Below are 57,671 nucleotides of genomic sequence, written 5' to 3'. Positions count from 1 at the left end.
AATAAAACGCTTTTTGAGCGCTCTGGTGTGATTGACATACCACCAATGATCACATCAAACTTCTGAGCAAGTAGCGCAGGAATGATGCCATCCCATGCTGTTGGTACAAATTCCACATTCCAGCCAGAGTCTTTGGATAAGCGTTTCGCAACATCAATTTCAAACCCAATCAGATCGCCTTGTTTATTTCGCATTGCCCAAGGGACAAAAGTCGACATACCAACGCGTAGCGTGCCGCGTTCGTTGATCTTATCTAGGTTGGGGGTGTCTGATGCAAAGGCAGGCAGCGCGATAGCTAAGCCCAATAGCGCCGTGATTGCAGATTTAAAACAACGTCTAACCAAATCTCGTCTTGAGTTTTTCATAATTGTTTCCTTGTTATCGAGCGCGCCATCCTGCGCCCAGTTTATGTTCCATCCAAGCTGATAAGCCAGACAGAGAAAGGGTCAGCAACAAGTAGATTGCTGCGACGGTAAACCATATTTCAAATGGCATTGCGGTTTCAGATACGATGTTTCGACCTTCAGTCGTTAAATCAAAAATGGCCATCACGCTGACGATGGATGAGTTTTTGATTAACGAGACCACTTCATTGGTGAGCGGCGGTAAAGTTCGCTGTAATAGCTGAGGTAAAATCACATCGTAATAGGTGTAAAAAGGAGTTAACCCTAACGACCTTGCTGCTTCAAATTGGCCTTTTTCTATGCTGTTTAAGCCACCGCGCAGAATTTCGGCGGTATATGCGCCCTGAAAGAGAGCGAGGGCAAGCACTGCGGTAGAAAAACGATCTAACCCAATCACTGGTCCAAAAACGAAATAGAGCAAGTAGATTTGTACCAACAATGGCGTATTGCGAATGAGTTCGACATAGCCGGTAGCGAGCGCGCGACCGACAATCGAGTTTGATAGTTTTAATAACGCCGTGGCCAAACCAATTATCAGCGTGAAAAGTAAACTGATGCTGGAGATCTTTAATGTAACCAACAGTCCGTCAATTAACTCGGCTGGCCACCATTCTCCGTCTTCGTAAAAAAACAGGTAGTCAGGTACACGCTCCCATTGCCATTGATAACCCATGGCTTGTGCGCCAGAGTCCAGTAGCCAACCTATGCCTAGAATAAGCAGCGAGATCTGTAATAGTGCTGAGAGTACAGGCTTTAATATCTGTTTTATCATCAATGGCTTAGGATCTGATTGAGAAATTGTTGAGTTCTTGGGTGCTGCGGCGCATCAAAGATTTGTTCTGGTGTAGCCATCTCCAGTATCTGTCCTTCGTCCATAAAAATGACTCTGTCAGCCACTTTACGCGCAAACCCCATTTCATGGGTGACACACATCATGGTGATACCGTCTCTCGCGAGGTCGACCATGACATCCAGCACTTCTTGAATGGTTTCAGGATCCAGTGCGGAAGTCGGTTCATCAAAGAGTAAAATTTCTGGCTGCATACAAAGAGAACGAGCAATGGCAACACGTTGCTGTTGACCACCAGACAGCTGGACAGGGTATTTGTCAGCTTGATCGCGTATTTTGACACGTTCAAGGAAGTGCAGGACGCGCTCAATTGCTTGTTGTTTTCCGAGCTTTAATGTCCGGATTGGTGCCAGAGTGAGGTTTTCGAGCACGGTTAAATGTGGAAATAAGTTGAAATGCTGAAAGACCATTCCTACTTGACCGGGAGCGACTTTCTGAGTTGACGTGGCGAGCACAGAAATATCGCCATTTGAGATCGCTTCTAAGCCATTTACTGTTCTTATTAGGGTGGACTTTCCGGAGCCTGAAGGGCCACAAATGACCAAAATCTCGCCTTTCGCGACAGATAGGTTGATATCTTTTAGGGCGTGGTACTGACCATACCACTTGTTGACGTTGCTAAATTCAATAGCGCTCATGGCTGCTTTACTTATTTATTTTTATAAGTCTACACCTTAGCAATATCGTGATTACATTGCATCAAAACATGTGATTTATCGTTGTTGATGGTAATTTGTGCACCAATTGGGTGATAACGATAAGTCATCCCTCGAACCATAGTGCTATGTGATGAAAATAACGACAATTGCTGAGTTTCGCCTCCACTGTTTTACATTAAATATCATAGTATTAATGAATTTTAATGGTCTCCAATTATTGTTTGTAAAAATATTTTTACGCGTTGTGTAAATCGTAAAAATGCAATGAATATTGCTTTCTGTTGAAAATAATGGTTGCAAGCTTCTTTTTTGATAGATAAGTTACAGGGAACAGACACGACAATGATTGAACAATAATGCAGCAAATGGATTGCAATCTGTTCAGCCCAAGAAAGATAGGAAGATGTAGCGATGTTTCAGACAGATGATGTAAGAATTAATAGAGCCAAAGAATTATTGCCGCCAATCGCGGTTTTAGAAAAGTTTCCTGCGACTGAGACCGCTTCTTCAACAACGTTTGAATCTCGTCAGGCAATTTCGAATATTTTGAAAGGTGATGATGACCGATTGCTCGTGATCATTGGTCCTTGTTCTATTCACGATCCAGAAGCCGCAATTGAATATGGCAAACGCCTAAAAGTACTACGTGATGAACTTGGTGATCGCCTAGAAGTCGTGATGCGTGTTTACTTTGAAAAACCACGTACAACGGTTGGTTGGAAAGGTCTGATCAACGACCCATACCTAAATGATACATTTAAGATCAACGATGGTTTGCGTATGGGACGTAAGTTGTTGCTGGATTTGACTGACATGGGCATGCCAACGGCGAGCGAATTCCTAGATATGATCACGCCTCAGTATGTTGCAGACCTGATCAGCTGGGGGGCGATTGGCGCTCGTACGACAGAATCTCAGGTTCACCGCGAACTCGCATCAGGTCTTTCTTGTCCGGTAGGATTTAAGAATGGTACTGATGGCAATATTAAGATCGCGTCTGATGCGATTCGTTCAGCAAGCGCTTCACACCATTTCTTATCGGTAACAAAATACGGCCACTCTGCGATCATTGAAACGGCGGGTAACCCAGATTGTCATATCATCCTGCGTGGTGGTAAAGAGCCAAACTACAGTGCCGATCATGTAGGCGCTATCAAGCAGGAGCTGGAAAAGTCTGGTCTACCACAAAAAGTCATGATCGACTTCAGCCATGCGAATAGTTCTAAGCAGTACCAGCGTCAAATGGTAGTAGCTGAAGATGTATGTAGCCAAGTTGCTGGTGGAGAAGATGCGGTATTCGGCGTTATGATTGAATCACACCTAGTTGAAGGTCGTCAGGATTTGGTTGATGGTGTTGCACCAACTTATGGCCAGTCTCTTACCGACGCATGTATCGGTTGGGAAGACACTGAGAAAGTACTTCGTCAACTAGCAGACGCAGTCACAGCTCGTCGCAACGGCTAAATCCAAGTTAAGCAATAGATGAAAAAGCGTAACCTTTCGGGTTACGCTTTTTTTTGTTCATGTTTGATGGCTTAACCAATCTTTTATCATCAATTGCGACGAATGACTTGGTGGGTATTGAAGTGATCGCTATTAATGATAGTAACGGTGTATTCAAACGGCTGGCCACCTTTGAAATAAACCACTTCACTTAGTTGGATCATGGCTTTGCCCAGTGGAACATTCATTAACTCTGACACATTTGGGTCGTCAAGGTTGAAGGCCTTTAAATCTTGCTCACGGATGGAAACTTGTTTACCCGTCAGGTGTTCAATGTATTTATATTTTGATTTTTCCAGCTCATTAAACTGAAAGTTATTGCTGATATTGATAGGAATGTGGATCTTTTCCAGCGAAACAGGTGTTTCACCAAAACACATTAATCGATCAACGCGATAAACTTGATCTGTGGGTTTAATTTTTAGCTTGCTTGCAATGTCAGCTGAGGGAACTAAGGTGACACCAGCAGAGACGACTTTACGTATACCCGGCACATTAAGCTGTTTTGCTTGCCAATCGAAAGGAGAGAGTTCGTGAAAGCTATCACTGTTGAAGGGTTTTCGCATGCCAACGTATAGGCCAGAGCCTCTGACTCGGTAGACAATGTCCTGCTCAACTAAATTACGCGTCGCTTCTCGCACTGTGGCTCGTGTGACATTCAGACTTTGAGCAATATTGGTTTCCGTATCGAGCTTGTCACCACAATTCAGTCCACCCGTCATAATTCGGTCAGTGATATAGTCGATGACGATTTGCTGTTTAGCCGTAATTTTAGGGGCCATAATATCCATATCTATTGATAACGCGACGAACAGTATATACCCAAGTGAGCAGAAGAGGCAGGGCTTAAGCGTTCGCCACTGGCTTTAGTTCACGGAAAATCTTTAAGCGTGTTGAAAGGCTAAGTTTCAAGCTGTTCTTGTCGATGAAGTTGGCACCAAAAAGCATGAAACAGTCATACTTGTGGTGCCAAATGTCACCATTCCTATGGCGTTAGTCCTGCCAAACAAGCCTCGATGACTTTATCTTCGCTGATCCCATAAACCTTCTTCAAATAATCAAGGCTGCCAACCTGACCATATTGCTCTTGTACCCCCAGTTTTTTGAAATACTGGGTTTCGGTGCCTGACTCTAACAATGCACTGGCGACGGCATCACCCAGTCCACCAATAATATTGTGGTTCTCCAGTGTTACTACGCGTTGAGTGAGCTTGGCGTAGTGGATCAGTAATGATTTATCGAGCGGTTTAATTGTGTGCATGTCAATCACAGCCACGCTTTTGTTGGTCAACTCGCTGATCTTGTCTGAGGCTGCAATCGCTTCATGAACGAGCATTCCTGTTGCGACAATTACTAGATCGCTTCCTTCTCTAAGGACATTACCAACACCAATTTTTATATCATTTTCAGACTGGTACAGTTCAGGCAGCGCTTTGCGAGTAGAACGTATGTAGTTGATCCCAGGGTTGTGATAAGCGTATTTCAACGCAGCTTTCAACGTATGTTTGTCTGAGACATCAATGACCCGAGAATGTGGGATCAAACGCATCAACCCAATGTCTTCAAAGGGCATGTGCGTGCCACCATTAGTGACAGCAGAAACCCCTGCATCACTGCCAAAAATATTGATATGACGTTTAGCATAACCACCAGAGACAAACAGTTGATCGTAGCAACGTCGAGTAGCAAAACAGCCAAAAGAGTGCATAAATGGCACTTTTCCAATGGCAGATAAGCCCGCAGCGACACCGACCATATTGGCTTCAGCGATACCGCATTGCACAAAGTTTTCTGGGTGGGTCTGTGCGAGTTTTCCCGTACCGATGGTTTCCATCAAATCGGCTTCAAGCACCATGACGTCACTATGTTGTTCGATCAACTCTTGAAGTGTTTCAACGTGGACTTCTCGTAATTCAGTGTTCATTGAGTGCCTCTAATTTGTTTTCAATCGCTGTAACATCGTTTTTGATCGCGCTGATCAAGTCATCGTTTAAGCGCAAATGATGATTTGCGGCAATATTCTCGATGCTTGGGCAGCCTTGACCTTTAACCGTGTCTAAAATGATGGCGGTTGGTTTGTTGGACTGAGCCTTGTGGCTTTCAATGGCATTGGCAATGCTAGGAATGTCACCACCATTGACTTGCAACGCATGAAAACCAAACGCTTCGAATTTCTGCCTGAGATCGAATGGACGCTGTATATCGTCAATAAAGCCGTCGAGCTGACGTTTGTTGTAGTCGATAAATACGACCAAGTTATTGAGGTTAAGGTGTGCCGCCAACTGAACGGCTTCCCAGCATTGACCTTCTTGCAACTCCCCGTCACCCACAATCGTGAACACCTGACGTTTTGTTCCAATTGCCATTCCCACAGCGCAAGAAAAGCCTTGGCCTAACGAGCCCGTCGTCATATCTATCCCGGGGGTTTTATTCATGTCGGCGTGGCTGGGTAAGCGCGTGCCATTTTGGTTGATGGTATTGAGCCAAGCTTTGTCAAAAAAGCCGCGAATGGCGAGCGTAGCATACAGTGCCGGACCTGCATGCCCTTTCGATAACACAAAAAAATCGCGCTCATGACTATTTGGGTTTTGTGGATCGTGTTTTAAATAATGTCCGTAAAGGCAGGCGAGCGTTTCCGTAATGGATAAGCTGCCTCCGAAATGACCGTAACCCATGTGCATGAGGGCATTAACAAGTTCTTTTTTAATTTCTAAGTTCAGTGCTTCGAGCGTGCGTAGCTCTCTCGTTGATAACATAAGTACCTCGTGAGGGAGAGAGGTGGGCGATGCCCACCTTGTTATTAAGCAGATTCAGTTGATTTTGTGTCTTTTTCCGGAAGGAAATGTGTAGCAAGTACAGCAATAGTGAAGATCCCGACGCCTGTAATGACGGCGGTTTTACTGATCATTGCCAGATATCCTAGGAATATCCCTGTGACTGCGAAATCGGAATCAGAAAATGTGGTATTGGCAAATCCTAAGTCACCAAGTACAGGCAAAAGGAGTAGGGTAAGCACAGTGATCACTACGCCGTTGACAAATGCGCCGCACATGGCCCCTTTTCGACCGCCCGTGGCGTTGCCAAATACGCCAGCAGTAGCGCCGGTAAAGAAGTGGGGCACGACACCGGGTAAGATCAGCGTTAGCTCTAAAATACCAAAGACGCCCATGGTGATAAGGCCGCCAATAAAGCTGAATAAAAAACCAATAAGCACGGCATTTGGAGCGTAAGGAAAGACAATCGGGCAATCTAAAGCGGGTTTTGCATTCGGTACAATTTTTTGAGAGATCCCGGTAAATGCTGGCACAATTTCAGCTAATACCAAGCGTACACCTTGCAAGATCACAAACACACCAGCTGCGAAGGTGATTGCTGTCAAAATGGCGTAGACGAAAGCGTTTTGACCGTTCGAAAGATTTTCTTGTACCCATTGTGGGCCAGCGGCAACGACAAGCACCAAGTAGATGATCCCCATAGTGATCGAGATCGATATGGATGAGTCACGTAAGAAAACAAGGTTCTTTGGTAAGTTCAATTCCTCTGTACTTTGCGAACCTTTTCCTACCATTTGACCTATCAATGCTGAAGAAACATAGCCAACCGTTGAGAAGTGCGCAAAAGCGACATCATCACTGCCTGTAATTTTTCGCATGAAAGGTTGTGCCATAGCGGGGAAAATCACCATGACCAAGCCGAGTGTAACGGAGCCAAGAATCACCATTGTTGGTCCAGAGAAACCTGCAACACTGAGGATAATGGCGATCATCGCAGCCATGTATAATGTGTGGTGACCGGTTAAGAAAATGTATTTGAAACGGCTAAAGCGGGCGAAAAAGATATTTGCAGCCATACCAAACGTCATGATAAGTGCTGTCGAAGCACCGTAGTCAGAGATAGCTGTGGCATATATGGCTTCATTGTTTGGTATGACGCCATGTAGACCAAAGCCAGTTTCGATCAATTGCCCCATGGGTGTGACCGCCCCAACCAAAATACCAGCACCACCCCCAATCACTACAAAACCTAAAATTGATTTCACAGTGCCTTTAATGACATCAGAAGAGGATTTTTTCTGGATAGATAAACCCAGTAAAGCAACAAGACCAATTAAAATTGCGGGGGTACTTAATATGTCCATTATAAAATTAAGCATGATCTATTCCTCCGCAAGTGTGTTGAAATAGTTTGTCAGACTTTGGCGCATCGCCTCTTTGTCTGTGATGTTTGGGATAGCAATAACAGGGTTACTCCCTAAACTGCCAGCCAAGTCATGGGTACAAACAAAGACGTCTGCCATGTCAGAAGTGACAGAGCCAAGATCGGTATGTTCCACTTCCGCTTCGACCCCCATCTCCTTTAAGACTTCTTTGACTTTTAGCTCGATCATGAATGAAGAGCCGAGCCCTGTGCTACAAACCGCCATAATTCGCATAAAGTGTTCCTTAATATTTAGCTAGGATTTTCAGGATTTGTTCTTTGTTTTGCGCCTTACTGACGGCTTCTACGTCTTTATCGCAGCAAAAGAACTCCGAAATGGATGTAATCAGTTCAATGTGTTGATTGCTGTCTATCGCTGCCAGTAACAAGATAATTTTGACTGGATCGTTCTCAGTGCTGTGGAACTCAACACCGTCGCGAACAACAAGTAGAGACAAACTGTTGTGGTTGACACCATCATCTGGTCTTGCATGCGGCATGGCGATCATAGGGGCGAGTACAAAATAAGGACCGAGCTGATCGGCTGTCGTTTTTATCGCATCCAAATAATGCTTTTCGATAGCTCGCTGCTCCAATAGGCACTGGCCAACAATGTCGATTGCTTGCTTCCAATCCGCAACGCTTTCTAGGATTTTGACGTTTGATGCAGTGATATATTGCGAGAGCAGCATAAGTTTTCCATTTGCACACACATGTACAAGTTGTATAGACATGTGTCTATCATATGGTTATTTTTTGAGCTAACCGTGAGGTTGATCGAATTTTTTTGCTGTTCATAAAATAAACAACAAATAATTTTAGGAAGATCACGTTCTAGGTAGTGAATAAATTGATTAAAGAGGAGAGAATGTTTGTTATGAAGTTCAATGACTATTCAAGTAATTGTGCATAAAAGAAATGGTTATTTTCTGAGCTATATTTTCCTGCCGAACACCAAAATAAAATTTTCAAATGTTAAAAGAAAATTAAAAACGAACCCTGTCAAACAGATATAAGTAATAAAATATTAAAAACAAACTTTAATATTAGGTTTTCAAATATTTAATTTTGTCTTTTGTATGAGAGTTTTTATTTTATAGAGTCATAAAAACATATAATGTGAATTGTGTTGATTGGGGAATAGTGAATGGATAGTATTTGCCTCGAGAACAACAATAATAATAACTCTCTAAGCTACGTTTATGTTGTGTTGTTTAATTTGCCTCTTATTTATAGGTTGGAGTTGAAAGCTAAACAGATAATTTCTTGGCGCTTCTGTTTAATTTAAGGAATATAAGATAACGTAAGTTATCACTGAATGGACCACTAGCAATCGTAAGTTGGCTTTTCCTTCTAAGTTATGCCCGTGTAACTTTTGGTGGAGATAGTGTTGTGTAGATGCCTCCAATGCAGAAACACTTTGCTATCCCACCATTATTTTTTCTACTATTCGTTACTCACTTCTTTCTCTTCATTTTTTAAAATCATTTTTATAATCAAGAATAATTACTATTAAATAATAGACTTTTAGCTCTAGTTAAAATTAGAGTTTTAATTCTATTTATAGATATGTTGATTATTTTCCATCAATAGCGATACCGACGTCTAAAGTATCTAACCAATCAAGAAACCTTCCAATATCATCACCTTTAAATATTGCACCATGTTGCGGACACATCATATCAATGTCTAATTTGCTGACTTTATCAATCCATGCACTTTTCGCTTTATTTGATGGCATCCAACGACGATGAAAATATTCCATTTTTGGTATGTGCTCATGAAAGTCTTCTACAAAAAAGGGAGCGTCATGTTTATCGAGTGCTGCACCAATATCACCTGACATTAGTATTTTTGCTTCAGGATCGTATACGGAAAAATTACCCGATGAATGCATGTAGTGTGCAGGAATAAACTGAATTTCTTTTCCTGCGAGCAACACTTTTCCGCCTTCGTCTTTAATCGGGGCAAAAGTAATGGATTCCATACCGAAATGGCGAATAAACCCTTCCCAAAGCCAAGGTGAATGCAAGGTAGAAGAGGGGAGTGCTTTATCCCACAACCCTAATGATGAAATGATATCGGGATCCTGGTGGGAGGCAAAAAGATGGGTGATATGCTCGATAGGAACTTCTTTGACAACGCAACTCAACATGGCTGAAAACAGCTCAATACCACCCGGATCGAGCAACATAGCTTGATCGCGATTGATGATCATATATTGGTTGGTATCGATGATTTTCTCTGGTTTTTCTGGATCTCGCGCAAAAACGAGCCAGCGATGAGCACCCTGCTCAAATAGTACTTTTGATTGCATAATTTACCCTAGCGAACAGTGAAAAGAGTTTTAGAGATTGAAGTACGTGTGATTGAATTGCGTCGGCCAGTTCTGCAACGCTTTCAGCAATAGTATTGAGTTGTGCTTGATGTTTTTCATCTGCTTGCGAAGCCTCAACACTCAACATAGTGGAAATGATTTGAGCGATCCGTAACTCGTCATAAAGCGTCTGCAGCAGATCATGTAAGCCCTTTGCTTCGGAAGTGAAGTGGTGACAAATGGTGTCATATTCAGCCTGATTGCGGATCCGTGCTTCATCTAAGCTATGCAGGTAGGTTGCATCAACCGCTTTTTCGTACACAATCTCAAACCTATCTAGCGCATTGGATGCGCGCGTCCCCGCTGTCGCAATTTTGCTTAAGCTTTGAGCTTTTACGTTGATGGTATGGGAAGCGGCTAATGTGACACGGACTAAATCATCAATGGAGTCTGTGATCGGGCGAAACCCGGCGGCACTTTCTCCTGCTCTTTGCGCCAATGCTCGAGCATTACTGGCAACCAGTAATAATCGTTTAGCAATCAGCATGCCTTTATTCAGTTCAGCAGCGACCTCTGCTGCAATTACGAAGACGGGTTTCCTAGCCATAATCATGCTTTTTTATTAGTCGATACTGTTAACTATAGATAAGAGTTCGAAAAGCACTAATAAAAATAAGGGAAAGTCATGGGGAGAAATGTGGTTGAGAAAAATTGGGTGAAAAAAGCTCCCCGAAGGGAGCTTTAGAGTAGGTTATTCCAATAATCCGGCGTTGGTTAATGCACTTAGATTATTGTCGAGCACAAAATCGCTGAGTTGATCGAGCATCGCATCATGCATGGGTTCGTCAGCATTGCCTGAGTCTTGTGGGAACAAGAATGTGGAATGCGCACCAATATTGGAGAAGCTTACAAAATCCTTGGTGTTGGAAAGTGCGCTGTCAGCTTGCGTGACTGTTTTCATTCCTAGCTTGGTTGCCAATGGAATAGTGCCAGCAAATGGACGCTGAGCCACGCTGTTTGGAACACTCTCATCCCCTTGTACCTGCATTAGGTATGCCGGGATAGTTGGAGACGTCCCGTCGGTGAGATAGCTTGCGTTGCTGTATGGGTCAACGGTGTCCAGCACGGTTTGGGTCGCGTACGCAAACTGATTAAAGCCAGACTCCAACGCCGCTTTATCAGCATCGCTGGCCATGTTGTCGAACAAGGTATAACAAGCACTGGCATCGAGTGAGGCACAATAGCCATTTGCAAACGCTTGATACTCTGAGCTGGCTGTAAAGGCAATGCTGTGTTTGATCAAAGGGCCATACTTTTCTGATCCAAGCAGCAGGTTTGCAATCTGGCCGCCTGAATTTGCAGTAGAAATGGATGAAAACTTATACATCGTATCCGCACTGCCGCCATCCAATACACGATTTGCCGCGCCAACAGCCGGAACGCCCACAATGCCACCTAATGAATGCCCAACAAAACGTGGCGGTGTGGTGAGGGTATTAATCGCAGACAATGGTGTTAGTGCTAAGACGCCAGCGAGTTGGCTGTAGGTAAGAGAAGCACGCAGCGCCATCACATCAAGGGCACTTTGTCTCACATTATCGCGCGCCACTGGTAAGTTAGTTAGGTTGAGATACGCGGTAATATCGGCATTGGCAGAACGTGAACTATCGAGACTGCGCGCGCCATGCAAAGGTAGATCAATCGCAATCACCGCTAATCCTTGGTTTGCGAGTTTTCCTGCATGGAAGTAAGCATCTTCTTTCGACGAGGTGATCCCATGTTGGTAAATGACAACTGGCCAGTTACTCGCTGCACCATTTGGCGTGAACAACAGGAACTCGACAGGTTGAAGCGATTTGATCTTTGGAATTGGGCTGTATCGCGTTAAGTGGCGGTCGCTATCTAGGCGAGAGCCATCCGATTTAGTCAAGTTCAACCCCACCAGTTTTAACTGCTCTGTTGCTTCGGTCAGTTTTGTTGCGTCAATTCCTGCTGCGGTGAGCTGAGAGGCGATGGTTGCTTGTTGCGTTGAATCTTCCAGTGCTTGCTTGATGAGCGCTAAGCTTGGCATGGCTGATTCAAAAGGTTGGCTGTTCCAGTTGTTGCCTGTTTCCAAGAAATAAGGAAGCTGCACGGTACCTTTAGAGACGTTGACGTTTAGGCCATCGGTATCGTACTCCGCTTTGAGTGTCGCTTTTAAACCTGCACCGTCTGGGTCCATGTAGGTATCAAAGTGACTATCAGCATCGAGTGCATCTTTGTAACTTTGTGTGCTGGTTACCGTTAGTAGGTGTGCCATGGTCAAATCGACATTGTTTGGGTTGGCGTTGTTTCTCCAGACTTGAGCAAGGCCACCTGAGCCCAGTGCGCTGGCTGTTGCCCCTTTTACCGCGTAGAGTGTTTCACCGACAGATTGGGTACTAAACCATGTGGAGTAGATGATGTGTTCACTGTCGATACCCGTCGCTGCGAACAAGGCTTCGGTACCATGGGTGACTTGTTGCAACGTTTGGAGTGTTTCAGAGCCGTATGACTTGAGTTTTGTCTTGATCGCTGCATAGCTTCCTGATGTTCCCACTGGATCACCATTCACATCGGTGACTTCATCCGTGATAGCAAGAATGTATTCACCCTTGGCAGTTAAATCGCTGTTGAGCATTTGAATGGTGATGGTGTCACTGGCAGCATCGGCGAGTGCAATGAAATCGACGTTCTGGGTCAGAATACGTTTTGGCGTAGGGTTGCCAAGCAAACTGTCAGTGAGTTCGACAAGGTAGATACCCTGTGCAACCACACCATCCGCTAACCCTGTTCCTTCGAAATTCATGATCAGTGGCATGGTTGTAGACCAGCCATCCATGGTTCCCATCGCAGCCAGTGGATTAGTGAGCGAATCGTCACCACCCGTTGGAATTTCCAACGTCGCATCACTGGTATTCATTAAAGTATACGAAGGTAGAGGGACAGAGGCATTCTCGCCCTGTAAGGTGAATTTAATGCCAGTACTGCGTGCTAAAGCCGCTTCGATATGCGATTCGTATTGACTCTCGTTGGTGGTGCTTGATGTGTCATCACCGCAGCCAGATAGCAACGCGGCAGCGAGTAGAGTAACTTGTGTATTTAACTTCATGATCTGCTCCTGAGGGTTAGAACGCGTAGTTCATCTGAATGGCAGAGATGTATGCCGTGCCTTCGGAATCAAATTCCAGATCGCTACCTAGTTTGTTGGTTTCTTTGAACGAGCCTGACTTACTCTTCACCAATGCAAAACCTGCGTCGAAGCTAAGTGCATCGCTGTAGTGATAGCTTGCTCCTGCTGAGTACCAGTAACGGTCACTGTCAGGAATGCTTAATGTGGCTTCACCTGCTTGTTCGTCAAAGGCAAAACCAATCCGTGCTGTCCATTGCGCATTGATGGTGTATGTGCCACCTAACGACCAACGGCCATTATCTTCATACTTTTCTGACTTATAGAAACATTGTCCAGCTGTACCATCATTACAATTTGGAGACGTTGCTTTTAGCTCGGTAAAGCTGCTCCAGTCGGTTTGCTGATAGCTGTAGTGAACGGCGACTTGTTCCGTCACCTGATGGAAGCCAGAAATTTCCCAAATTGAAGGCAAGGTAATTTGCAGGCGACCTGTTACGGTCGGTTGAGTGGCAATGCCCGATCCGTAACTTGAAAACTTACCATCGTCAAAATCGAGATCGACAGCAGAGCGGTAACCAAAGCCAAAGCGGTGGTTTTGATTAATTTCATACATCGCACCGATGTTCCAACCAAAGGCGATGGTTTCACCAGTCATACCGATCAAGTTATCAGAAGTATTGCCACCGAATAGAGGTGCAAGCGCGCCTTGGTGGCGGGTCAGCTCCGCTTCCGCATAAACAAGATTTAATCCCGCACCAAGGCTTAGGTTTTCGTTAACTCGGTAAGCGATGGATGGGTTGATATTGACAGAGAGTAATGAGGTATCGCCCGCTAAATCACCCGCTTGGATATCATTGGGGTAATCCGTTGCCACACCATATGTGGTAAACATACCGATTCCCCAAGACCATTGGTCGTTAATTGGGCTGAGATAGTACGCGGCAGGAACAAACTGCATAGGAGCGACATCTTTTGCATGTTCGTTATTGGTTTTGTCGTAGACGTTGACTTCAGGATCGATGACGGATAACGCTCCAGAAAATTGGGCTGTATCAAAAAGGGTCATAGCTGAAGGGTTACGAGCGATAACAGAAGCATTGTCGGCCACCGCTGCCTCACCAGAAAACGCGCGACCAAGGCCAGAAGCTGAATGTTCAGCAACTTGGAAGCCCGCTCCGTGAGCGTGGAAAGCCATTACGACAGAAAGAGAGAGCAGTGAATAGTGTTTCGTTTTCATTATATTGATCTCCAGAGATCACGGTTATAAACAGCTAGAAAATCGAATTAAACGTTAAATATTTGTGAAATAAATGTCAAAAACAATTTGTGATAATTTTGATGATATAAATGTTAAAAATGAAAACGCGCCATTATAAACAGCTACTTAAGAAGAAAAACCATTATCAATCAGGTTTGACCAGTATCATTTTGCTGCTTACATCAGGATAAGCAGCAAAATGATATGTTATTTAGAATGTTCTAATTGACTAATGTGAAATGACGGGCTGTGGTGTTAATGACCGACAAACCCAACAAAGACTTTGTCGTTCCCTAAGATTCGGGAAAACGCATACCCATGTTGTTGTGGGATAACGGAGTGTTTTCCTGCGCCAACCGCAGGGTGTTTTGCTCGAAATTGTCCGAGAACTTTCCAGTGTTCTAATAACGCGTTTTGCTGATCACTCAATTGCCACACCATGTCAGAGCGTGTCCCTTGATGAAAATCGTCGGCATATGGGCCGATTGGTCGGCCGATTTCGTCGCCGTAATAAACTTGTATGGCACCTGGAGTTAACAAAAGGGCATTCGCAGCGTTTCGCTGCATATCATAACGATTAAAGCGACTAAAAAATAACTCTGTGTCGTGAGAAGACATATAGCTGACGGGAGTATGGTCCGGTGTTTGCTGCATACTGTCGGCGTAGTTTTGGTAAGTCTCGGCCATTTGGCTGAAGCAGGCCGCTCCTTTATCCAGTTTCTTTTGCAGATCAAAGTTGATTAATGCATCAAAACCTTGCTCAGCATAAGGGGAACGGTAAGCCGAATGGCCCCATACTTCGCCCATCATCCAAAAAGGTTCACCACGTTTATTGTTGGCTTTACGCCACTGCTCAAGTTGTTGACTGGCGCTTTGTTTGAGCCGTTGCCATACCTCGCCTTCAACGTGCTTTACCGTGTCAACTCGAAAGCCATCGATTCCAAAACGTTTGACCCAGTCACTTTGCCATTCGATTAAATAATCTGAAACGGCAAAATTGTCTCTTGCTTTAACGCGAGTATTTGGGTTCTCTAGCAGCCATTTTGGTGGTGTGACAAATTGGGGCGATTCCGTTAAAAAGTCTGGCAAACCAGCGAGCGTGAGTGTGGTATCGCTAGAGCCGGGTACTGGGTAGTTAGGCAATTTGGCGCGAACCCAATCACTTCCCCACCAATTACGCCACTGGGGACTGTCGTAATCGATAAGCTGGTTGTACTCGTGCCAGTTTTGCGCAGAACTGGGTGTCCAGTTTGTCCAACGCTCAGGTAAGTTCTTACTATCGCCGACGGCAATATGATCATGTTGAAGGTCGGCAAGTGTGGCATAGCCGGGATGGTTGATCACGGCATCGAGCAGTACTTTGATGCCTCGTTGGTGTGCTTGTGAAACCAGTGTTTGTAGATCTTCTTCATTACCAAAGTTTGCGTCAAGCTTGGTGAAATCGCGCGTCCAGTAACCATGGTAGGCATAAAAAGGAAAGCTACCGCTGTCGCCACCACCAACAAAACCATGCACCTGTTCAACAATTGGTGATAGCCAAAGTACATTCGTTCCTAAGCTGGCAATGTAATCGAGTTTATCAATGATGCCTTTGAGATCCCCTCCGTGGAATGTGCCTATCTCTTGCTTTCCATCCTTTTTACGACCATAGCTGTGGTCATTTTGTGTATCACCGTTATTGAATCGGTCAACCATGACAAAATAGACGTTGGCATTGCGATAGGTGAAAGCGGGCGCTGGTGTTTCGGGAGCCACAGGTGCAAGTAACACCAAACCTCCGCTACTGGGGGAAGGGGTTATCGTTACCTGCTGGTTTTTTACCGTCACCTCTGCATTGGTGAAAGCGTCACGCAAACGGGTGCCTTCAGGAAAGGTATTTGCAACAAATAAGGTTACCGGGCCGTGAGCGTATTGCTCACACTTCACGTTGGGAATTGGGCGTTTAAATGTTGATTTGGTCGTTTTCTTGGCCGCTCTGTTGATGGTTAATGTATGCTGGATGTCATCGAAAACAAATTCATAGTCACCGCTAAATCGTATTTTTATGGGAAGAGTCGTTGCTTTGGCGCAATTTAGGCTCAACGGTGTGCGAAAACGGGCTTTCTGCTGCGTATCTGCTTTACAATTTCCCGTTAGACCCGAAATGGTTAGCGTATAAGCGTCTTTTACTAAGGGAATCGTCAAAGGTGCTTGACTGGTGAGAGGGAAATCTCGGCTCGTGGTCGTGGTAGAAATAGAAAGCGTAGGTGATGCATTGACAATCATAGACGTTAGAGCGGAAATAGCGGCGACTAGAATAGGAGTTTTCACGATATATCCTTGTGATGGAGTAGGGCATTGTCGATGTTAGCCGCCGAGGTGTCGCTTGACATCATTCCTCGTCTCTACGCCTCTAAATGAGTAATTACTCACAAAACAACTACTCAAGGGATGAGCTGCTTTGCCAAAAGGCACTGATTTTTTGAAAGGTCAACCATTGGACATCAATAAATCCTAATAAACGTGCGATACCACCCAGATCTGCGGAATAACTTAACTTTGCAGTTATTGTCGCATTGAGTGAAGACGGAAAGCCTCTTAACCTGATGTCAGAATATTAGGAGGGAATTATGGTAGAAAAGGTAACCATGGCACAGCAAGGACCTGAGTTTTCGGAACTTGTTCAGGGCTATTGGCGGTTAGGTGAGTGGGGAATGACACCACAGCAGCGCCTCACATTTCTAAAGCAGCATATTGAGCTTGGTATTAGCACCGTTGACCATGCTGATATTTACGGCGGCTATGAATGTGAAGCGCTATTTGGTGAAGCGTTAAAGCTTGAACCTTCGATTCGTGAACAAATTGAGATTGTGACCAAATGCGATATTAATCTCTGTACAGAGAAAAATCCTGAACGAAAAATCAATCATTACGACACCAGTGCGGCGCACATTTATCAGTCGGTCAATAACTCATTAGAGCGATTGGGCGTAGAGCAGATTGATGTTTTATTAATTCATCGCCCAGATGTGTTGATGGATGCCGATGAAGTCGCAGAAGCATTTAGTGAATTGAACAAAGTGGGCAAAGTGAAACATTTTGGTGTATCAAACTTCACGCCTGCTCAGTTTGAGCTTTTGCAATCGCGCCTGTCGCGACCTCTGGTGACAAACCAAGTTGAGATCAATCCGTTGAATTTTGATGTGGCTCATGACGGCACACTTGATCAACTGCAAATGAAACGCGTAAGACCAATGGCTTGGTCTTGCCTCGCAGGTGGTGAAATATTTACAGGTACTTCTGAGTCGGCAAAACGTGTGCGTGCGGAGCTAGAAGCATTGCGCGAAGAGGTTGGTGCCGAAAGTATTGATCAAGTGATTTATGCGTGGGTTCGTCGCTTACCTTCTAAACCATTACCTATCATTGGTTCAGGAAAAATTGAGCGAGTACATTCAGCAGCCAAAGCGTTAGATATTGAACTGACCCGAGAGCAGTGGTATCGGGTTTGGGTTGCGTCAAAAGGCCACGGTGTGCCATAGAAAACACAATAAAAAAGCCAGCGTTTAAGCTGGCTTTTTTGTGATGCCATTATAGTTCGTCGGCATATTCTTCTGCAAAGTCTCGAACTTTCTCGCTTGATGCTTCAGTTGAAAGTCGAACCAGTTGAGCTTTGTATTTTTGGTTACCAGAAACGCCTAATACGCGGCAAATCCATGCATGGTAATCTGCATATAAGGAAGGTCGATAGCCACGATTTACAGCCGTATCGAGTTGTTTGCTGAGTGCGTCTAGCAAAAATTCGTTCTCACGGTGATCCCTATAAATGCGTTTCACCGCTTTTTTCTTCAAATAAAGGTCATTTGCAATCGTCATATTGTATAGCTGATGCTCCTGCCAGCTTACATTCACATCGTTAGGGAGAGGGAGGTGAATTTGGTACGATTTCAGGTGGCGAGCTTCCATCTCTTTGATACTGTCTTTTGCAAAGTTACGTAATTGCTCTGATGAACCTTCTTTGGCAACAAGTTCGAGAGTGTTTAAATACTCGGTTAAACCTGCTTCCGTGAGCGTCTTAATTTGCTCTTCGAGTTCATCTAACTCATCTTTAGACAAGGCTTTTTTATAGCTAGCCAGTACCGCTTCGTTAATGGGATCGAATAGTTTAGGTTGGTTCAACCACTGATCTTGAATCTCTTCATATGCATTCATACGTTTTTTACGCTGAGAACTTAAAATATCAGCGAGTAGCGGCGCTGTGACAGATTCAGGAATGTATGAGCGGTCCATGGTCGGTTGAGGTTGTTTTTGAAACTCATCGAATTTGTCTTCTACTCCGTCTTTTAGCTTTTCAATTGCATCAGGATTCTTCACATAACCTTCATAAGTTGGAATCTCTTCTTTAAGTAGAGTTACGACATCAAAAGCAATAGAGACTGAAAACGAAGCGTCACGTTTGATACTTTCCTCTGATAACTTTTTAAAATAGTGAAGGCCTTTAATCGTGCGCTCTTTACTAAAGTAGATCGACTGTTTCTTACCATTTTGAACTGCGTAAACACTATAGTAGGCGCGAGGCACGCCAATACTATCAATTGGAAATGGTGTGCCTTCACCAGCGAAGATGCGACGATAATCAACCTGTACTTTTAAAGGGATAGCTTTCGGATCATTATTGTCAGCCAACAGTCCTTCTTCTTCGAGCTTTGCGAGGAAAGCCATTTCCATGAGTTCACGAGTTTGTTCCTGATCTAGATAATTTGGAAAACTTAACTTTTGAACCAGATCGATATTGAAATCTTTTACGGTGAACTGAGAACCTGCAGGGATTACTGCAGGTTCAACTTTTGCTTGTTTTGGAGATGAACCACAGCCAGATATAGCGAGAATGAATGGAAGAAATAGAATAGACAACAGCGTTTTATATTTTTTCATTTAATACTCCTTTATTATTAGATTGATAGGTTAGGAGTACTAGTTTTTCATTTCCAATACTTTATTTACAAAACGAGTATTAGATCGGATAAGTGGTTCTTATTAATGTTTTTATCAAAAGTTAAGCCAGCAAAGTGCTGGCTTTTTAAGGTAATTAAGAGAATGCAACATCGAATGAATCATCATTAGTGAGAAGCGTGTATTCCACCCCATCGGATAATACATGAACTTGATGATATTCGTCAGCGTCGAAGCCTTTGCGTTCAATCTCTCTGGTTTGTTTATTGGTAAGATCGTCTACGTCAATTAACGTGATTTCTGTTGAGAACGCAAGATCGATATCCGTAACAATCAGCCCAGTCGTGGCTTTTGAGTTGCTAGCAAGATCGTCGCTATCCAGTGTGAGCGTTTGGTTGAAGCCCTTTCCTTGTATTGCTTCAAAACCTTCGAAAGTAATGGTGTCATCACCATTGGTAATCAGGATATCGAAGCCTTTACCACCATCCACATGGCGTTCTTTGTCATCGCGGCTTGCTGCTGATAACTGTGATAGATCAACAATGTCATTTCCTTTGCCGACATTAATCGAGAACTCTGTGTATTGCGAGCCTTCAATATTTTCCAGTGTGACGGTATCGTCGCCTCGTCCTGTATCTATATCGAATGTATTGCTCCAGCTATCGCTATTACTTTTGACGCCGATATTAATTGTGTCGCTTGATGCAGAGTTTGATGTATCGATCTGGCCACGCTTTACATTCGTGATGTTCAATGTAGAAAATCCACTTTCTGATTTATTGAAAATATTAACATCGACAATATTATTGATATCTATAAATGTGGAGTTGGATGAAATATTCGCTTCCTTATACCCAATTTTGTTCCACTGATCTGAGTTTATTATAATTTTGTCGAGCTTTATTAAATCATCATGGTCAGTGCAAGCGATAGTTATGCCGCTTTTATTCCACAATAAGTAAGAATCTTCCTGAATATAAGTAGTATTGTCTTTGGTTAGGTTCTTGGATGTGCCTGTACCATCAATATTCGTTGTTCCTATTAAAATAGCCATATAATTACTCCCTTAATTATTTTTATCTAAGCCTTGGGCTTCAGGAATAGTTTCATATAAGCCTAATAAAATGCAATGACCATCATCATGACCAGTACGTAGGTAGTTACCTAGGAATTAGGTTTGAATTTATATGTCAATGTGGAACAAAAGTGCTAAATCTCTTGGTTGGATTATGGAATGATCTTGCATAAATAGTTAGCGTGAATGTAATTTTGCGACGCAAAGTGAGTTATAAGATTGATATTAATTATGTTCAAAGTTTGTCAATTTATTTTAAATTTTTTATTTTTATTCTCTTTAAGAAAAAACTTACAACATATTTAACTTTACTGTGAATGTAATCCAATCACGAATAAAACTCTGGCTTATGTTCCGTTGTTGATTTGGGTGTATGAACTGATTTTTGGCAAATAGGTGGAATATAAAGTTGAAGGTAAGATTCGGTTAACCGAGGCCTAAAAAAGCTGCTCGTTTGAGCAGCTTCTTTATTATTAAGCGATATCGAATGAATCGTCATTCGTTAGGATGGTGTATTCAACACCGTCAGATACAACGTTTACTTGGTGGTAATCGTCAGAATCTAGTCCCATACGCTCTAGGTAGTTCACTTGCTTCATACCAAGGTCGTGAGATTCTACCATGGTTACATCATCAGAGAATTCAACGTCGATATCAGAAACAACCAAGCCAAAACCAGGCTTGTAGTTTGCTGCAAGTGCGTCTGAATCTAGAGTCAAGGTTTGGTCGAAACCAGTACCTTGAACAACTTCGAAACCTTCGAACGTGATGGTGTCGTCACCGTTAGCAATTAGCGTGTCGAAGCCTTTACCACCTTCAATGTGACGTTCTTTGTCTGCATTACTAGCGTAAGCCATACCTGAAACATCAACAGTGTCGTTACCTTTACCTGCATCGATTGAGAATGATGTGTACTGAGAACCTTCAATACCCGTCATTGTGATCTCGTCGTTACCGTGACCAGAGTTGATATCGAAATGGTTGCTCCAGCTATCGCTGTTGCTCTTAACACCTACATTGATTACGTCATTAGAGACACCATTTGATGTATCAATTTGACCACGTTTTGCGTTCATCACATTGATTTCTGAGAAGTGTGAAGCCGTGCTGTTTACGATGTTCACATCAACAACATTGTTAATATCAATGTAAGTTGCTTCAGAATTTAGGTTTGCTTCTTTGTAACCTTCTTTATTCCACTCATCAGAACTGATAATAATGCTATCAATCTTGCTGTGATCTTCGTTATCGGACTCTACAGTCACGCCGTCTTCATTCCAAGTTAGTGAAGAATCGTCGTTGATGTATGTGCCGTTGTTTTCATCTAAATCAACAGAAGAACCTGTACCGTCAGTATTCGTGGTACCAATAATAATGCTCATTGTATTGTTCCTAGTATGATGGAATTAATTTGTGAGCACATTCTTATATAAAGTTGAGAATTTGTAATCGTAGTGAAAGTCTTTTGGTTTTATTTTGGTACTATTGGCTTAATTAGTTCTAAATTATGATTTTTAAACGCACTTATAAACTCAATTGCATGTATCAATAAATCTATGATCGGTTTGCATTTGTTTGATATATTGAGTGAATGTATTTTGATTAAAATTTAAGCGTTATTCTTATTTTCTTTCATAGGTATTCTGAAGTTCACCGTAATTTCAATTAGGGATCAAGTGCATATACAGGAAAAACCTGACGCTTATGTCAGCTGTTGCTGTTGCATAGTTCGTGATTAAGAATAATCCGTTGTTATATATTAAGGGTTATGAAATTAGTTTTTAAAAAGAAATAAAAAACCGCCCGAAGGCGGCCTTTTTATTAAACTAGTGCGTAGTCATCGTCTTCAACTAAGAGAGTGAATGACTCATCAGCATCGGTATAGACATTGACTAGGCTGAAATCAGTTGCTTCATAACCTAATTGGTCTAAGTAATCGATATGTTCTTGATCAAGCATTTCAATTTCGTATTCACTGATACCTTCGCCAAAGCTTACGTCGATGTTTGCGACCACTAAACCTAGGTCGTTACCCACGTTGTTTTCTAGCGTTTCGGCATCCAGAGTTAGACCGCTCTCAAACCCGGTACCTTCGACGACTTCAAAACCTTCAAATCGAACTATCGCATCGCCGTTTGTGACTAACTTATCAAGGCCTTCGCCACCTTCAAGTACACGTTCTTTGTCTGCATGAGAAGCTGCTTCGATGGTAGAGATGTCAACTACGTCATTACCTTCACCAAGCTCAATCTTGAATTCGGTATATTCTGAGCCCATAAAACCAGCCAGTGTGACATTGTCATCACCCGCACCGGTTTCAATTTCAAACGTGTTACCCCAAGCGTCGCTGTTACTTCTAACACCAACATAAATCGAATCGTCAGACTCAACACCTGTAGTATCGATTTGGCCACGTTTCACATTGAGCACATCGATGTGAGATGTACCGGTTGAGGATTGGTTAGTGATGTCGACATCAACAAAGTTGTCGATCGTGATTGATTCGTAAGAACCATCAACCTTCGCTTCTTTGTAACCAGCTTTATTCCACTCTGCTGATTGAAGTACAAAGCTTGTGAATGGCACATCATATTGACTGTTAATTGTCGCTGCAATTATGCCGTCTTGATTGAAGAAATCAGGAACGATAAAACCGTTTTCAGGTGTTAGATCTGCTGAAGAACCTGTTCCGTCCAGGTTAGTTGTACCGATAATGACGCTCATTGGGAATCCTTTATTACGATGATCATTAATTTACCATTCCGTCGCATAGCGACCGGATCACTGAGTCCTTTGTTCATCAACCATTGCTTCATGCGTCAATGAACAAAAGGTTGAGTCATCATATACAAAGAAGTTTTGCATTAGTGATCTTGAATATTGATTTGGTAATTATTTGGTACTGTGAATGGAAGTGGTTCCAAATAATTAACATGCTGTATCTATTGGTTTGGCGCTGTATTTTTCTGTTCTTGTTGATAGAAATGATTATTTAGTTATTTATCAATAATTTTAATTGAAAGTTGGATCAGTACCGATATGGTTTGCGTTTAATTCATACCTTCTTTCCATGGCTTATCATCTAATGTGCTGGATTGCTTGGCCATCTTACTCCTGAAATATGGGGCTCCCATCAACATGTTGAACTAGACCATAGGTCTAACGATTTTAAGCAATCAATGATCTTGATTCAGAAAGTGCCGCGCTGCTACCTGACAACTTAATGAAGCGAAGCATCTCGAAAGATCAGCAGATCCTAACCATTCATCCTGATTATTTTCAGTTGACGCCATATTGTTACCACTTATCTCAAACCTAAGCACCTTGGCAATGCATTGATTAATCTTCCAACATCACGACCAGATAAGGACGAAAGCGATGAATGTGAAGAAATCTGTACTGGGCATTTTTCTAGGGGCTATGGTTTCAACATCTACTATGGCAGCCCCAAGTGAAACATTGATTGGTCAATACAATCTAGCGGCGGAAGGGGATGAAAACAAAGTCAGTGAGGTGTATCAGCAACTCACTCAGCAGATCAGTAAGCAAGGGGCTGATGCACTCAGTTTGGTTTACCTCGGTAGTACCCAAACTTTGATGGGCAGAGATGCGTTTATACCATGGAACAAGATGAAATATACCGAGCAAGGTTTAGCGACTATTGCAAAAGGATTGAGTCTGATCCCTGATCAGCCAACCGATCTTAAACAGCAAGAGTGGCGACAAGGACTACCCGAGAACATTCTTGCTCAAGCAATTGCCGCGGCCACATACACTTCATTGCCCGATATGTTTAATCATTTTGAGCGTGGTTACGATCTATTTTTAGATCTGCTTTCAAGTGAGGATTTTTCTGCTCAGAGTTATGAAGCCACGTCTTGGATCTATATCTACGCGATTCAAGCTGCGTTGCGTGCGGACGATGCTGAGCAAGCGATGAAATGGCTTAATGTGATGCAAACACAAAATGCTTCCCACCCGATGACGCTTCAAGCGGAAGCGATTATCCAGCAATCTGTTTGAGGTAATATCATGATTCAATTCAAGAAAGTCTCAAAGCGTTACCAACTCGGGGAGCAATATGTTGATGCGCTTAAACAGGTGACTGGTGAGATCTCCAACGGAGAGATGGTGGCATTATGTGGTCCCTCCGGTTCAGGTAAAAGTACGCTGTTGAATATCCTTGGACTGCTTGATATGGAATACGAGGGAGAGGTTTTGTTTGCTGGCCGAGCGTGCCCAAAGGATTCGCATATTGCAGCGCAGATTCGCCGGACTCAACTGGGCTTTGTATTCCAGCGCTTTAACTTAATTCCGGTCATGACAGCATTAGAAAATGTGGCTTATCCATTAATGCTCAATGGTTTTAATGCATTTGAGCGAGAAGCACGAGCGAAAGATATTCTGGAAAAAGTCGGGCTTGGGGGCTTTATGGAGCATCGTCCCGATCGCCTTTCAGGAGGCCAGCAACAACGCGTTGCTATCGCAAGGGCATTAGTTCACCGCCCTCAACTGGTAATCGCAGATGAACCGACCGCCAGTTTAGACAGTCATACCGCGAATGTGGTGATTGAGCTAATGAAGGCGCTAGGTCATGAAATGGGAACCACCTTTGTTGTTGCAACGCATGACCCACGTATGGCAGAGCATTGTGACCGGTCTATTTTGTTGTCTGATGGTGAAATTAAAGGGGAGGAAATGCGATGGGCAAGTTAATCCCTCAATCCATACGGTTGGCATATCTGAATCTTACGCGTAACTCGCGCCGTAGCATGTTATCTGTTGCGATTGTTGCTATTGCAGTCTTTGCGTTGACCAGTGCAGGAGGCTTTGGCTTGTATACCTACGAGTCGTTGCGAGAATCAACCGCGCGCGATATCGGTCATCTAACTTTAAGCCAGCCAGATTACTTTGAGCTTGATGAAGAAGTGCCTTTAGAAAATGGTTTAGCGGACACCGAAGAAGTGATCAAAGGCTTGTTGGCCAATCCTGATATCCGTGGCATCCAGCCTCACATCGACTTTAACGGATTGATTTCAAATGGCAGCAAATCGACCATTTTTGTAGGTAATGGCGTGAATGACAGAGAGTTTGATATGAAGGGGCCTTTCCTTGATGTCAGAGAAGGAAAAACGCTTTCAAACATTGCCAGTCCACGTTACAACGCGCAGGAACCTGAAGTGATGTTGGCCGTGGATTTAGCGCGAAATTTAAAAGTCATCGTTGGAGATTGGATCACGTTGTTAGTGACCACAACCGATGGTGCGTTGAATGCCTTTGACTTTAAGGTTCAGGGGATTTATTCCACTGGGGTGCCCGAATTGGATAAGCGAGAGCTGTACATACACGTGAATACGGCTCAAGAACTACTCGCTTCCAATAAAGTGAGTACATTGTCTGTTTACTTGTTTGATATTGAAAAAACTGATGCCGTACAAACTCAAGTCGAAAGTGCATTATCTCAAGTCGATTTGGCACAAAACATGGCTGTGACGCCTTGGCAGCAACGCGCCTTTTTTTACGACAAAGTGAAGAATCTGTATGACCGAATCTTCGGAATCATGGGCGCAGTGATGGCGATGGTGGTATTTGTGTCGTTGTTTAATACGTTGACCATGTCTGTAACGGAACGCACTCGTGAAATTGGCACCTTGTCTGCTCTTGGCACTTATCCTGGCGAAATCGTGGCTGAATTTATTAAAGAGTCTCTTCTTATGGCTTTGATCGGCTCACTACTTGGTGGTGTGCTTACAGCGTTAATAAGCGCCATCTTGTTTGTGTCTGACATTCAAATGCCTCCTCCTCCAGGGAGTACCGAAGGTTATCCACTGAATGTCTATTTTTCTTTCGAACTTCTTGCCTATACCGCTTGTAGCGTGCTGGTCATCTGTGTTTTTGCAGCTTGGATTTCTGCACGCAAAGGGGTGAATAAACCTATTACTGAGGCGTTAATTTATGTCTAAGTTGCTATTAACCAGTTTACTCTTTATTTGCTCGTCTTCTTGGGCGAACACAGTTGAACAGATGCTAAAACAAGCTGATCAGTATCGTTTAAATGAAAATGCAGCCAAAGTCGTGTCGTTAGTGAAGTTATATGAACACGACAAGTTGGATAAGACACGCCAATACCATGTCTATACCCGCGAGAACCGCGAGTCTCTGGTGGTGTTCAAATCTCAAGTTGAAGCTGGGCAAAAAATGTTGATGCTGGGTGATAACTATTGGTTGTTGATGCCAAAAAGTCGCCGTCCAATTCGAATCACACCGATGCAGAAACTGCTGGGTGAGGCGTCGGTTGGCGATGTTTCTACGCTAACTTGGAGCGATGATTACCAAGGTGCTCTGGTGGGTGAAGAGGTGATTACCTTGGATGGTCGCACCATACAGAGTAATAAACTGGAATTGAGCGCGAAAACAAAAGGTGCGAGTTATCAGCGAATCACGTTGTGGCTCACTGCGGATAATGATTTTCCACTAAAAGCAGATTTGTACTTACATTCGGGTAAGCTAGCAAAACAAGCGTTATTCCAGCAAGGAGGCGGAGAAGAAGGCATTCGGGTCGATGCGATGATTTTGCTTGATCAGATCCAGCCTGCGAAGAAAACGGTGATTGAATATCAAGCCGTGACACCGTATCAGCTGGCAGACAAGTATTACAACCCGGCGTTTCTAACACGTAACTCTCAAGTGGATCTCTGATATGAAAGCCATCAGTGTTGCATTGCTTTTAATTGTGTCCAGCTCTGTGAATGCGAACGTTCAGATTGAGTGGGACTGGATGATAAGTTCTGACTACGTTGAAAAACGTGAAAGCACGATCTTTGTTAATAGCGAACGCAATAACGCTCAAAGTGTCAATGCGCTTTTGGATGCACAAATAACATGGAAAAACTGGACTGGTCTTTTTGCTATCAAGGGAAGTGAGCTGTATAGCAATGAATCTCAACATCAGTTTGATGCTGAATTTGTGGTCCAAGAGCTATTCTGGCAATCAAGTTTTGAGTTGGGAACGACATCGCTGGATATGAGTGTTGGAAAAATGCGTCTCGATTGGGGGGTAGGTTACGGTTACCGCCCATTGGATGTCTTCAAACCTTATCGGCGCAATCCTGTTGGAATACAAGTGGAAGAGGGAGCGGGGGCGATTGTGCTTTCTAGCTTTGAACAATCAGGTGAATGGAGCCTCATTTACAGTGATTCCTCATGGAATAGCCAAGCAGGTTCGGAATTGTCTGAAGCGGCTGAGCAACAAGGAATTGGTATTCGTCGATATATGTTGGTTGATGATCATGAATGGCAAGGCCTAGTGTATTACGATGATGTCAGACATGGTCTGGTTGCGGGTTCTCTAGTAACGGTTTTAAACAGTGAGCTTGAGCTTCATGGCTCTGCGTTATACCAACGTCAATACCAGTACTTTTCGTTAGGAAGCGTTTTCCAGCCTGTCGAATTGCAAGAAGAGGCACATGGGTACCAAGCATTGATCGGGCTAAGTTGGGCAAATGGGGTTGGTCATCATGTGATTGCCGAATATTGGTATGACAGTCGCGCTTGGGATAAAGAAGATTGGCACTGCGCTTTTGATCATGCTTCTATGCTTAAGCGACAAAATGAAGCATTACTGGCAAGCAGCTATGCGTTAGGTTACCAGCAGGTTAATTTGGTGCAGCATAATATTATGCTGCATTGGACGTTAGATAGTTCCGCATGGGAGCATTGGAACTGGAGCCAGAACCTAGGTTGGCTTTCAGATTTAACGCCGACATTGGATGTTATGTATTCCCCAGATGATCGAGGTGTGATTGCTACGCAGTGGTTAAATTATCAAGCATTCGATTCAGGAGATGCTTCGATGGAAATGGAGCTTGCCGCACGCTTTTTTACTGGCAGCGATTCATCTGCGTATGCAAATCTGCAAGACAAGTATATGATTCTTTTTAACTTAAAAGGGAAGTTCTGATGGACAATCACATGAGTCACTGGCGTGGGTTTGGTAAAAGTTTGGTTTTTACGTCACTGTTTTGTTTAGTGATTGCAGTCATTACCAAGATGATTTGGTCAAGTGCATGGGGTGAGCATTTAGCCATCAGTTTTGGTTACGGTTATTCTGCGGTATTTACTGCCCACTTACTAAGCGTCTATAAGCCAGATTTACCCTATCGTTTTATTAATCTACTATCGGTGACCAGCTCGATGATCTTTGGCACCGCCAATGCCCACTATTGGCTTAAGAAGTATGAAAAATTTAGTGACTTTTCTGATCTGCAACCAGTGATGGCACTTGGGCTGATATTTACCGTTGCTTGCTTCTTTTACTTTTATGCATACGAGCAGAAAATTGTGGCAGAAAAAGAGCTCGAAATTGCTAAGCGTAAGCAGTCGGAACAAGAGAAGGCTTTGTTGCTGAGCCAACTGAACCAATTACAAAGCCAGATTGAACCTCACTTTCTTTTTAACACCTTGGCGAATATCAATGTGTTAATTGAACAAAATCCACCTTCTGCGAGCAAAATGCTCGAAAAACTCACCGAACTGCTGCGAGCAACCTTGAAAAAAAGCCGTCGCCGATTAGTTACCGTTGAAGATGAGCTGTCTCTGGTTGATGCCTATTTAGCGATTCATAAAATTCGCTTAGGTAATAGGTTAGAGTATGAGGTGAGTGTTGAATCGTCATTGAGAGAAACCCTTTTACCTCCAATGTTACTGCAGCCTTTAGTTGAAAATGCAATTCAGCACGGAATCGAGCCAAAATCTGACAGTGGCAAAGTGCAAGTGAGCATTACTTGTGATGATGAATTATTTCACATACGAATCACGGATACGGGGGTTGGGTTATCTGGCGGCAACTCAACGACGGGAAATGGCATCAGCTTAGACAATATTCGTCAACGATTACACGCTCTGTTCGCTGGGAATGCCTCCTTGGGTTTGAGTGAAAACCGGGAAGGTGGGACAACGAGTCATATCACAATCAACAGAGCGGCACTAGAGACATTAATACAGTCAAATGGATTGATAGATGAGCAAGATAACGGCAGTAATTGCAGATGATGAACCTTTATTGAGGCATCATTTAGATAAGATGTTGGCAGAGTTGTGGCCAGAACTTGAGATCGTAGGTTTGGCTGCCAATGGTGCTGAAGCTATTGAATTAGTTCAGCAATATCATCCTACGGTCGTCTTTCTCGATATTCGAATGCCGCAGCTCGACGGAATGTCAGTGGCTAAGCAACTGTCGAAAATGGCCACAGCGCCACTGGTGGTTTTTATCACAGCTTATGATGAATATGCGATCCAAGCCTTTGATAATAATGCGATAGACTATCTGTTAAAACCTGTCTCTGAAGCGCGATTAGCGAAAAGCTTGGAACGTATACAGGCTAGGGCGTCATCTAGTTCTGACGCAAATCCTGATGTGTCGGTATTACTTGAAAAGCTGCAATCTTTATCACCCTCAACATCGACCGCAGAATACTTGAAATGGATACGTGTTCAAAAAGGCGAAGACATCCATCTGGTTTCCGTATCTGACGTGTTGTATTTCAAAGCGGAGGATAAATACGTCACTCTGTACAAATCAAACATGGGTAAAATAGAGGAGTTTTTACTCAGAACTTCGCTTAAAGAGTTGCTTCACCAGCTCGACCCAGAACATTTCTGGCAGATCCACCGCTCGACGGTAGTTAATGTTTCAGCGGTTGAAAAAGTAAAGAAAGAGTTTACAGGTAAAATGTATGCATATATTCAAGGTAATAAGCTTTCAGTGAGCCGGGCAATGCAATCAAAATTCACTCACCATTGGTGAATTCCGAAAATTCATTGCCGTTACCTCTTCTGGCTTAATCGCTTGAGAATAATAGAAGCCTTGAATGTACCTAACTCCAAGCTCGTTCAATTGTGAAAGTTGCTGCTCTGTTTCTACCCCTTCGGCAATGACCTTCATGTCCAGTTGTTTCGCAAGTTGTATCATTGAGACCAAAACTGGGGTGATGGAGGATTCAGCATGAAGGCTCTTAATGAAGACCTTGTCAATTTTCATCACATTGAATGGGTGTAGGTGGATAAAGTTCAAACCTGAATAACCCGTACCAAAATCATCAATCGCAATCTGATAACCGCTGGCATGCAGTTCTTTCAGTGATGCGACGGCTTCTTCAAGCTCATCCGCACTAAATTCCACGTTTTCAGTAATTTCTAGCAATAGTTTTGATACCAATTTGGGGTGCTTTTTAGCGAAATCTTGCAGGTATTGGATAAAGCTATTGTCGATAATGAGCGTTCGACTGATATTAACGCTGATATAACGATTCTTTAGTAGCTTTTTATTGCGATAAAGGAAGCTAGCCACAGAGTCGAGCGTGTTTTTAGTGATCACATCAATAACCCCTAACTTCTCAGCTAAAGGAATGAAAATATCGGGTGATATTTGCCCTTGGCTTGGATGATTCCAACGAACTAACGCCTCACAACCGCTCAACGTATGATCGTTGCTATCGACAATCGGCTGTAAGTACAGCTCAATTTGATCGTTTTCAATGGCACTTAGCAGTGAAAATTCCATCGATCTTTTCGCAAGGGTCTGGTAGCGGATCAGTAAATACACCACCGACAAGGCGCTAGCAATAAAAATAGCTTGCCAAATATGTTCGAAAAAATGGTGTTGGAAGGTGGTGGCATTCAAATAAATGGTGATCGATAGTGGGTAAAGATGCGATGAGAAGCTAAACAGCGTATGGGCATCTTCCATTGAACCCGCGTCACTGATGATTGATTGATCCAAAACCTGGATACGGTATCCATAGTTTTGTTCGGCTAATAACGGCTCAACCAGTTGGATGAACTGCTTTGGTGGCATCAATGCATTTATACCTTCTCTCTCTTTTTCAGAGGCGTACACAAAAAAGGTTTGCAGCTTGCTTTTAGATTCCGTCAGTGAAATCGTTGTATTACTCGGGGAGTGGTAGATTCGGTCTAGTACCGAGTTATACAGTTTGATCTTTGTTTTACCTTCGTTGCTAGTACAAATGACGTAATTGTCTCTGTACATCCCCACTTCTTTTAGCATTTCAGAATGAAACGCGTATGAACGAAGGGCTAGCTTGTCCTTGGTGGTACAACTGTCGCTAACTTGTGTTTTTAGCGCTCTTAGTTCATCTGAAATCTTATTGATATGGTTTTCGAGTATTGCAATAGAGGCTTTACCATCAGCCATGGCATGGTTTCGTACGTGGTAGAAATTGAGCAGAACAGCAGTCAAAACAACGACCATAAAGATAATGACTACGGGGAGGTAGTTGGGTAGGTGGTCTATAGCTTGTGCAATAAAGCTGTTTGTTTTTTTTATATTAGATCTCTGGTGCTGCATAAAGAGTTAAGCCAACGTTTTTATTCACTATAAGCCGTCTAGCAAAAAAGTTATAAATTTCATTTTGTTATTAGAATACTATCACGCTTATTGTAAATCGCAGTTTTGTATCTGTCTTATTTATGAAACAAACGCCAAACGAGACACTTTACCGACTATCATTCGATAGTTTTCTGCTACCTCTCGGCAAGTGCTATTCATGATGTCAATAAAGTCGTCCATTTTTAAGTTTTAAATTCTGGTTTTTCCTCTTATTGGTAAGAATATCTGCTAATTATTATCCATGAGACGATATCCTTTGATACTTTTGTAAGTCAAATACTATAAAAGTGTGCCATAACATTAAAAGGCACGCAGGGCAAAAAGTGAACAGCTTAAGTTTGTCGAAAGTCGGGGGGATATATGGCTGTAGAGGTGATTGGTCAACAGGCCGTCGTACAAAAGATTACTGGGGAAGTCATTGCAGTTGAACATAACGGCAATGCCCGAATTGTTAATGTTGGAGAGACGCTCGAGAGAAACGAAATTCTCATTACCGTGAATCGCTCTTCTGTCGTTCTTGTTGCCGATGGTAACCAGTTTCTTGTCGATGAAAATTGTTTAGCTTGCTTGTATGAGCCTTTAGCTGATGGCGATCTTATTGCCGTTACCCCGATAAACGGAGAAGTCTCAGTAAATACTGACTTACTGAATGACAGTGGGATTACTGAAGATGACTTTGCTGCAATCCAAGATGCAATTTTAGCGGGGGCCGACCCGACACAGATCCTTGAAGCGCCTGCGGCAGGTGCAGGTGCTTCTGGTTCAGCAAATGCTGGTTTTGTGACGATTAATTATAATTTTGCTGAGACGATAGCCAGTACATTCTTTGAAACCGCAGGTTTCGATTCGACAACCCAAGAAGAGCAAGAGCAATTTGACCCACTGATTTTGGCCGCGGGTGGTGAAGGCCTTGCCGCAAGTCTTCAGGAAGGTATTTTATCTCAAGGTTCTTACCCTCAATCTACCACCGTTTCAGTGTTGGTTAACTCAGGTGATTTACCTCTCGATCCTACCTCTTTTGTTCCGGAAGCCAATTCTCTTGCTGCGTTGTTAGCTGAGTTAAATTCAGATATTACTTCTGCCGGAGAGCCGGTTACTTTTCGTTATGATACCGTTGAAAATGCCATTATCGGTGAACAGGGCGGTAATGAAGTTGTCCGTATTGATATTGATGCGGTGAGCTCTGGTGTTGATGTGTCTCTTTCCGTTACTGCGACCATTAGTCAGCCCATTGATCACAATCCATCTGTTGGTGGGGGGCTGGTTTCTATTGCAGGCGACCAAATCATTGTGAATTTGGATGTGACTGGTGCTGATAATGCGGGTAATGAGATCCTATCCCCAATTGATATTAGTGTTGGTATTTCTGATGGCTCCAACCCACTGGCCCAAGCCACCGATGTCACAACGGTTGAATCCGAATCAGCAAGCCTGAACGGCACGTTGTTTGAAGAGGGAAGCGATCAAATCCAGTCTGTCGTTTTCACCGAAGATGCATTAGCACAATTTGATGATCTTTTAAGTGATAACCAAGCCATCACCGCGACCTTATCCGATGATAAGACAACGATAACGGTGACAATCAATGGGACACAGGAAACGGTATTAACGGTTAGTGTTGATGCAAATGGCCAGTTTTCTTTCCAACAAAACCTTCCATTAGAGCAGGTCGGTAACGGTGATGATATTGAGCTGAGTCTTCCAGTGCTTGCCACTGACTTTGATCAGGACACCACTGACAATACGCTAAACGTCACCATTACTGATGGCCAGAACCCTACGATTAACGCCACTGAAGGCTTAGATTTATCTGAATCAGGTGTTGCGGGTGGTTCAGAAGAAGGAGTGGCTGCGGTTACCGACACGGGTACAATCGACTTCACTGCAGGTAGTGATGCGGTTGATCATTTTGAGCTTGAGCCGAGTGAATTTAACCAAGATGGTGCGTTAACCTCACAAGGGCAAGCCGTGATGCTTGAGCTTGCCTCGAACGAGAATGGTGTACGAACTTATAACGGTTATATCATCATCGATGGTCAGCAAATCAATGTATTCGAAGTTAAAGTGGATAGCCCGGCTTTAGGGCAATACGAAATCACTTTGCTAGAACAGCTTGACCACTTAGGTGCTGATGATAGCGAACTCTCATTTAACTTGCCCATTTATGCCGTTGATGCCGATGGCGACCGCTCATCGATAGTCGCTGGTGGCAGTGAGCATGCGTCGCAAATTGTGGTCACGGTAACGGATGATGAACCATCTCTGGTTGATCAGTCGTTTGATCTGACTGAGCCTGTTGTTGCAGGCAGCGAGGTCGCATCCTATTCCTTATTCGATCAACCGGGTGCGGATGGTGCTTTCATCACTTCATTTACTTACGGCACTGATAGCTACACATTGCGCGATGACTTACCCGCAGATCAAGAGCAGGCTTTTTCTTTTGCAGAAGGAACCTTGTATGTTACCCGTGATGGTAGTGTGCGCTTTGAAGTCGCGCGTGATATTGATCATAGCGCCGATGAAAACCATTCAGAAGCAACTGCAGTTTACGGCAACCGATGCTGATGGCGACACAACAACGTCCGATCTAACGCTTAATATTTCTGATGGTGCTCTGCCAGAAATCACCAGTGTTGAGAGTGTGAATTTAGCGGAAAGTGCATTAAGTCATGGTTCGGCTCCAGGAGACGCCACACAAACTGCCGAAATTACCTTCACTGAAGGTAGTGATGATTTCAGTCATTTTCGTATTGATGTCAATGCATTCAATACGGCAACAACGCTAACTTCTGACGGGCAGAATGTCACTCTCGTTGAAGTTTCCCAAGGGGTGTATCAGGCGACGATCACTGATGCGTCAGGGACGGTCATTCCTGTATTCCGTATTGAATTTGATGCCAATTCTCCGGGTAAATACACCTTTACGCTTCAAAAAGAGTTGGATCACAGTGGATCTGGCAATGACGATATTCAGTTTACGTTGCCGATTTATGCGGTTGATACCGATGGTGACGACTCAGCGCAAGCCAATATCCAAGTGACGATAAAAGATGATATTCCGACCATTGAAGATATCACTGCAGGCAGTGTTACCACGATCAATGAAAGTCATATTGCCACTGGATCTGATGCGAAGCCGAGCAATGTAATTAATGGTGAGTTTGTCACTGAGCAAGGCGCTGATGAAGTGGTGTCTTATCAGCTCGCAAACAAAGATGCAGTCATTGAAAATATGACGTCTGCTGGCGAACCGCTAACGATGACGGAATCTGTCACAGCAGGTTCCACTACTTACCAAGCGATGGCAGACGGTAAAGTCGTATTTGAACTGATACTCAACAGCGACGGCAGTTACAGTTTTGAGCTTAAACAGCCATTGGATCATGATGTGAATCTTGATGACTTGCTACTGAACTTCAAAGTGACGGCAACAGATGGCGATGGCGATGTCTCCGCGCAGTTTGAATTACCAATTACTGTAACGGATGACAAACCAAGTATTGATGGGTTTACTGGCGAAAATCGAATTGATGAAGATGATCTAGCATCTGGCTCAGATACCGTCAGTGCAGATGATAGTGTGATTAATGGTCACTTTGATGTTACGGAAGGGGCTGATGAAATTGCCTCTTACGAGCTTGTTAATCCTGATGCGATTTTGAATGGTTTATCCGTTGATGGTAGCGTCTTGGAATGGGCGACGGTTGAAACATCCGGTACTCAAACTACATATACGGCGGTCATTGAAGGTACCAACACACCAGCCTTCAAAATCATTTTTGATGCGAGTGACAATAGCTACCGTTTCGAGTTGCTTCAATCTCTAGACCATGCTGATGGTGCAGGAGAAAATGAGCTCACAATTAACATTACAGTCGTAGCGAAAGATTACGACGGTGACAGTAGCGATTCGTTTACGTTGCCTGTGACTGTGGTGGATGATGTACCAACGTTAACGGCTCAAACAATAGAGACAGTGGAGGGCAGCCGAAATCCGGTGTCGGTTGATATGTTTGCCACTGACACAGATAAAGGTGCCGATGGTGCGTCGCTCACTCAGCTTGAAGGGGTCAGTGCAAATGGTGTCAATATCATGTTTGGTGACTCCCCAGCAGATATCAACGCGACGTTTGATATCCCATCCGGTGAATCATCAATCAAAGTGTATGAAGTCAATGGCACCGAGATACGCGAGCTTGGTGAACTGACGGTCAATAGCGATGGTCAAATTGAGTTTGTTTCCAAAGATACGTTGCAGCATCAGGGTGATGACATCTCATTCACGATCAATGTAACAGCAACGGATGGGGATAAAGATACCTCGACACAGCCTGTCGAGATTGTTATCACCGATGAGCAAGCCACGATGATCCCACTTAAAGTGGTGACATTCGAGGACTCGGGTCGCAATGACAGTATTGCGTTTGCGCCTGGCGTAACGGTTGATATGGAAAACGCAGAAGATAACTTAGCTTCGTTGCCTGACGATCTGGCACAAGTTGCCTTAAGTGTGAATCTTCACGATGCTGATAACAACGAGTCTATTGGTGGCTTGACTATTCATGCGGGGGACCACCATGGAACATTCTTTTATGAAAAAGATGGCTTGTTATATGAGCTAACCCCGGATGCCTCAGGGAATATTCATTTACCCGCAGAGTTAATTCAGCAAAGTGCCACCGTGAATGCAAATGGCGACACGATTGCGACCATCGATAATTTGTATTTTGTTCCCGATCGCCACTTCTCAACCAGCCAAAATGGTTTTGATGTCAACTACACCATGGATATCAATAATAATGGCAGCTTGGATCACTCACTAGATGGCAACTTTAAAGTTGAAGTTGAGCGTGTTGCTGATATCGCAACCTGGGATGACAACAATAGTACATACCATTATTCACTCGACGAAGATGACGCGAGCGCGACGTTGCACTTAACGGCTCATACGCAAGATGATAGTCAACCAGAAGCGATTACCTATCAGCTCACCGTGACTGAAGGGGCTGGGAATTTTGTATTGATTGGCGCTGACGGACAACCTATTACTGAATCATCACCGGGTGTGTATTTGATTTCCGCAGCAGATATCAACTCAATAAAAGTAGATCCTAATGATAACTTCTCTGGTCAGATTCGTTTTGACGCAGTGGCGATTACAGAAGAACGCAACAACGCAGTCAGCGGAAAAGAGACCGCAGAATCTGAAGTCCAAGAAGTGATCATTGATGTCTCGCCAGTGGCTGATGAAGGTTCTTTCTCAGTAAACCGAGTGGACATATTTGAAGATAACGCCTCCCATCAGAATGCAATCGATCCAACACAGGAGCATGATCCGCTATTGGTCAGTGAAGTGGTGACAATGACACCTTCACCGGACCAAGATAGCTCTGAGTCAATGTATGTGCGTATTTCTGACTTCTCTGTTGATGGTGTTGAATTGGTATGGCTTGATACGTCGATGCCAAGCCAGATCACGCAAGTGACATTGCCTGACGGTTCGGTGTATTACGAGATCCCTGAGCAGTATCTAGATTCAGTCGAAATATTGCCACCGCTACATAGCAACCAAGATTTCACGTTTAACGTTGAAGGGATCATTAAAGATCAGGCGACGTTATCCGATGGAACAACTGTCGTTGATGAAACCTCATTAGGCAACAAGGAAGTCAATGTTGCGATTAAAGGGGTTGCTGACACTCCAGAGATTGTCATTAAAGATGGCAACACCGATTGGAGTGAATTTACTGAAGGTGACACCTCGGGCATCAAGACGACCATCGATGAAAATGGTACAGCGGAGCTCAATTTCTCTGTTGTTTCTGGAGAGTACTCAGATAAACCGTTAGATCAATCAGAGTCATTAACTGTGCTACTTTCGAATATTCCTGAAGGCGTGGTTCTTGAAGACAGTGACGGGACAACGATTGACTTAACGTTTGTTGGTTACGATAGCAATGGACAACCTATTTATGAAGCGGACATTAGTGCGCTCCATTTTGATACTGGTATTGTTGTTCGTCCTGTGGATTCGGCAACGGCTAATATTGAAATCACAGCGACCATTGTTGTAACTGAAGATGACGGGCATTCAATTACGGTTGAGAAACCAATCGTGATTGAGGTGGCGCCAGTCATTGATACGCAAGACAATTATCTATCGCATTCTCGTGGGAATGAAGACAGTAAAATCACCATCAACTGGCAACCAGAAGGGACAAAAGTTGATGCGGATGAATTCTACGCCGATCTCCAGATCTCGGGTGTTCCTTCCGGTGCTTCTGTCTTTATTAATGGTGAGGCAACGGCACTTACTGAAGGCACTACAGTTACCATTGATGGGGTAAAAATCACCTTTGAAAATGGTGAGCTATCTTTTGAGCCGGATGGAATATCAGAACAAGAGTTCTCTGACTTGATCAGTCAAAATGGTTTTATCCAGATCCAGCCAGAAGCTGATTCTAGTGCCGACTTCACCCTAACAACTACAGCGACAGTGAAGGAAATCGATGCTGAATATGAAGATGCATCTAATCCGGGCCAAGGCATTGCTGAGAAAGTGGTTAACGGCCAAATTGATGTAACTGTGGTTCCGGTGGTAGAGCCGGAAGATGCTGACAACAAGCTGGAAGTGACCGATGCGGCGGGTGCTGCTGAATCTGTAATTCACGCTGGTGATGATGGCAGCATTGAATTTACCATCAACGATGCCAATGGTGACGCCAATATTATCCATTACTTGGAAACCGATGGCTCTTCAGATGAGCTGGTGACTGAATTGGTGGTTCAATTCAATAATACTGATCCAGCCGTACTTGAACAGCTCGTGATCGTGGGTGCAGTGTATGAAGGAAATGGACGTTGGGTGATCACCGATGAAGAAAACTTCAGCATCAAAGCGCCAAATGGCCTGAATTTGTTCGACCAAAACCAACCGGGCCAAGAAAATACCATAGATATTACTATCTTTGCCAAAGTGACGGATGCAGGAGAAGACTCTCCCGAAGCAGCTAACAGCGCTGAACGTGAAACGGACGTGACACTATCCTTCCCGAAAGTAGTGAACCCACATGATCCAGATAAAGCGGCAGAGGTTGATATTAAAGATACTGCCGTCATTACTGGCACCGAGGACAACTCAGTCAATTTAGGTGAGCAACTCGCTGATGAAATTGTGATTTCTGGTCATGATGGCAAAGAAGACATTGTCACAATTGTGATTGACGGAACGGTGACGATCAATGGTCAGAGTTACCCGATCTCTATCAGCGCGAACGATATTGATTTCACCAACGGAAAATATGTTTTCCAAGGTGGGATAGATGCAGATGGAAACCTGACAGGCTTTGATGGGCTAAACTTGAACTTGCCTGAAGATTTCTCTGGTGATTTTGAGCTTCCAATTACCATCATTACTACTGATGTTTCTTCTGGGGATGAGAAAACAACCACAGAAAATGTAACCATTCAGGTCTCTCCTGTTGCTGACACACCAGACAGCACTCAGCCTAATGACAGTACACTGACGCCGGAATTTGATGTGGTAGTGTCTGGTTCATTGGATGAAAATATGGATCCTATCGATATCGATGGAACCGCAGGGGCTGACACTGTCGGATACGAAGACAGCTACATTCAACTCGCGTTTACCTCGACGTTAATGGATAACTTTAACGGTGTTGATGGGGGAGACGAAGTTCTTAGCGAAGTTACGTTAACATTAGCTGATGCAAGTGTTGGTCAGTTTTATGATGCCGATGGTAATGCGTTAGGGACAAGTATTACTTTCTCCGCTGCTGACATTGCTGCTGGCAAATTGGATCAGGTACTGTTCAAGCCTGCGCATAATTACCCGACGGGCAACGATGACAACACAGTGACGATCAATGTTTCTGGTACAGTGACAGATACCGCTACGTTCGATCAAACGGGTGCCGCTTCTGAATCTGATAGTGGTCAGTTTAATACGAATGTTAGCTTCGAAGTTGTACCTGTTGTGGATGATATTGAGGTCTCTGGAGCTGGTGGCGATGGTGTCATTGATATTGTTGGAACAGAAGATGAACCAATCTCACTAGCAACAACAGATCCTGTGACGGTATCACTGACCGATACCGATGGCTCCGAACAGTTTATTTCTCTCAAGCTGACTGATGTTCCGGATGGTTTCTTGGTTCAAGCTGTATCAGGAAGTGGTTACACGGTTAAGAATAACGGTAATGGTGAATGGAGTATTAAGCTACCAGCAGGTGCAGGCAGTGAACTTGATCTAAGCAATATTCAAATCGTGCCACCAAAAGACTTTAGCGGTCATGTTGATATCAATATGGAAGTGTTTACCCAAGAAAACTTGTTGGGTGTGCCGGTAAAACATGATGTCGATTTGCCAAGTATTAGCATCGATGTGCAACCGAAAGGGGACGTCGTGGATGTTGATCCGGTTGATACCGTTGAAGGTATTGAAGGAGAAGATATCCAGATCGATATCAATGCTCAAATTGTCGACAATAAAGACTCACTTCCTGCAAGCAGTGATTACCAAGAGAATGAGCCAGAGACCTTGCGAGTTGAGATTTCCGGCGTCCCTGACGGCGCGACCATTTCGATTCCAGGAGTCACGCCAATTGAAGTCGCTGACGGAAAATGGGTATTTGAAATCTCAGCTCAGCAGTTGGATAACGTGGTATTCAACTCAGGTGACAACAACCATGAAAACTGGGATGGGAAGCTTCAGTTCAACGTGCAGTCGAAAGATACGGGTGTAGATGGCACGACAGTAGACTATGGCCCATCACAAAACTTTGAAGTTTCCGTAGACGTTTCGGAAGTGAATGACGCCCCAGAAACCACGCCTGTTACATTGCCAAATATTGAAGAGGACCAAGCAGATCCAATGGTTATTACATCTGCTGATTTGCTTGCCAATGCCAGCGATATTGAATCCCACAACTTAACCGTCTCTAATTTAGTGCTAAGCGATCCTGCGATGGGGACCTTGGTTCAAATAGATGCTAATACTTGGCATTTTGTACCAGCAGAAAACTACTATGGGGATGTCAGCTTCAGTTACGACATTACTGATGATGGCACCACGGATGGCGTGGCCGATCCGCAAACGGTGGAAGGCAACGCTTTATTTACCGTGGAAGCAACCAATGATGCACCTGAAATTGATGGAAGCAGTATTACTACTGAAATTGAAGAAGGCGCTGGGCAGAAGATTTCTGGCGTGTCAGTCAGTGATGTGGATTACACTGGGCCGCATGCTGGCGAGTCAATGAGTGTGACACTAAGTGTGGATTATGGAGTGCTTTCGGTTGTTGCTCCTGCCGGAAGTTCAGTGGTAATTTCCTCGGGCATTAATGGTGAGGTGATCTTGGAAGGTAGCATTAGCGACATCAACGCATTGCTATCAGCAAGCGATCCAAGCGTTGGTGTGTTTGTGGATACCAGTGGTATTCCGATGGAGCAGGTTCAGTTTACTGTTAAAGCTGATGATCAGGGCGTCTATTATGAGAATGCTTCTGGCATGGTTTTAGAAGACGAACAGTCCTTTACCATTGACGTTAAGCCTGTTGCTCAGCAACCGTCATTGTCAGTTGACCCTGACTTTAACTACGTGAAGCACATTTACGCTCAGCAAAGTGTCAGTAATCAAGGGATCGCGTTGGTAGGCTTAATTGCCATTCTCGCTGATATTAATGAAGTGCTTGCGCTTGAGCTGACCAATGTGCCTGATGGTGCGACGTTAATGAGCAGTGCAGGTAGCGTCATTCAAGACGGAAATGTATGGAAAGTTTCTGAAGACGCAATAGAAAGCTTGGTTATTCTAGGCGCACCTGAAGGCGCGCATCAAATCACTGTGACAGCGGTATCAACTGAGTCAGATGATTCAACAGCATCGTCTGATCCTGTGGTGGTCAATCTAGAAGTGACAGCTGATAGTGGCGATGTAATTCAGCCAACACTAACGGAAGATGCATTAATTGCGGCTGGAAATGAAGGCGCTACGCTTCAATCTGGCAGTGGTAATGATCGTATCGAAGGCGGTGATGGTGCTGATCATCTGATTGGTGGTGAAGGTAACGATACACTTCTTGGTGGCGCAGGTGCTGATGTATTAGAGGGTGGCCTAGGTTCAGACATCCTAACGGGCGGCACGGGTGCAGATGTGTTTGTTTGGCGTGATATTGATAATGGTGCCCAAGACACCATCACAGACTTCAATTTAACAGAAGGCGACCAAATTGATTTGAGAGAAGTCTTACCTGAGCTCCAATCTCCAACGGTTGATATGGATGCGTTATTTGCACATCTTGATGCCAAAGTTGTAGATTCCAATAACATCGAATTGACGGTACATGCGGATTCTACGGGTGGGGAGTCTCAAACGATTGTGGTTGAAAATCTAGGACAACAAATCGATTTCAGTGGTATGGATTCCGCGCAAATCGTAAATACCTTGTTAGAGCAAAATGTGATCATGCACGATACATAATTTAGTCACTTGCAAAACAAAACGCCCTCATAGATTGAGGGCGTTTTTAATTGATTAACCAATAACAACTTGTCCTAAAACGTAGCCTAAACAACAAGCACCAATAACACCAATGAGACCAACAGACATAAACGAGTGATTAAAATACCACTTGCCAATCTTGGTAGTGCCGGATGTATCGAAGTTAACCGTTGCAATGTCAGAAGGATAGTTCGGAATAAAGAAGTAACCGTACACTGCTGGCATAATCCCAATCAATAGTGCGGGATCTAAGCCTAATCCAAGGCCGACAGGTAACATCATGCGCGCCGTTGCTGCTTGAGAGTTCACCACTACAGAAACAATAAATAGCGCGAGAGCGAAGGTCCAAGGGTAGTTTGTCACCATCTCTACGATGCCGGATTTGAACTGAGGCATGGCATATTTGAAATAGGTGTCTGACATCCATGCGATACCAAAAATAGCAATCGCTGCGACCATGCCTGATTTGAATACCACACCGTTTGGTACATCGCGTGGATCTGTTTTAGTTGCCAGCAAAATAACCCCACCAAAACACAGCATCATCATCTGGATAATGATTGACATGCTAATCGGCTTTTCGCCATCCACAATAGTGCGTACTTCAGGAACCATAGCGATAATAACGATGGTCACGATAGAAGCTAAGAAAATGAGTACGGCGTTACGTGCGGAAGAAGGGAGCACTTCGTCCAACGAAGTCGCCGTTGTGCTTTCAATGCGCTTACGCCATTCAGGATCTTTTAGTCGAGCTTGATAACCTGGATCATCATCCAGCTCTTTTCCTCGTTTGAGGCTGTAAAGCGACATGAGTAATGTACCAAATAAGGTTGCTGGTACTGTCACCATCAGAATCGAAACTAATGTAATTTCATGTTGAATATCAGCAAGCTGCGCCAAATAGTACACAACGGCTGCGGAAATTGGAGAGGCCGTAATCGCAATCTGCGAGGCTACAGAGGAAGCCGCCATTGGACGTTCAGGACGAATGCCATTTTTCAATGCAACATCGCCAATGATTGGCATGATCGAATAGACCGCGTGTCCTGTCCCGAGTAGAAATGTCATTGTGTAGGTGACAAAGGGGGCGATTAACGTGACTCGTTTAGGGTTTCGTCTCAATAACCGCTCCGCAACTTGGAGCATGTATTTCAAGCCACCTGCGGCTTCCAAGATGGATGCACATGTAACCACGGCAAGGATGATCAACATCACCGTTACCGGTGGGGATGTTGGTGGCATTTTGAAAACAAAGACTTCGATGACAAGGCCAATACCCGACACGACACCGAGGCCTATGCCACCATACCGAGAACCAATGTAGAGCATGAGCAATAGAAAGAGAAACTCAAGATACAGCATACTAATAATCCCTTTAAGTTATTGTGATATCAGCATTTTCTCTCTAAGTGGGATTTTTTTTTCGACTCTTGGTCACACAACTTACCAATACAAAAATGGAATGACAGGAACAAGATTTTCTTCACGAAATCAATTCGTTAAGTTGGATTAATGTTGGTTGCATGTAATGAAGTTGCACATTGGTAGTGTTAAAGATGTATATAGCACTGGGCAGAAATGTATGATGGATCAAATGACGCTTTAGTTTGGGTTATTGTCGTCTGGTCTTTTTCAATATTTGTAGCAATAACTCAAGAACGGATGCGATGCATACAAAGGTGACTATATTGACTACAAGCAATGTGGCATCAAATGGATCGGTAAATAGGTTGTAGCTAAAACCAAACAACTCAGTGACATGCTGTCCAAGTAAAACGGCGAGAAATATGACAATGATGTTCACTAGAAAGTCCTTGTCGGTCAGTGGCTGAGAATAGAATCATGCTATCACAGCAAGCGATAGTTGGTTCGCTTGCTACGATATTTAGTTGGGTCATTAATGACTCAATTTGACGATAATATGATGTTGTACGTTCTTAAATTGATGCAGTAGTAGAATGGTCTAAAAATAATGGAAATATAATAAAAAACACTGCGTACTATTATACTTATCTAAGTGAGTTAGAAGCTAAAACTACTTATATAATAAAGGGTTAATTCAACTTATTGATAATATTTTATGCTGCATTATCAAAATGAAATAAATGCTATCTTTTTCATAACAAGTTCATATACTGGTTAGAAGTTGTTCAAAATATGACTGGTATCACGTTCGTGAATTCAAACCAAGTCGAATAGTCAGTGGAGGGCGAGATATGACACAACAGGAGAGTTTGTTTCAATGGCAGCGAGTTCAGCGGTTTAATTTTTCTGTCTGGACTGTTTTAAGTGGTGTGCTCCTTGCCCGCACAAGTTATTTTATGGCATGGCCATTTCTTATCGTCTTCCTATATCAAGATTATGGTGCCACCGCGACGGAAGTCGGGGGCATGCTGGCAGCATCAGCATTAGTCGGAGCAATTACTGGCCTATACTCGGGCTATTTGTCAGATAAATTTGGTCGTAAGTGGGTCATGGTGTCGGGGAGTTGGATTGCTGCTCTGGCATACAGTGGTATTGCGATGGCAGACCAAGTGTGGCAGTTCTATGTATTAATCATTATCACTGGCTTAATGCGTCCCATGATTGAAGCGCCAGCGAAGGCTGTTATTGGTGATAATTTAGAGGATCTTAAAGATCGAGAGCTTGCATTAAATATTCGTTACTTCTTGCTAAATTTAGGTGGTGCAATTGGCCCTCTTATTGGCGTGACGCTCGCTTTGTCTGAGCCACAAAAACTCTTCTACTTTGCTGGAGTGACTTATTTAGTTTATGGCGTATGGCTGCTTGTCGGGATAGAGCGAAGCGGCAAAGCTAAGAAAGTGGATCGTTCGCTGTTACCTAATTTTCGAGCCACTCTTAGAATAATCAGCAAAGATAATATCTTTGTGCTGCTTATGATCGCCAACTTTCTGATGATGTTTGTGTACGCGCAAGTTGAATCATCCATTCCACAAGTGATTGTTCGCGCGAGCGGAGAACAAGCAGCACAGATCATTGCAGGTTTAGTGCTGGTCAATACGTTAACCATTATCGTATTTCAGTTTCCTATGCTTAAGTGGTTGGAGAAGGTTCCTCTCTTTACTCGAACCCGAATAGGAATGGCATTGATGGCATTGGCACAGGTTGGTTTTATTATGACTCCTGCCGACTGGCCTATTGGCTGGGGTATCGCCTGCTTTATTCTTAGCCTAGGGGAAGTGATTGCGTTTCCTACGTTAAATGTTCAAATAGACAGAATGGCGCCAGCACACCTGCGCGGTTCTTACTTTGGCGCTGCTGCACTCTACTCACTTGGTTTTGCGGTAGCCCCACTGATTGGTGGTATGGTCATTGAATCGTTAAGTTCAGCATGGTTGTTTGGCGGCTGTTTTACGCTTTGCTTGCTGATGATGTGGTTATACTGGCGAGCAGAGCACATGGAAGATAGTGTCGAACGAGAGCCTGTAACACAAGCTTAGAATCAGCCCTCATTTTGAGGGCTGATTTATTTATTCAGTTAAGAAGACAAGATGTGAACTGACGCATTATTAAATTCGAAAGATAAAATAAGTTGCAACTCTCTGATAGCTTTCGTTTGCTAAATTGTTATTTTCAATAAATCAAATAGATACAGAAATACTCTTAATATTTATGCTTATTTTTTATGATCTTTGAAAGGTTTTATTAAGTTATACCTCAAGTATATTTATTGTGATCAATATTATCGTTTGAATATATTCTCTTTATTAAAATAATTTTGCAATATCACATATAAATGGAATTTTGTTATGAACAAATACATATTTACTGCTTGCTTAATTTCGACAGCTTTTTCTACTTATGCAAATGATTGGAGTGTACCTGATTTGATGGTAGGGAAAAAAGGATTACAACAAACAGTTCAGCATAGGTTTGTGGGAGAAGGAATAGATTTTTACCAAGTGACTAGAGGGAAAAGCGTTGGGGAAGCGTACCTATTATCCTCTGGAGTCCTTAATTCAAAGGATGTTGACAAATATACTGAATTTCTAAATAAACACTCAATAAAGTTTTTATCAGAAAAGGCTCCAGAGCTTACTCCAAATAATAGAACTTTAGGAAATATCATACGAATTAGAAATATAGGAAATAAAGAAGAAACCAAGTTATTGGCTAAAGAACTACAGAAAAGTGGGCTAAAATTTTCTGTCCGTTATTCCGCACAAGATGGTTATGAAACTAGTGGTCCATTTACTATCAGTTTATTGCGCATTGATCTAAATAAATACCAAGGAAAGATCAAAAGTATTTTAGCTAAAGATAAAATATATGATGCGGAGTCAGTTACGAGTATGGCTGCTCGTAATGATGCTTTAGCTGCAATTAACGCCGGCTTTTTTGTGTTTAACGATAAAGTTGGAGATTATGGGGCACCTGCTGGTATTTATGTACAAAACGGAATGTTATTAAGAGATGCTTCGAATGGGAAAGCGGGGTTGCTCATTGATAACTCCGGAGAAACAACAAAATTGCAGATTGGGTCATCCATTACCAGCACTTCATTCTTGTTGATTAATGGAGAAAAAATTCAGATCGACGGCATAAACCGCCAGCCAGGTATTTTACTCAATTGTGGTGGTTATGGTGATACACCATCAAATGAAACTATGCATGACTACGTTTGTACTGATAAAGAAGAAATTACAGCATTCAATTCTTTTTTTGGCGAGAGCTCTCCATCAGGAGAAGGAAAGGAACTTATTGTTAACCCTGAAGGCAAAGTTGTCAGTATTGCTGATCGTCTAGGTGCGAATATCAAACCGGATTACATCCATTTGCAGGCCACTGGAGGTTTACTCGACTCAGTTAGTGTTGGAGACAGCGTGGTATTAGAAAGCCTAGTTAGGGTTGATAATAAGGACATTGTATTAAAAGAAGGCATGACAATTATCAATGCCGGCCCGGTCCTTGTAAAACAAGGTAACATTGACAAAACCGCAAGAAATGATGGTTGGAATCCATATCCTGAGATCGGCTCTGGTGAAGGTGCGCAAGATGATGATGGGCTTGGAGTAGCCGCGAGTGACAACCGAGAAGGTTTCTATAACGGTTGGATACTTCGTCGCCACCCAAGAACTGCGATTGGTATGACTGACTCGAACATCGTTTATGCTGCTGTTGTATATGGACGTCAGCCTACGGTGACGGAAGGGGCAAGTATTAGTGATATGGAAAACCTAATGAAAGCACTCTCCGTTGACAACGCTCTGAACTTGGATGGAGGTGGCTCATCAATGATGATTGTGGATGGAAAAAATACAGGTAACTCATCAGACGCTACAGAAAGAAAAGTATCGGACGCACTTATATTTACTAAGTAATAGTGAGTTGCAGTAAGCCCGCTGAATAGCGGGCTTTTTTATGTCTATCGTGTGATCAGTTCGATGGGTTCACCGGCATGCTGTGGGTCAAGTTTTAGCGTTTGCGTTGGGTAAGCAATGTCTGCATCGTGCTGGTGGATGATGGTCATGATTTGTAGCAGAACATCTTGTTTTACTTCGTGGTAACGAATCCAATTTACCGTTTTTGTGAATGTATAGACCAGTAAGTCCAACGATGAAGGGCCAAAGGCGTTGAAGTTGACGATCAGCGTTTGCTTGGTATCGATATCAGGATGATTTTCCAACATGTTTTTAATTTCAGATACGATCAGCGCAACTTTAGCTCCGTCGTCATAACGTATCCCGATATTTTCTTTAATACGGCGGTTCAGCATTCGGGATGGGTTTTCGACTACGATATTGCTAAAGACGGAGTTCGGCACATACAAAGGTCGTTTGTCGAAGGTTCGAATAATGGTCATTCTCCAACCGATACGCTCAACGGTTCCCTCAATTTGGCGATCAGGAGAACGAATCCAGTCTCCAACTTTGAATGGACGGTCGAAGTAAATCATCATGCCACCAAAGAAGTTGGATAGAAGATCTTTGGCTGCCAAACCGACAATTAAACCACCGACACCACCAAATGTGAGTAAGCCCGACAGGCTAAGGCCAAAGGCCTGCATCACGGTGAGTGCGCCAATTACAATAAAAAATAGTCGTGCAACTTTGGCAACGGCTTGGACCGTTGTCTCATCCCGACTTTGAGTGGTAAGCACGTACTCCTCAATATTGTTGATAAGTCGCATGATGACCCACACAAATATTGCAATGACCAACAGTAACTTGAGTGTACTTAGCCAGTTAAGGCGTGTGCCCATGTGTTCTTGTAAAACAAAACCAAGGGAAATGGTTCCAGGCCAACACCAGATGAGTGTACTGATAGGTGTTTTTAGAGCCAGCAGCGTTAGGTCATCCCAATGAAAATTGGTTTTTGAGACCAACACTTCTAGGCGGTTATAAATAATGCGCCAACACACCCAAGCTAAAAAGCTTGCTGCGGTGATGAACAGTACATTGTTGTCCCAGCTATCAATAAAAGCGTTTACGTTACTCGGTAGCTGGTTAATCCATTCATTCATAAAGTCATATCTTGTAATTGAGAATGTTCGACAAATTATAAAGCGAATCTTCGCCATTAAGAATCAGGGAATTAAGATCAGAGAATTTAATTGAGCTTTGTTTCGTTAGATTCTTGTCAGAATGTAACGCATCAATTTGATAAGTGCATTTTATGAGCGCACACTTTCGCGCTTCATCAGAACAATAAAGGTAACACCATGAAACCAGGTAGTAAGCAATTCGCAGTGATAGGCCTTGGACGATTTGGCCTGTCAGTATGTAAAGAGCTACAAGAGTCTGGAGCGCAAGTACTCGCTATCGACATTAACGAAGATCGTGTTCGTGAAGCGGCAGGCTTTGTGACACAAGCTTTGGTTGCAAACTGTACCAGTGAGGAGACGGCTGCGGAGCTAAAGCTGGATGACTACGACATGGTGATGGTTTCTATTGGTGCTGATGTGAATGCCAGTATCCTGACCACGCTCGTTGTAAAAGAAGCGGGTGCTAAATCGGTTTGGGTTAAAGCGAATGACAAGTTTCATGGCAAGATCCTGCAGAAAATTGGTGCAGACCACATCATTATGCCTGAAAGGGATATGGGCATTCGGGTGGCTCGTAAAATGTTAGATAAGCGTGTGCTTGAGTTCCAAGAACTAGGATCAGGTCTTGCGATGACAGAAGTGGTGGTTGGTTCGCGACTTATGGGTAAAACACTGGGTGACTTGGCTTTATGTCAGGAAAGCGGTGTACAAGTATTGGGCTTTAAACGTGGGCCGGAAATTGTCAAAGCACCAGAATTATCCACTGAATTGGAAATTGGTGATGTGATCATTATTGTGGGTCCTCAAGTAACGTTAGCCAAAAAATTGAAAAACCTATGAACTCATTTCAGCGACAAGGGTTGTTCTATTCGTTAGAGCCAGAAAAGAAACAACAGAAAGGCTCTGAACCTAGAATCATTCTTATCAGCTTTTTAGCTGTATTGCTCCCTGCGGCCATCTTACTCACATTACCCGTATTTTCGGTAACTGGGCTTTCAATTACGGATGCGCTTTTTACCGCGACGTCTGCCATTAGTGTGACTGGGTTGGGTGTGGTTGATACTGGTGAGCATTTTACGCTTGCAGGAAAGATCTTGCTGATGTGTCTGATGCAAATTGGCGGTTTGGGGCAAATGACGTTGTCTGCGGTTTTGTTGTATATGTTTGGGGTGCGCCTTAGTCTAAAACAGCAAGCTTTAGCAAAAGACGCATTGGGACAAGATCGTAAGGTAAATTTAAGAAAGCTCGTTAAGAAGATCATTATTTTTGCGCTGGTTGCAGAAGGGCTCGGCTTTACAATTTTAGCATTTCGTTGGGTGCCTGAATTCGGGTTGGGTACGGGACTTTTTTATGCCCTTTTCCATGCGATTTCAGCCTTTAACAATGCCGGTTTTGCATTGTTCTCCGATAGCATGATGAGCTTTGTGGATGATCCATTAGTCATATTTACATTGGCAGGGTTGTTCATCTTTGGTGGGCTAGGTTTCACCGTGATTGGTGATGTCGCAATGAACTGGCGCAAAGGCTTCCACTTTTTGCATCTTCACACCAAAATCATGTTGTTGGCGACACCTGTACTGTTATTGGTGGGGACCATTCTCTTTTGGTGTTTAGAGCGAAATAACATGGCGACAATGGGGCCTTTAGATGTGTCTGGTCAATGGCTTGCTGCTTTCTTTCAATCTGCAAGTGCGAGGACTGCTGGTTTCAACAGTGTCGACCTGACACACTTCTCTCAGCCAGCGCTGCTTATCATGATCATTTTAATGCTGATTGGTGCCGGTTCTACTTCAACGGGTGGCGGTATAAAAGTGTCGACATTTGCCGTTGCATTTGTGGCTACTTGGACATTCTTACGCCAAAAACGACATGTCGTGATGTTTAAACGTACCGTTAACTGGCCGACTGTTACCAAAGCTTTGGCGATCATTGTGGTGAGTGGTGCGATGTTAACCACGGCGATGTTTTTGTTGATGCTGACCGAGCAAGCGAGTTTCGACAAGGTCATGTTTGAAACGATCTCGGCATTTGCGACAGTGGGGTTAACGGCAGGCCTGACGGCAGAGCTTTCTGAAGCAGGTAAGTACATCATGATCGTGGTGATGATCATTGGTCGTATAGGACCACTAACATTGGCTTATATGTTGGCCCGCCCGGAACCAACATTGATCAAATACCCAGAAGATAACGTTCTAACAGGGTAAACTAGCTCGCGCCACACTATTTGTTTCCGAAGTGTTCAGATAGTGCGGCGCGCCGGTGCTTTGCGGCACCGCCTCCTTCCATGTCCACGGTATTTTCATACCCCTCTTTAATAAAACGCTGAGTAGGGCTGTTTGGAACCAATCGCCGAAGTTGAGGGGAATTCATGGTTCCTGCTATCTGGTAAATGGATGTTCCTTGACCAGTCTCCACATAGACTTTCTTTCCGTCAAACTCGAACTGTGTTGCAACAAGGCGGTTATTGCGTAGAACTCCTTGTTCACTCAGTACTAATACTTCAACGTTGTAGCCAGGTGCACCTACTTCAATCCACTTTCCGTAGACATGTTTTGGATTAACATAGTCTTGATAGCTAAAGTACAGCAATAGCGAGAAGGCAATGGCTAGGACGCTAAAGACAACCGCAAACAGAGTTTTAAAAAGCGAAGGACTTCTCATAATTGACCGATATGCAGAGTTAGGTTTTCGCGATCGTTTCTTTGAGGTCAATTTATACAGCTCCAAGGCATAAGTGTTGAGTGAATCCAGAGATTGTAAGAGTTTCCTCTACAACGCAATCCCTCAATATGGATTTTTGAACTTCACCCAAAAGTTGTAGCTTAAATGCTGTGATTCTATGACCTAAATCAATTGCTAATTATAGTTCACTCAGTGATTGGCTGGGACGTTACCTGATTAAATTGTACATATTAACGCATGGGCAGTTGCTAATTATCATTTTATGGGATGGTGTGGTGAAAACTTCTGAATACAGAATCTAAAGAAAGCGTTTTTACCTAAGCTACTTGCAAGTTCACTAATAAATAGTACTTGTTGAGACGCCTTTTTTTGGTTAAAAGTAATTTTCAATTTTATAAAGAAAATCAGCCCAAGGAAGACAAAATGATAAACGAAAACAGTTACTTTGATGGTGGTGTTAAGTCTTTAGGATTTGACCAACAAGGTTCAAGCGTCAGCGTAGGTGTCATGTTACCTGGTGAATATACCTTTGGTACCGCCGCGCCAGAACGCATGACTGTCGTTAAAGGAGAACTCGTTATTAAGCGTGATGGCGAGACTGAGTGGAGTTCTTTTAAATCAGGAGAAGCCTTTGAAGTAAAAGGTGATTCATCTTTCGATCTGCAAGTCAGTATTGCGACAGCATACTTGTGTGAATACTTGTAAATAAAAAGCGCCACGCATTATAGGGTGCGTGGCGAACTATTTAAGCATTACGTCATGGCAGTGGTATTAGCGTAACGCTTTCTATCTGCGGTTAATATTGAGCAAAATTCCCGCTGTTATAATCCTTGATTGCTTGTTCGATTTCTTCAATGCTGTTCATAACAAAAGGGCCATAATGGACAACTGGTTCATCGATAGGATCACCAGTGAAAACCAAAACGCCTGCTTCATTTTCTGTTTGAATCGAGACCTCATCGCCTAAGCTTAATAGCCCCAATTCGCCTTCGGAAAGTTTAATATCCTCAACAATTACAGAGCCTTGATAAACATATAATATGGCATTTTGAAAACTACTTGTCGCAAATTGCAAATCAGAATGACGAGATGCCCGCCAGTCAGCAACGTTGAGAGGCACACCTGTTTGGTCCAACGGTCCGCGAACGGTGGTGCTCTTGAGATCAAACTGACCTGCTATTACTCTGAGTAAACCCATACCATCTTGCTGATATTCCATGATCGTTTCTGACTGAAAGTCATGATAGCGAGCGGGTGACATTTTCAACTCTGCGGGTTGGTTAATCCAGATTTGAAAACCATGGAGCGAGCCCTTATCCATTACGGGCATTTCACTATGAATAACTCCTTTTCCAGCCGCCATCCATTGTGCGCCACCAGAGCGTAATTCGCCCACATTCCCCATATGATCTTTGTGTTGAAAGTGGCCGTTTAACATATAAGTTAGGGTTTCAATGCCTCGATGTGGATGAGGTGGGAACCCACCGATGTAATCAGCACTGTTATCTGACTTCAGCTCATCGATCATTAAGAATGGCGAGAAACTTGCATTATTGAAGCCAGCAACACGACGAATCTGAACACCATCACCGTCTGATGTGGGGTGAGATGCGATGATTTGTTTTATTTTTCTTTGTGTTGTCATAGCGTTGCTCCTACTTTTTGTTTACAAGTAGTGTAGTGAGAAGGCAGCGCAAACAAGACAGTTATGCTTTGTTCAAGTTGTTCGATTATTTCGAAAAAGGACTGAGAATTAATCAAATTTTACTCGTCAGAGCTTTGACTATACTTAATTTATGACGGAACCGCTTCGAGAGGAGGACGCTATGGCTGTTGTACCCAAACATACAGACCAACACGCTCGTTACGATCCCAGTCAAGATTTCACTACTGAACAACGACATCGTTTCGGGAAGATTGCAAACAAGGCGCAAAAACGTCGAGAAGAGTTGGAAGAAAGACCTAATATTATTTCAGCGGCTAAATCTGCTGCAATGAGACCTGTTGTGGTACCCAAAAAAGATAAACCCAACACAGCTCGTTATGCTGCATGGCTGATTGTCGTAATGGCATTTAGTTTGTGGCTAATGTACATGAATGGTTAGGCTTTCTTAATCGGTGTTACTTTTTTATCAACGTTACGATGAAAATGATCAAGGGGGGCAGATGTCACCCCTTGATAGTATCTAAACTGGTTCTTTCCACTGTGCTTTGCGGCATACATCGCTTTGTCAGCACATCGAGTAAGCTCAGGTAATGAGTCTGCATCTTCAGGGTATAACGCGACACCGACACTGACGGTTAAATGATTGATGCGTTCAGAGCCTTGATAACTGTTTTCAAATAAATGGCATATGCGGTGCAATATGCCATCGAGATCTTTCCTACTTTTCACATCATATAACAACAGAACAAACTCATCTCCGGCGAAGCGGGCGATAGAATAGTCGTGCTTATTGGTTTTCCTATCCTTTGAGCGAATATTGTTTTTTAGTCGGTTAGAAAAGTGTTGAAGTACTCGATCTCCCACATCATGACCATAGGTATCATTAATCGTTTTAAAATCATCAATATCTAAAAATACCAATGCAGTGAGGTTTCTTGAGTTTCCGAGCTCAGAAAGCTTCTCCAGGGCCCAGTTTTCGAAGCTCCATCGATTAGCAAGGCCTGTGAGTTGATCTAAGTAGGCGAGGTCTTCAATACCTTCTTTATAGAGTGATTGGATGTAATTCATAACCTTGGTGTAGTAGTAGGAAGAAACATTGCAGAGCAGGCACAAAGCAAAAAGACTGAGCAAGAAGCGATCACTTGCTACATTGACTCCTAGGTAGACGGCATCTGTAAATAGGATCGCAAATAAAGTCAGCAAACAAAATGAAACACTAAAGACCAAGCCGAGCTTAAAATCGTTAATAAGCACGATAGTAGCGATGATTGGAAAGAGCCAAAGCAGGCGATCTGGAAGAAATTCGCCATAGAGCAACAAGATGATCCCTTGAAAGAGCAAAACCGCAGTAAGGATATGATCGGAGTAATTAACTTCTTTTAAGTGGTATAAGTGCCACAGGTTGAAAGAAAGGATGAGTGCACATAAGACGTTGAGTAGAGCGAAGGGGTAGTTTCCTCCGAGAATATGGACAGTGCTATAGCCAAGCATGATTAGCATGGATACGATAGAGCATAACAACACGATTTTACATTTTCGTGTAGCTCGAATATCTGCAATTTCTTCAAGATGCCTGCCGGCAAAGTGTGTCATGCCTCGCTTTTTCCTATTGTCTATAACTCCGCAAGTTAAGAATAGGAGAAAAATTAGAAGCTGAAGCGGCTATTCAAATTTATTATGTGAGCATCTTCAATTATTTATATGAATTTTGTTTCTTATTGTTGCTTTGTTCATTTATCCAAGAAAATGACTAATTCCTTGTTATTAATACTGCAATGATTTTCGTAATTACAAAGTGCTACATTTTGTTTTCCGTACTTCATTCAGATTGTGGTATAAAAATTTAATTTTTATGAGAAAACAATCTAGTAATACGGCAATCTAAGTTGGTTAAGTTTTGATGGATTCCTGAGAGCCGAATTCACTTTTTAACCAATTTCTTACAGTGAGAATATGCTCATTCTTAAGTTTGTTGGGTGGACACACAAAGTAAAACTGCTGATGTGGATTCTGAACGGGTGTACCGACTTCTTTCAATAACCCTTGTTTTACATCATCTTTGACAAACTGACGGTGTGTAACAAATATCCCTTGCTTTCGAATTGCAGCCTGAACGGCTTGAATAGAAGAGGTGAAAGATAAATTACGAGCAATGCGAGGTAAAGCGACATCAAAGGCGTAACACCAGACTTGCCAATCAAACTTTCTCCTATCGTTGTCTGTGGTAATCGCAGGAAAGCGACGCAATAGCTCAGTAGGATCGGAGGTTATCGCATATAACTCTGGGCTACATACCATGATGAGCTCGTCTTCAGAGAGCAGTTCACAGTAGTAATCTGGCCATTCCTCACTCGTTCCGTGAATAATGGCAGCATCTACTCCTTCCGCTTCCATGACAAATGTACCTGCAAGGGTCGATATGCGCAGATCTAACTGTGGTGCGTACTCATTGAATTGATGAACTCGGGGAATCCACCAATGCATGGTGAGTGAGTTAATCATATTTAAAGTGAGGCGGTGAGAACTTTGGTTTGCTATTAGCTGGTGAGTTGCGTTGACGATTTGTTCAATCGCGGGTGCAACTTGTTTGTAGTACTGACGACCTGCTGTATTGAGGACGACATGACGTCCAATTCGCTTGAACAGCGGCTGACCAATCTGGCTCTCTAATGACTTGATCGCTTGACTGACAGCAGAATGACTAACATTCAGTTGCTCCGCGGCTTGGGTCATGCCTCCAGTTTCAACGACAGCAATAAATGAGTACAGCGCTTTTAAGGGGGGTAGTTTCATAATATGTAAGTTTTTCTTACTGATTGTGTAAATATTACTCGTTTTTAAATGAATTTGCATGTCTTTAGAATATTAGCTAAGGAGGTGCTTTATTTATGTCTATGTCCCCAATTTTATTTATGCTTGGTTCTACACTGAGCCTTTCCGTGACTGGTTTATTGTCAAAATACCTTACACATGAAATGAATATTTACTTATTAAGCGAGTTACGCTTTCTCATTCCTGCACTGCTGTTATTGCCACTGTTCTTTACTCAACGTTTTCGCTTTCCAGCATCAGGAGTTCGAAGTGCTTTGCTGATACGTGCTGGATCGATTGCGATTTGTCAGCTTGCATTCCTGTTTTCTCTTGAACACTTAAGTTTGGTTGAAAGCGTGGTGCTATTTAGTACCGGTCCTTTATTTATTCCTTTGCTTGAACGTGTTTTCTTTGCTGTTCCGTTAAAACTGTCTGCCGTTGTGAGTCTATGCATTACCTTTTTAGGCGTCGTATTGATGACAGGGGATCTTTCATCTTTCCATCTTAGGCTCGAATTATTGATTGGCTTGGCTGCAGGCTTGTTTAATGCGGCTTCACAGCTCAGTCTGTATCGAATGAGTAAAAGCTCATTAGGAGCAACAGAAATCAATTTCTGGACGTTTCTATTAGCTGCGGCTTTGTTGCTACCGATGATCTTGTGGGTTTGGGTGAGTGGTAGTGGGGAGAGTGTCGATTGGGTTAATGAGCAGGCGCTTTTATCCGGTGTTGCACTTGTTACGATGTCTGTGATGATCATTAATACACAGGTATGCCGAGCAAAAGCCTATAAAATGGTGGCGTCGAATTCTCAACTCGCACCGCTTATATTTACCAACTTGCTGTTTGCTGCAATTTGGCAAGTATTATTCTTTGACGAAGCATTCAGCTTGCATCAAATTTTCGGTATTTCTCTTATGGTATTTGCTTTGATCAGCCAATCCGTGATGCCGAGATGGCGTAGTAATAGAAGCATGACTATAAAACAAAGAGCAGCCTAGGCTGCTCTTTGTAATACATTATTTTTTGGCAACTAAACCATAGGGCAACCCAGAAAACATGCGTGGGTGGTTCTGAATATTGGGGGCTTGGTTAACACCTTTCCAATCCAATAACATGATGGCTAATACGTTACGATGTTCCCCATACTCGAGATCAAAATCTCCAGTGACGGATGGGATCATACCGTGTTGCAGGTCGATAGAAGATTGGATCTTGGCGCGTGTCTTCTCGACTACAGGATCGTTTTCTAAGCCAGCAAGCAGGAAGGAAATACCAACTTCAGCGATCACATCCTCTTTTGCTCTGAGTAAAATGGTATCGATATTCTGGCGGAAGTAGTCGTAAATCCATTGGTGTGTTGCTTCACTAATTTGACGCTGGTAGTACTGTGAATCAGCAAAAATAATATGTGTCATGCCATAAAGCTTGTTGCCATATTGCTGTTTGGAAAGTCCTTTGTCATCAATGTCCGGATAGGTTGTTTTGAATGCGCTGATGAAGTCATTGACCACGTCCTGTTCACCGAGTTGACGTAGCCAGTAAACTTGATTGGCAAGTTGAGCTGCCCAAGCGCGGATCATTTCCTGATCGGTGGCGTATTTTTTGAAATCGTAACGACGAATAATGCGGCGCAGTTTTTTATCTTCAACATGCTGGAGTCCATATTCATTCGCTCTTGCCATTGAGCCCAACAACCCAACACCCAAATAGAGATATTCAGGCGTGTGTTTGGTTACGG

At 43.3% G+C, this 57,671-nt stretch carries 45 protein-coding genes (2 of these 45 cut by a window edge); 18 read left to right on the top strand and 27 right to left on the bottom strand.

The annotated features are described in order from the left end of the window. The 3 genes in view from ACQEXU_RS09880 to ACQEXU_RS09870 are tightly spaced (at most 13 nt apart) and all read right to left on the bottom strand, a layout consistent with a single transcriptional unit that may run on beyond the window. Positions 1 to 365, bottom strand: the start of a protein-coding gene (locus tag ACQEXU_RS09880) for a transporter substrate-binding domain-containing protein (protein WP_427010672.1). The gene continues 472 nt to the left of window position 1, outside the view; 365 of the gene's 837 nt are visible here — the first part of the coding sequence; it begins with the start codon at positions 363 to 365; the stop codon falls past the left edge of the window. 13 nt (positions 366 to 378) lie between these two features. Further along, complete coding sequence (locus ACQEXU_RS09875) at positions 379 to 1,176, bottom strand: amino acid ABC transporter permease (RefSeq protein WP_367990212.1); 798 nt, start codon at positions 1,174 to 1,176, stop codon at positions 379 to 381. Further along, the gene (locus ACQEXU_RS09870; protein ID WP_427010671.1) at positions 1,176 to 1,892 is read right to left on the bottom strand and encodes an amino acid ABC transporter ATP-binding protein; all 717 of its coding nucleotides are present in this window, start codon (positions 1,890 to 1,892) and stop codon (positions 1,176 to 1,178) included. Before ACQEXU_RS09870 ends, ACQEXU_RS09875 begins: the two co-directional genes overlap by 1 nt. A gap of 432 nt (positions 1,893 to 2,324) precedes the next feature. On the opposite strand from ACQEXU_RS09870, the gene aroG reads away from it, so the two are divergent. Next, positions 2,325 to 3,377, top strand: coding sequence for a 3-deoxy-7-phosphoheptulonate synthase AroG (gene aroG / locus ACQEXU_RS09865; protein ID WP_367990210.1), 1,053 nt, complete (start codon positions 2,325 to 2,327; stop codon positions 3,375 to 3,377). 89 nt (positions 3,378 to 3,466) lie between these two features. Here the strand turns inward: aroG and ACQEXU_RS09860 are convergent, their stop codons facing one another. From ACQEXU_RS09860 to ACQEXU_RS09810, 11 genes are all read right to left on the bottom strand, one after another. Then, a complete protein-coding gene (locus tag ACQEXU_RS09860) occupies positions 3,467 to 4,198 on the bottom strand; it encodes a GntR family transcriptional regulator (protein WP_367990209.1) in 732 nt (243 codons plus the stop codon). Positions 4,199 to 4,401: 203 nt separating this feature from the next. Continuing rightward, positions 4,402 to 5,340 (bottom strand): transketolase family protein, encoded by a 939-nt coding sequence (locus tag ACQEXU_RS09855; RefSeq protein WP_427010670.1) that lies wholly within the window; start codon positions 5,338 to 5,340, stop codon positions 4,402 to 4,404. After that, positions 5,330 to 6,172 (bottom strand): transketolase, encoded by an 843-nt coding sequence (locus ACQEXU_RS09850; RefSeq protein WP_427010669.1) that lies wholly within the window; start codon positions 6,170 to 6,172, stop codon positions 5,330 to 5,332. Before ACQEXU_RS09850 ends, ACQEXU_RS09855 begins: the two co-directional genes overlap by 11 nt. 44 nt (positions 6,173 to 6,216) lie before the next feature. Beyond that, positions 6,217 to 7,569, bottom strand: a complete 1,353-nt coding sequence (locus tag ACQEXU_RS09845; RefSeq protein WP_367990206.1) for a PTS ascorbate transporter subunit IIC — start codon at positions 7,567 to 7,569, stop codon at positions 6,217 to 6,219. 3 nt (positions 7,570 to 7,572) lie between these two features. Next, the gene (locus ACQEXU_RS09840; protein WP_192076093.1) at positions 7,573 to 7,848 is read right to left on the bottom strand and encodes a PTS sugar transporter subunit IIB; all 276 of its coding nucleotides are present in this window, start codon (positions 7,846 to 7,848) and stop codon (positions 7,573 to 7,575) included. Positions 7,849 to 7,858: 10 nt separating this feature from the next. Next, on the bottom strand, positions 7,859 to 8,347 hold the full coding sequence (locus ACQEXU_RS09835) for a PTS sugar transporter subunit IIA (RefSeq protein ID WP_427010668.1): 489 nt from the start codon (positions 8,345 to 8,347) through the stop codon (positions 7,859 to 7,861). Positions 8,348 to 9,189: 842 nt separating this feature from the next. Then, positions 9,190 to 9,930 (bottom strand): MBL fold metallo-hydrolase, encoded by a 741-nt coding sequence (locus ACQEXU_RS09830; protein WP_427010667.1) that lies wholly within the window; start codon positions 9,928 to 9,930, stop codon positions 9,190 to 9,192. After that, a complete protein-coding gene (locus ACQEXU_RS09825) occupies positions 9,908 to 10,537 on the bottom strand; it encodes a chemotaxis protein (protein ID WP_427010666.1) in 630 nt (209 codons plus the stop codon). The genes ACQEXU_RS09830 and ACQEXU_RS09825 overlap by 23 nt, the downstream gene beginning before the upstream one ends. Positions 10,538 to 10,681: 144 nt before the next feature. Continuing rightward, positions 10,682 to 13,060 (bottom strand): VolA/Pla-1 family phospholipase, encoded by a 2,379-nt coding sequence (locus tag ACQEXU_RS09820; protein WP_427010665.1) that lies wholly within the window; start codon positions 13,058 to 13,060, stop codon positions 10,682 to 10,684. Between the two features lie 16 nt (positions 13,061 to 13,076). Then, positions 13,077 to 14,318, bottom strand: a complete 1,242-nt coding sequence (locus ACQEXU_RS09815; RefSeq protein ID WP_427010664.1) for an outer membrane protein transport protein — start codon at positions 14,316 to 14,318, stop codon at positions 13,077 to 13,079. Positions 14,319 to 14,594: 276 nt separating this feature from the next. Then, positions 14,595 to 16,649 (bottom strand): alpha-amylase, encoded by a 2,055-nt coding sequence (locus ACQEXU_RS09810; RefSeq protein ID WP_427010663.1) that lies wholly within the window; start codon positions 16,647 to 16,649, stop codon positions 14,595 to 14,597. Positions 16,650 to 16,948: 299 nt separating this feature from the next. Between ACQEXU_RS09810 and ACQEXU_RS09805 the strand changes: the two genes are divergently transcribed. Beyond that, a complete protein-coding gene (locus tag ACQEXU_RS09805; RefSeq protein WP_427010662.1) occupies positions 16,949 to 17,857 on the top strand; it encodes an aldo/keto reductase in 909 nt (302 codons plus the stop codon). A gap of 49 nt (positions 17,858 to 17,906) precedes the next feature. Here the strand turns inward: ACQEXU_RS09805 and ACQEXU_RS09800 are convergent, their stop codons facing one another. The 4 genes from ACQEXU_RS09800 to ACQEXU_RS09785 form a co-directional block, all read right to left on the bottom strand. Continuing rightward, positions 17,907 to 19,250: a hypothetical protein gene (locus ACQEXU_RS09800; RefSeq protein ID WP_427010661.1), complete on the bottom strand. Its 1,344-nt coding sequence runs from the start codon at positions 19,248 to 19,250 to the stop codon at positions 17,907 to 17,909. Between the two features lie 154 nt (positions 19,251 to 19,404). Continuing rightward, positions 19,405 to 20,322, bottom strand: a complete 918-nt coding sequence (locus ACQEXU_RS09795; protein WP_427010660.1) for a hypothetical protein — start codon at positions 20,320 to 20,322, stop codon at positions 19,405 to 19,407. Between the two features lie 494 nt (positions 20,323 to 20,816). After that, on the bottom strand, positions 20,817 to 21,725 hold the full coding sequence (locus ACQEXU_RS09790; protein ID WP_427010659.1) for a hypothetical protein: 909 nt from the start codon (positions 21,723 to 21,725) through the stop codon (positions 20,817 to 20,819). 439 nt (positions 21,726 to 22,164) lie between these two features. Beyond that, positions 22,165 to 23,067 (bottom strand): hypothetical protein, encoded by a 903-nt coding sequence (locus ACQEXU_RS09785; protein WP_427010658.1) that lies wholly within the window; start codon positions 23,065 to 23,067, stop codon positions 22,165 to 22,167. Positions 23,068 to 23,721: 654 nt separating this feature from the next. On the opposite strand from ACQEXU_RS09785, the gene ACQEXU_RS09780 reads away from it, so the two are divergent. The 7 genes from ACQEXU_RS09780 to ACQEXU_RS09750 are packed head-to-tail and all read left to right on the top strand — an operon-like array spanning position 23,722 to position 30,148. Beyond that, positions 23,722 to 24,366, top strand: a complete 645-nt coding sequence (locus ACQEXU_RS09780) for a hypothetical protein (RefSeq protein WP_427010657.1) — start codon at positions 23,722 to 23,724, stop codon at positions 24,364 to 24,366. A 9-nt stretch (positions 24,367 to 24,375) separates the two neighbouring features. Further along, positions 24,376 to 25,059 (top strand): ABC transporter ATP-binding protein, encoded by a 684-nt coding sequence (locus tag ACQEXU_RS09775; RefSeq protein ID WP_427010656.1) that lies wholly within the window; start codon positions 24,376 to 24,378, stop codon positions 25,057 to 25,059. Next, positions 25,047 to 26,306 carry an ABC transporter permease gene (locus ACQEXU_RS09770; RefSeq protein ID WP_427010655.1) on the top strand — a complete coding sequence of 420 codons (1,260 nt, stop codon included), beginning with the start codon at positions 25,047 to 25,049 and terminating at the stop codon, positions 26,304 to 26,306. The genes ACQEXU_RS09775 and ACQEXU_RS09770 overlap by 13 nt, the downstream gene beginning before the upstream one ends. Continuing rightward, the gene (locus ACQEXU_RS09765) at positions 26,299 to 27,042 is read left to right on the top strand and encodes an outer membrane lipoprotein-sorting protein (protein WP_427010654.1); all 744 of its coding nucleotides are present in this window, start codon (positions 26,299 to 26,301) and stop codon (positions 27,040 to 27,042) included. The genes ACQEXU_RS09770 and ACQEXU_RS09765 overlap by 8 nt, the downstream gene beginning before the upstream one ends. A 1-nt stretch (position 27,043) precedes the next feature. Beyond that, positions 27,044 to 28,303, top strand: coding sequence for a hypothetical protein (locus ACQEXU_RS09760; protein WP_427010653.1), 1,260 nt, complete (start codon positions 27,044 to 27,046; stop codon positions 28,301 to 28,303). An 11-nt stretch (positions 28,304 to 28,314) separates the two neighbouring features. Then, positions 28,315 to 29,394, top strand: a complete 1,080-nt coding sequence (locus ACQEXU_RS09755; RefSeq protein WP_427010652.1) for a sensor histidine kinase — start codon at positions 28,315 to 28,317, stop codon at positions 29,392 to 29,394. Continuing rightward, on the top strand, positions 29,363 to 30,148 hold the full coding sequence (locus ACQEXU_RS09750; RefSeq protein WP_427010651.1) for a LytR/AlgR family response regulator transcription factor: 786 nt from the start codon (positions 29,363 to 29,365) through the stop codon (positions 30,146 to 30,148). The genes ACQEXU_RS09755 and ACQEXU_RS09750 overlap by 32 nt, the downstream gene beginning before the upstream one ends. Here the strand turns inward: ACQEXU_RS09750 and ACQEXU_RS09745 are convergent. Next, positions 30,125 to 31,708 carry an EAL domain-containing protein gene (locus ACQEXU_RS09745; RefSeq protein ID WP_427010650.1) on the bottom strand — a complete coding sequence of 528 codons (1,584 nt, stop codon included), beginning with the start codon at positions 31,706 to 31,708 and terminating at the stop codon, positions 30,125 to 30,127. The two genes, ACQEXU_RS09750 and ACQEXU_RS09745, sit on opposite strands and share 24 nt — an antisense overlap. A gap of 402 nt (positions 31,709 to 32,110) precedes the next feature. Here ACQEXU_RS09745 and ACQEXU_RS09740 point away from each other — a divergent pair, with 402 nt between their 5' ends. Together ACQEXU_RS09740 and ACQEXU_RS09735 are read left to right on the top strand one after the other, a co-directional pair. Next, a complete protein-coding gene (locus tag ACQEXU_RS09740) occupies positions 32,111 to 34,315 on the top strand; it encodes a retention module-containing protein (protein ID WP_427010649.1) in 2,205 nt (734 codons plus the stop codon). Next, positions 34,209 to 42,248 (top strand): cadherin-like domain-containing protein, encoded by an 8,040-nt coding sequence (locus ACQEXU_RS09735; RefSeq protein ID WP_427010648.1) that lies wholly within the window; start codon positions 34,209 to 34,211, stop codon positions 42,246 to 42,248. The genes ACQEXU_RS09740 and ACQEXU_RS09735 overlap by 107 nt, the downstream gene beginning before the upstream one ends. A gap of 54 nt (positions 42,249 to 42,302) precedes the next feature. On the opposite strand, the gene ACQEXU_RS09730 is transcribed toward ACQEXU_RS09735, so the two are convergent. After that, entirely contained in the window at positions 42,303 to 43,631 is a 1,329-nt protein-coding gene (locus tag ACQEXU_RS09730) for an anaerobic C4-dicarboxylate transporter (protein WP_367990178.1), read from the bottom strand. 250 nt (positions 43,632 to 43,881) lie between these two features. Then, complete coding sequence (locus ACQEXU_RS09725) at positions 43,882 to 44,073, bottom strand: hypothetical protein (protein WP_367990177.1); 192 nt, start codon at positions 44,071 to 44,073, stop codon at positions 43,882 to 43,884. Positions 44,074 to 44,485: 412 nt separating this feature from the next. Between ACQEXU_RS09725 and ACQEXU_RS09720 the strand changes: the two genes are divergently transcribed. Next, positions 44,486 to 45,730: an MDR family MFS transporter gene (locus tag ACQEXU_RS09720; RefSeq protein ID WP_427010647.1), complete on the top strand. Its 1,245-nt coding sequence runs from the start codon at positions 44,486 to 44,488 to the stop codon at positions 45,728 to 45,730. Between the two features lie 309 nt (positions 45,731 to 46,039). Next, positions 46,040 to 47,611: a phosphodiester glycosidase family protein gene (locus ACQEXU_RS09715; RefSeq protein WP_427010646.1), complete on the top strand. Its 1,572-nt coding sequence runs from the start codon at positions 46,040 to 46,042 to the stop codon at positions 47,609 to 47,611. 44 nt (positions 47,612 to 47,655) lie between these two features. Here ACQEXU_RS09715 and ACQEXU_RS09710 read toward each other — a convergent pair whose 3' ends face one another. Next, positions 47,656 to 48,753 (bottom strand): mechanosensitive ion channel family protein, encoded by a 1,098-nt coding sequence (locus ACQEXU_RS09710; RefSeq protein ID WP_427010645.1) that lies wholly within the window; start codon positions 48,751 to 48,753, stop codon positions 47,656 to 47,658. Between the two features lie 198 nt (positions 48,754 to 48,951). Between ACQEXU_RS09710 and ACQEXU_RS09705 the strand changes: the two genes are divergently transcribed. Both ACQEXU_RS09705 and ACQEXU_RS09700 read left to right on the top strand, forming a co-directional pair. Next, positions 48,952 to 49,614, top strand: coding sequence for a potassium channel family protein (locus ACQEXU_RS09705; RefSeq protein ID WP_367990174.1), 663 nt, complete (start codon positions 48,952 to 48,954; stop codon positions 49,612 to 49,614). Further along, complete coding sequence (locus ACQEXU_RS09700; RefSeq protein WP_427010644.1) at positions 49,611 to 50,978, top strand: TrkH family potassium uptake protein; 1,368 nt, start codon at positions 49,611 to 49,613, stop codon at positions 50,976 to 50,978. The genes ACQEXU_RS09705 and ACQEXU_RS09700 overlap by 4 nt, the downstream gene beginning before the upstream one ends. Before the next feature lie 16 nt (positions 50,979 to 50,994). On the opposite strand, the gene ACQEXU_RS09695 is transcribed toward ACQEXU_RS09700, so the two are convergent. Continuing rightward, positions 50,995 to 51,435, bottom strand: coding sequence for a DUF2850 domain-containing protein (locus ACQEXU_RS09695; RefSeq protein WP_427010643.1), 441 nt, complete (start codon positions 51,433 to 51,435; stop codon positions 50,995 to 50,997). 444 nt (positions 51,436 to 51,879) lie between these two features. On the opposite strand from ACQEXU_RS09695, the gene ACQEXU_RS09690 reads away from it, so the two are divergent. After that, a complete protein-coding gene (locus ACQEXU_RS09690) occupies positions 51,880 to 52,161 on the top strand; it encodes a pyrimidine/purine nucleoside phosphorylase (protein ID WP_367990171.1) in 282 nt (93 codons plus the stop codon). Positions 52,162 to 52,252: 91 nt separating this feature from the next. Here ACQEXU_RS09690 and ACQEXU_RS09685 read toward each other — a convergent pair whose 3' ends face one another. Further along, on the bottom strand, positions 52,253 to 53,101 hold the full coding sequence (locus ACQEXU_RS09685; protein ID WP_427010642.1) for a pirin family protein: 849 nt from the start codon (positions 53,099 to 53,101) through the stop codon (positions 52,253 to 52,255). A gap of 181 nt (positions 53,102 to 53,282) precedes the next feature. Here ACQEXU_RS09685 and ACQEXU_RS09680 point away from each other — a divergent pair, with 181 nt between their 5' ends. Then, complete coding sequence (locus ACQEXU_RS09680; RefSeq protein WP_367990169.1) at positions 53,283 to 53,561, top strand: hypothetical protein; 279 nt, start codon at positions 53,283 to 53,285, stop codon at positions 53,559 to 53,561. Here the strand turns inward: ACQEXU_RS09680 and ACQEXU_RS09675 are convergent. Together ACQEXU_RS09675 and ACQEXU_RS09670 are read right to left on the bottom strand one after the other, a co-directional pair. Then, positions 53,558 to 54,715, bottom strand: coding sequence for a GGDEF domain-containing protein (locus ACQEXU_RS09675; protein ID WP_427010641.1), 1,158 nt, complete (start codon positions 54,713 to 54,715; stop codon positions 53,558 to 53,560). The two genes, ACQEXU_RS09680 and ACQEXU_RS09675, sit on opposite strands and share 4 nt — an antisense overlap. Before the next feature lie 297 nt (positions 54,716 to 55,012). Beyond that, positions 55,013 to 55,918 (bottom strand): LysR substrate-binding domain-containing protein, encoded by a 906-nt coding sequence (locus tag ACQEXU_RS09670; protein ID WP_427010863.1) that lies wholly within the window; start codon positions 55,916 to 55,918, stop codon positions 55,013 to 55,015. Between the two features lie 92 nt (positions 55,919 to 56,010). Here ACQEXU_RS09670 and ACQEXU_RS09665 point away from each other — a divergent pair, with 92 nt between their 5' ends. Continuing rightward, a complete protein-coding gene (locus ACQEXU_RS09665; protein ID WP_427010640.1) occupies positions 56,011 to 56,931 on the top strand; it encodes a DMT family transporter in 921 nt (306 codons plus the stop codon). An 18-nt stretch (positions 56,932 to 56,949) separates the two neighbouring features. Here ACQEXU_RS09665 and ACQEXU_RS09660 read toward each other — a convergent pair whose 3' ends face one another. Continuing rightward, on the bottom strand, positions 56,950 to 57,671 hold the 3' portion of the coding sequence (locus ACQEXU_RS09660) for a DUF3541 domain-containing protein (protein ID WP_427010639.1). Its footprint extends 361 nt past the window's final position; only the last 722 of its 1,083 coding nucleotides appear in the window; its start codon lies beyond the right edge, outside the window; its stop codon occupies positions 56,950 to 56,952.

Source organism: Vibrio sp. TRT 21S02 (genome assembly GCF_050113675.1).
GTDB lineage: Bacteria > Pseudomonadota > Gammaproteobacteria > Enterobacterales > Vibrionaceae > Vibrio.
The sequence above is the reverse complement of the archived record's forward strand: the minus strand, read 5'-3'. Positions and strand labels throughout refer to the sequence as shown.

Bases quoted from the DNA above. Each gene is read 5' to 3' on its own strand.
- ACQEXU_RS09825 (WP_427010666.1), bottom strand. From the start codon at position 10,537: ATGGCTAGGAAACCCGTCTTCGTAATTGCAGCAGAGGTCGCTGCTGAA.
- ACQEXU_RS09675 (WP_427010641.1), bottom strand. From the start codon at position 54,715: ATGACACACTTTGCCGGCAGGCATCTTGAAGAAATTGCAGATATTCGA.
- ACQEXU_RS09800 (WP_427010661.1), bottom strand. From the start codon at position 19,250: ATGAAAAAATATAAAACGCTGTTGTCTATTCTATTTCTTCCATTCATT.
- ACQEXU_RS09690 (WP_367990171.1), top strand. From the start codon at position 51,880: ATGATAAACGAAAACAGTTACTTTGATGGTGGTGTTAAGTCTTTAGGA.
- ACQEXU_RS09790 (WP_427010659.1), bottom strand. From the start codon at position 21,725: ATGAGCATTATTATTGGTACCACGAATACTGACGGTACAGGTTCTTCT.
- ACQEXU_RS09750 (WP_427010651.1), top strand. From the start codon at position 29,363: ATGAGCAAGATAACGGCAGTAATTGCAGATGATGAACCTTTATTGAGG.
- ACQEXU_RS09775 (WP_427010656.1), top strand. From the start codon at position 24,376: ATGATTCAATTCAAGAAAGTCTCAAAGCGTTACCAACTCGGGGAGCAA.
- ACQEXU_RS09760 (WP_427010653.1), top strand. From the start codon at position 27,044: ATGAAAGCCATCAGTGTTGCATTGCTTTTAATTGTGTCCAGCTCTGTG.
- ACQEXU_RS09770 (WP_427010655.1), top strand. From the start codon at position 25,047: ATGGGCAAGTTAATCCCTCAATCCATACGGTTGGCATATCTGAATCTT.
- ACQEXU_RS09735 (WP_427010648.1), top strand. From the start codon at position 34,209: ATGTTACCCGTGATGGTAGTGTGCGCTTTGAAGTCGCGCGTGATATTG.
- ACQEXU_RS09840 (WP_192076093.1), bottom strand. From the start codon at position 7,848: ATGCGAATTATGGCGGTTTGTAGCACAGGGCTCGGCTCTTCATTCATG.
- ACQEXU_RS09845 (WP_367990206.1), bottom strand. From the start codon at position 7,569: ATGCTTAATTTTATAATGGACATATTAAGTACCCCCGCAATTTTAATT.
- ACQEXU_RS09765 (WP_427010654.1), top strand. From the start codon at position 26,299: ATGTCTAAGTTGCTATTAACCAGTTTACTCTTTATTTGCTCGTCTTCT.
- ACQEXU_RS09715 (WP_427010646.1), top strand. From the start codon at position 46,040: ATGAACAAATACATATTTACTGCTTGCTTAATTTCGACAGCTTTTTCT.
- ACQEXU_RS09705 (WP_367990174.1), top strand. From the start codon at position 48,952: ATGAAACCAGGTAGTAAGCAATTCGCAGTGATAGGCCTTGGACGATTT.
- ACQEXU_RS09855 (WP_427010670.1), bottom strand. From the start codon at position 5,340: ATGAACACTGAATTACGAGAAGTCCACGTTGAAACACTTCAAGAGTTG.
- ACQEXU_RS09795 (WP_427010660.1), bottom strand. From the start codon at position 20,322: ATGGCTATTTTAATAGGAACAACGAATATTGATGGTACAGGCACATCC.
- ACQEXU_RS09685 (WP_427010642.1), bottom strand. From the start codon at position 53,101: ATGACAACACAAAGAAAAATAAAACAAATCATCGCATCTCACCCCACA.
- ACQEXU_RS09700 (WP_427010644.1), top strand. From the start codon at position 49,611: ATGAACTCATTTCAGCGACAAGGGTTGTTCTATTCGTTAGAGCCAGAA.
- ACQEXU_RS09815 (WP_427010664.1), bottom strand. From the start codon at position 14,318: ATGAAAACGAAACACTATTCACTGCTCTCTCTTTCTGTCGTAATGGCT.
- ACQEXU_RS09720 (WP_427010647.1), top strand. From the start codon at position 44,486: ATGACACAACAGGAGAGTTTGTTTCAATGGCAGCGAGTTCAGCGGTTT.
- ACQEXU_RS09710 (WP_427010645.1), bottom strand. From the start codon at position 48,753: ATGAATGAATGGATTAACCAGCTACCGAGTAACGTAAACGCTTTTATT.
- ACQEXU_RS09680 (WP_367990169.1), top strand. From the start codon at position 53,283: ATGGCTGTTGTACCCAAACATACAGACCAACACGCTCGTTACGATCCC.
- ACQEXU_RS09820 (WP_427010665.1), bottom strand. From the start codon at position 13,060: ATGAAGTTAAATACACAAGTTACTCTACTCGCTGCCGCGTTGCTATCT.
- aroG (WP_367990210.1), top strand. From the start codon at position 2,325: ATGTTTCAGACAGATGATGTAAGAATTAATAGAGCCAAAGAATTATTG.
- ACQEXU_RS09755 (WP_427010652.1), top strand. From the start codon at position 28,315: ATGAGTCACTGGCGTGGGTTTGGTAAAAGTTTGGTTTTTACGTCACTG.
- ACQEXU_RS09780 (WP_427010657.1), top strand. From the start codon at position 23,722: ATGAATGTGAAGAAATCTGTACTGGGCATTTTTCTAGGGGCTATGGTT.
- ACQEXU_RS09875 (WP_367990212.1), bottom strand. From the start codon at position 1,176: ATGATAAAACAGATATTAAAGCCTGTACTCTCAGCACTATTACAGATC.
- ACQEXU_RS09745 (WP_427010650.1), bottom strand. From the start codon at position 31,708: ATGCAGCACCAGAGATCTAATATAAAAAAAACAAACAGCTTTATTGCA.
- ACQEXU_RS09665 (WP_427010640.1), top strand. From the start codon at position 56,011: ATGTCTATGTCCCCAATTTTATTTATGCTTGGTTCTACACTGAGCCTT.
- ACQEXU_RS09730 (WP_367990178.1), bottom strand. From the start codon at position 43,631: ATGCTGTATCTTGAGTTTCTCTTTCTATTGCTCATGCTCTACATTGGT.
- ACQEXU_RS09850 (WP_427010669.1), bottom strand. From the start codon at position 6,172: ATGTTATCAACGAGAGAGCTACGCACGCTCGAAGCACTGAACTTAGAA.
- ACQEXU_RS09860 (WP_367990209.1), bottom strand. From the start codon at position 4,198: ATGGCCCCTAAAATTACGGCTAAACAGCAAATCGTCATCGACTATATC.
- ACQEXU_RS09695 (WP_427010643.1), bottom strand. From the start codon at position 51,435: ATGAGAAGTCCTTCGCTTTTTAAAACTCTGTTTGCGGTTGTCTTTAGC.
- ACQEXU_RS09835 (WP_427010668.1), bottom strand. From the start codon at position 8,347: ATGTCTATACAACTTGTACATGTGTGTGCAAATGGAAAACTTATGCTG.
- ACQEXU_RS09805 (WP_427010662.1), top strand. From the start codon at position 16,949: ATGGTAGAAAAGGTAACCATGGCACAGCAAGGACCTGAGTTTTCGGAA.
- ACQEXU_RS09740 (WP_427010649.1), top strand. From the start codon at position 32,111: ATGGCTGTAGAGGTGATTGGTCAACAGGCCGTCGTACAAAAGATTACT.
- ACQEXU_RS09785 (WP_427010658.1), bottom strand. From the start codon at position 23,067: ATGAGCGTCATTATCGGTACAACTAACCTGGACGGAACAGGTTCTTCA.
- ACQEXU_RS09870 (WP_427010671.1), bottom strand. From the start codon at position 1,892: ATGAGCGCTATTGAATTTAGCAACGTCAACAAGTGGTATGGTCAGTAC.
- ACQEXU_RS09830 (WP_427010667.1), bottom strand. From the start codon at position 9,930: ATGCAATCAAAAGTACTATTTGAGCAGGGTGCTCATCGCTGGCTCGTT.